The following is a 55,622-nucleotide window of genomic DNA, read 5'->3' as shown; positions in this document are numbered from 1 at the left end:
AGGATTCAGGGTCGAGATCGTCGGGGGCAACGTCCACATGACACCGCAGCGCGACACGCATTGGGCAATCATCCGCCGGATGGTACGGCCCATCGAGGACCGGTTCGGCATGGACGTCCTGGTCCTCTCGGACGTCCGCATCGACTTCCCAGGCCACAAGAACGGCTTCTGCCCCGACGTGGCCAAGCTCCGCGACGGCGCGAAGCAGGACGAAACGGGCCACTGGCGCTACCAGGACGTCGAGTTCGTGGCCGAGGTCATCTCCCAGGGCACCGCCGCCAACGACTACGGCCCCAAAAAGCTCGCCTACGCCGCAGCCGAGGTCCCCCTCTACCTCATCGCCGACCCCTACCAGGGGCGCTGCCACGTCTTCTCACAGCCTAAGGACGGGGACTACACGGCCGAGTTCCGGCTCGCCTTCGGGCCGGACCTGGACCTCACCGACACCGTCCTCGGCCTCACACTCCCCACCGCGGGCTTCCCCCGCGACTGAGCGGGCCCGCTTGCCTGGAGCGCACTCCAAGTCGTTGGCTTGGGGACCATGAAGTACACGCAGCTCGGACGCACGGGACTCAAGGTCAGCCGGCTCGTCCTCGGCACCATGAACTTCGGTCCGCAGACCGAGGAGGCCGACAGCCACGCCATCATGGACACGGCGCTGGACGCCGGCATCAACTTCTTCGACACCGCCAACGTGTACGGCTGGGGCGAGAACAAGGGCCGTACCGAGGAGATCATCGGCAACTGGTTCGCGAAGGGCGGCGACCGGCGCGACCGGACCGTCATCGCCACCAAGGTGTACGGCAACATGGGCGCCGACGGCGAGGCGTGGCCCAACCACGACAAGCTGTCCGCCGTGAACATCCGGCGTGCGGTCGACGCCAGCCTCAAGCGGCTGCGGACCGACCACATCGACCTGTACCAGTTCCACCACATCGACCGCGCCACCGGTTTCGACGAGATCTGGCAGGCCATCGACGCGCTGGTCCAGCAGGGCAAGGTGCTGTACGCCGGATCCTCGAACTTCCCCGGGTACAAGATCGCGCAGGCCAACGAGACCGCCGCCCGGCGCGGCGGGACCATCGGCCTGGTCAGCGAGCAGTGCCTGTACAACCTGGCCGAGCGCCGCGCCGAGATGGAGGTGATCCCGGCCGCGCAGGAGTACGGCCTCGGCGTCATCCCGTGGTCGCCGCTGCACGGCGGGCTGCTCGGCGGGGTCATCAAGAAGGAGGTCCAGGGCGGTCGCCGGGCCTCCGGACGGGCCGCCGACGCCCTGGCCGACCCGGCGAAGCGGGCGCAGATCCAGGCGTACGAGGACCTGCTCGACAAGCACGGCGTCGAGCCGGGCGAGGCCGCGCTGGCGTGGCTGCTGACCCGGCCCGGCGTGACCGGCCCCATCGTGGGTCCGCGCACCGCCGAGCAGCTCGCGTCGGCACTCAGGGCGGTGGAGCTGGAGCTGTCGGACGAGCTGCTGACCGGGCTCGACGAGGTCTTCCCGGGGCCGGGGCCCGCTCCGGAGGCCTTCGCCTGGTAGCGGGGTGAGGTGGTGGGCGCGGCGGCGGCCGCCCAGGGGCCTGTCAGCCCAGGGCCGCCGCCACCGCCACCACGACGAGCATCAGCACGAGCACACCGGCCATGATCCGGTTACGGGTCTTCGGTTCCACGCCCCCGAGCCTAACCGGCGGCGCCGAGCGGGCTGCGGGCGACCACCTCGTAACGGGGCTGCTCGCCCGGCACGCCGGACTCCGGCAGGTGGCTGCGCACCAGCGCCAGGTCGGTCACGGTCCAGGTGCGGCTGGAGAAGCCGCCCAGCGTCTCGACGTAAGGGCGTACGTCGAACGCGTCGCGGCTGCGGGCCACCGTCAGGTGAGGCTTGTAGCGCCGGTGCTCCCCCATCTCGACGCCCGCCTTGCGCCCCGCCGACTCCGCGCGATCGGCCAGCAGCCGCAGGGTCGCGAGGTCACCCTCCACACCGGCCCACAGCGCCCGCCCGTGCCCGAAGTGCCCGCCACCACGCAGCGCCAGCTCGAAGGGTTCGGTACGGCGTGCGGCCCGATCCAGCCGGGCCGACAGCTCCGACACGAGACCGTCGTCCACCTCACCGTAGAAGGCGACGGTGAGGTGCCACCCGTCACGCCCGGTCCAGCGCAGCCCGTCCGCCCCCGGCAGCCTCCGCAGCGCGGCCACCTCGGCGCCGAGGGCGGCGGTGACGCCCTCCGGGGGGAGTACGGCGGCGAACAGTCTCATGCAGGCCAGTCTCCCCCGGAGAACGCGTGTACGCCCGCGCGTGTCCTGGTCACCGTGCGTATCGTTGTACCGCGCGGCTGCACTCGCGTCGGGAGCAGCCGGGGAGGAGCGCCACGATGACCGTCCTTGACGACAGGATCGAGATGGCCGAGGAGAGCGTCGAGCTGACTCTGGACGTCATGTTCGAGTGGCTTGAGAAGTTGCCCGTCCCCGAGGGTTACAAGACCGAGATCGTCGGGGGGCACGTATTCATGTCGCCACAGCGCCACCATCACTTTGAGATCGTCTTCCGCATTCTGGAACAACTGCGCGTCAAGTACGCATTCAAGCACCTGGCCTCGGACGTGCGGATCGACTTCCCCGGACGGCTGAACGGATTCGCTTGCGACGTCGCGGCCCTCGCCGACGGGTCGGTCATGGACGGCAAGGGTCACTGGCGCTATCAGGACGTCGAATTCGTCGCCGAGGTCATCTCCAAGGACACCGGGGCCAACGACTACGGCCCCAAGAAGGACACCTACGCCGCCGCCGAAGTCCCGGTGTACCTGATTGTCGACCCGTACTCCGGCGAGTGGCACCTCCACACCCTCCCCAAGGACGGCAAGTACCACGCCGCCGTCAGCTTCGGCTTCGGCGAGGACGTCGACCTGACCGGGACCGTCGTCGGCCTCACCCTCAAGACCGACGACTTCCCTCGCGACTGACCGGGCACCGGACCCGGCCTACGCCGCAGGCGCCAGTGCCTCCCGGCGTTCGCGCGGGACGAAGCGGACCTGCGGGTGGCCGCGGTGCCAGCCGACCGACAGGCGCAGGTTCCCGACGCGGGCCAGGACCAGACCGATGACGAGGGCGGCGGTGGCGGCCACCGCGCCGCCCGCGGCGAAGCCGACCCGGGCGCCGTAGGTGTCGGTGACCCAGCCGACGATCGGGGCGCCGATCGGGGAGCCGCCGAGGAAGACCATCATGTACAGGGCCATCACGCGGCCCCGCATGGCCGGGTCGGTCGACATCTGGATGCTGGTGTTGGCGGTGACGTTGACCGTCATGCTGAAGACGCCGATGGGGACCATGAGCAGCGCGAAGAGCCACAGCTCGGGCGCCGTCGAGGCCACGATCTCCAGGGCGCCGAAACCGAGGGCCGCGGCGATCAGGACGCGCAGCCGGGCCGTGCCGCGGCGGGCGGCGAGCAGGGCGCCGGCCAGCGAGCCGACGGCCATGAGGGTGTTGAAGAGGCTGTACGCCCCGGCGCCCGCGTCGAAGACGTCGTCGGCGAAGGCGGACAGGAAGACCGGGAAGTTGAAGCCGAAGGTGCCGATGAACCCGACCAGGGTGATCGTCCAGATCAGCTCGGGGCGGCCGGCGACGTAGCGCAGGCCCTCGCGGAGCTGGCCCTTGCCGCGCGGGGTGGGCCGTCCGGCGTGCAGTTCGCGGGCGCGCATCAGCAGCAGGCAGCTGAGCGGCGCGACGAAGGACAGGCCGTTGGCGAGGAACGCCCAGCCGGTGCCCACACCGGTGATCATCAGACCGGCGACGGCGGGGCCGACCAGGCGGGCCGACTGGAAGTTGGCCGAGTTCATGCTGACCGCGTTCTGCAGCTGGTCGCGGCCGACCAGCTCGGAGACGAAGGTCTGGCGGGCCGGGTTGTCCATGACCGTGGCCAGGCCCATCGCGAAGGCGGCGACGTAGACGTGCCAGACCTGGACGTGTCCGCTCAGGGTGAGGACGGCGAGGGCTAGCGCGGTCAGGGCCATCGCGGACTGGGTGACCAGCAGCGTGGGCCGCTTGGGCAGGCGGTCGACGAGGACGCCGCCGTAGAGGCCGAAGAGCAGCATCGGCAGGAACTGCAGGGCGGTGGTGATGCCGACGGCGGCCGAGGAGCCGGTGAGGCTGAGCACCAGCCAGTCCTGGGCGATGCGCTGCATCCAGGTGCCGATGTTCGAGACGACCTGGCCCATGAAGAACAGGCGGTAGTTCCTGACCTTCAGGGAGGCGAACATCGACGTCTTGCGAGGGGCGTCGGGGGTGGTGGTGGTCGGGTTGTCGGGGCCGTCAGGTGCGGGGGCGGAAGCTGCTCCGGATCCCGTACTCAAAAGGGTTCGCCTCCTCGCGAGAACTGCTTACTTGTGGGCGAGCTTCTCCAGCACGGGGGCGGCGGCGCGCAGTTTCGCCCACTCGTCCTCGTCGAGGCCCTCGACCAGCGTGGCCAGGAACGCGTTCCGCTTGCGGCGGCTCTCCTCGAGCATCACCACGGCCTGCTCGGTCTGCGTCACGACCTTCTGGCGCCGGTCCTCGGGGTGCGGCTCCAGCCTGACCAGGCCCTTGGCCTCGAGCAGCGCCACGATGCGGGTCATCGAGGGCGGCTGGACGTGTTCCTTGCGGGCCAGCTCGCCCGGGGTCGCGCTGCCGCAGTTCGACAGGGTGCCCAGCACCGACATCTCGGTGGGGCTGAGCGACTCGTCGACCCGCTGGTGCTTGAGCCGACGGGACAACCGCATCACGGCGGAGCGCAGGGAGTTCACGGCGGCGGCGTCGTCGCCATGGTTGAGGTCCGGCATGTTCCTTAGCGTAACTCATTAGTCTGGCGAAATACCAACGCACTTCCACCCCGGTGCCCGTGACGCCCGCCACTGAAACCCGCAGTTCACCCGTACGAGTGAGTCGTTTCCGGAAATGGAGGCATCACCCGGCCCGTCGGGGCGACCCTCGTGCTCATGGGGACCAGCGTGCTCAGCCTGCGGATAGACGGGGAGCTGCTCGACCGGCTCCGGGATCATGCGGCCAAAAGAGGAATGAGCGTCCAGGACTATGTCGTCCGGACGCTCATCCGCGATGACTTCGACGAGCGGTTCCAGTCCGCCGTGGAGGAGACGGAACGGTTCTACGGGGTGCCGTGAGCCGGGATCAGGTCAGGCCCAGGGCCGGCATCAGGTAGTAGAAGGCGAAGACCGCCGACACCACGTGCATCGCCACCGGCACCTCGCGGCCCCGGCCGGCCGCCAGGCGCAGCACCGAGAAGGTGATGAAGCCCATGCCGATGCCGTTGGTGATCGAGTAGGTGAACGGCATCATCAGCATCGTCACGAAGGCCGGGATGGCGACCGTGAAGTCCGACCAGTCGATCTCCTTGATCGAACCGGCCAGGATCAGGAAGCCCACCGCGATCAGCGCCGGGGTCGCCGCCTGCGACGGGACCATGGTGGCGACCGGCGTGAGGAACAGCGCCAGGGCGAACAGCGTGCCCGTGACGATGTTGGCGAAGCCGGTGCGCGCGCCCTCGCCGACACCGGCCGTGGACTCCACGAAGCAGGTGGTGGCGGAGGCGGAGCTGGCACCGCCCACGGCGACCGCGACGCCGTCGACGAACAGGACCTTGTTGATGCCCGGCATCTGACCCTCGCCGTCGGTCAGCTTCGCCTCGTCGCTGACGCCCATGATCGTGCCCATCGCGTCGAAGAAGCACGACAGCAGCACGGTGAAGACGAACAGCACGCCGGTCAGGACGCCGACCTTCTCGAACCCGCCGAACAGGCTGACCTCGCCGACCAGCCCGAAGTCGGGCGTGGCGACGGGGTTGCCGGGCCACTCGGGCGTGGTCAGGCCCCAGGAGGGGATGTCGGCGACGGCGTTGATGATCATCGCGACGCCGGTCATGACCACGATCGAGATGAGGATGGCGCCCGGCGTCTTCCGGACGATCAGCGCGAGGGTCAGCAGCACGCCGAGGATGAAGACCAGGACCGGCCAGCCGGTGAGGTGCCCGCCGGTGCCGAGCTGGATCGGGACCGTGGTCTGGGCGGCGTCCGGCATCCGGGTGATGAAGCCGGAGTCGACGAGACCGATGATCATGATGAACAGGCCGATGCCGATCGCGATGGCCTTGCGCAGGCTGTAGGGCACGGCGTTCATCACGCGCTCGCGCAGCCCGGTGGCGACCAGCAGCATGACGACGAAACCGGCCAGCACCACCATGCCCATGGCGTCCGGCCAGGACATCCGCGGGGCGAGCTGGAGCGCGACGACGGAGTTCACGCCGAGACCGGCGGCGAGCGCGATCGGCACGTTGCCGATGACGCCCATCAGGAGCGTGGTGAACGCCGCCGTCAGCGCGGTAGCGGTGACCAGCTGACCGTTGTCGAGCTGGTGGCCGTACATGTCCTTCGCGCTGCCCAGGATGATCGGGTTCAGCACGATGATGTAGGCCATCGCGAAGAAGGTGGCGAAGCCGCCGCGGATCTCACGGGGCAGGGTGCTGCCGCGCTCGGAGATCTTGAAGTAGCGGTCGAGGCCGTTCTGCGGGGGCCGCCGGTCTTGCGGCGACTCGGGGGACGGGGGGACCTTGGCGGAGGCCGAGGTGGACATGCGGGGACCTCATCACCAACAGGTTCCCCCACGGCCTTGTCGGTGTTCCTATTGGTGTTTTCTACGAATGAAAGCGGTCAGAGACAAACGGGTTCAGTATGAACGTATGAGCCCCTGATCGCTATCTCCGCGCGTAGACCCGCGGAATCACCGTGTGGCGCCGCGCCGTCAACCCGTTCGCACGCTCCTCGTAAGCTGTACGCATGACGAAGTGGACACCCACGCACGAGGCGCCAGAGCCCCTGGAGGGCCCCGTGGTTGCGACCATCGTCGGCGGCACCATCCTCTGGTTCGTCCTCTTCCTGGTGCAGCTGCCCTTCTACGGCTGGTTCGACGAGAACGGGCACACCTGGTGGGTGTGGACCTGCCTGGCCGGCGCGGGTCTCGGCCTGATCGGCATCTGGTACGTCCGGGGACGCGACGCCGCGATCAAGCGGGACACCGCGGCCACGGCCGCCGCGGCCGCCGCGGACCGGAAGTAATACCAGGGCAGCACACCGAACCCGCCCGTCTCGTACCCAGGTCGGATCTTCGCCGCACTCGATGGGTGAAGCCGTAAATCCGCACGTACCGTCGAATCCATGACGCATCTCGACGCGGACAGACTCGACCCGGAGCATCCCGCGCACGCCGTTGACGCCCCTTCGCCCGCGACCGGGCTCACGGCGGCCGGGGTCGCCGAGCGGATCGCCCGCGGCCAGGTCAACGACGTGCCGGTGCGCAGCAGCCGCTCCCTGGCCGACATCGTCCGCGCCAACGTCTTCACCCGGTTCAACGCGATCATCGGCGTGCTCTGGGTGATCATGCTGTTCGTCGCGCCGATCCAGGACAGCCTGTTCGGCTTCGTGATCCTCGCCAACACCGGCATCGGCATCGTTCAGGAGTGGCGGGCGAAGAAGACCCTCGACTCCCTGGCCGTGATCGGCGAGGTCCGCCCGACGGTGCGCCGGGACGGGAAGCCCGCCGAGATCAGCACGTCCGAGATCGTGCTGGACGACGTCATCGAGATCGGCCCCGGCGACAAGGCCGTGGTCGACGGGGTGTGCGTCGAGGCCGACGGGCTGGAGATCGACGAGTCCCTGCTGACCGGCGAGGCCGACCCGGTGGTCAAACAACCGGGCGACCAGGTGATGTCGGGCAGCTTCGTGGTCGCGGGCGGCGGCGCCTTCCGGGCGACCAAGGTCGGCCGCGAGGCGTACGCGGCGCAGCTCGCCGAGGAGGCCTCCCGCTTCACGCTGGTCCAGTCCGAGCTGCGCTCCGGCATCTCCACGATCCTCAAGTACGTCACCTGGATGATGGTCCCGACCGCGATCGGCCTGATCCTCAGCCAGCTGCTCGCCAAGGACAACGAACTGGACGACTCGATCGCGCGCACCGTCGGCGGCATCGTGCCCATGGTCCCCGAGGGCCTGGTCCTGCTCACCTCCGTCGCCTTCGCGATCGGCGTCGTCCGGCTCGGCCGCAAGCAGTGCCTCGTCCAGGAGCTGCCCGCGATCGAGGGCCTGGCCCGCGTCGACACCGTCTGCCTGGACAAGACCGGCACCCTCACCGAGGGCGGTATGGACGTCACCGACCTGCGCGTCCTCGACGGCGCCGACAAGCGTCACGTCCGCGCCGTGCTCGGCGCCCTCGGCGCGTCCGACCCGCGCCCCAACGCCTCCCTCCAGGCGATCATCGACACCTACCCGCTCGACGGGTCCGCCGGGACGTGGCGGAACACGCGGTCGCTGCCCTTCTCCTCCGCCCGCAAGTACAGCGGCGCCACCTTCGAGGAAGGCGACGGCGCCTCCCGTACGTGGCTGCTGGGCGCCCCGGACGTGCTGCTGCCCGAGGCCGACCCGGCGCTCGCCGAGACCGGCCGGCTCAACGAACAGGGCCTGCGCGTACTGCTGCTCGCCCGCGCCGCCCGCGACCTGGACGACCCCGAGGTCGCCGCGGGCGTCGAGCCCACCGCCCTGGTGGTCCTGGAGCAGCGGCTGCGCCCGGACGCCGCCGACACCCTGCGCTACTTCGCCGACCAGGACGTGCGCGCCAAGGTCATCTCCGGCGACAACGCGGTGTCGGTCGGCGCGGTCGCCGCCAAGCTCGGGCTGTCCGGAGCCACCGTGGACGCGCGCCGGCTGCCCGCCGAGCGGGAGGAGATGGCGGGCGCCCTGGACGAGGGCACGGTGTTCGGGCGGGTCACCCCGCAGCAGAAGCGGGACATGGTGGGCGCCCTGCAGTCACGCGGCCACACTGTCGCGATGACCGGCGACGGCGTCAACGACGTCCTCGCGCTCAAGGACGCCGACATCGGCGTGGCGATGGGCTCCGGCTCGGAGGCGACCCGGGCGGTCGCGCAGATCGTGCTGCTCAACAACAGCTTCGCCACGCTGCCGTCGGTGGTGGCCGAGGGCCGCCGCGTCATCGGCAACATCACGCGCGTGGCGACCCTGTTCCTGGTCAAGACCGTGTACTCGGTGCTGCTCGCGATCCTGGTGGTCTGCTCGCAGGTGGAGTACCCGTTCCTGCCCCGCCACCTCACCCTGCTCTCGACGCTCACCATCGGCGTCCCGGCCTTCTTCCTGGCGCTCGCCCCGAACAAGGAACGGGCCAGGCCCCACTTCGTCCGGCGCGTCATGCGGTACGCGATCCCGGGCGGGGTGGTGGCCGGGGCGGCGACCTTCGTGACGTACCTCGTCGCCCGGCAGCACTACACCGGCCCCGGCGCGCTGGACGCGGAGACCAGCGCGGCGACGCTGACGCTGTTCCTGATCTCGATGTGGGTGCTGGCGATCATCGCCCGGCCGTACACGTGGTGGCGGGTGCTGCTGGTGGCGGCGATGGGGCTGGGCTTCGTGGTGGTGCTGGCGGTGCCGTGGCTGCAGGACTTCTTCGCGTTGAAGCTGGTGGGGGTGACGATGCCGTGGACTGCCGTCGGCGTTGCGGTGGTTGGTGCTGGCGTTCTGGAGTTCACCTGGAGGTGGGTGGATCGGCGGTTCCCGGTGTGACGGTTTGTTGTTCGCTGCGGCGCCGTTGTGGCTGGTCGCGCAGTTCCCCGCGCCCCTTAGGGCGCTGCCCCACCCCCCGCCATGAAGTGCCGCCCCTCAGTCGAACCAGCGGTCCCTTGCCAGTTCCTCCGTCCGGGACTCGTCCTCCAGCAACGCCGCCACCTCGAAGCGGCGGGGCCACTGGCCCGCTGCCCAGGCGAGGCCGGCGGCCACGCCCTCCAGGGTCGCCGCGTGGAGTGCGCCGTCGTCGGTCAGTCGCCAGTCGATCTCCACGCCGTCGACGAGCAGTTCCCCGTGCTCCACGTACGACGCCGGGGTGCGCGCCCCGAGCAGCACCCGCACCGGCTCCGGTACGTCGTGCTCGGTGCCCTCGGAGTCGACGCGGCCGGTGACGGACTCGCTCAGCCGCCGCACCTGGAACAGCTCGGCCAACTCGGCGGCGCGGGCCGGGCGGACCGGCAGCAGCGGCACGCCGGAGGTGAAGGGCAGCAGGTCGGGCGAGTCGACCACGACGGCGTCGGCGGCGTCCACCACGCGCACCTCGCCGTCGACCACGGCCCGCACCTCGTCCGGCAGGGTGACCTGCTCGGGGTCCAGCTCGGCCAGCGCGCCGTACAGGGCGTGCAGTTGGGCGGCCGTGACCGGGCGGTCCGGGTCGGCGAGGCGGTCCAGGAGTTCGGCCGCGCCGCCGGGCTCGTCGAGGAGCGCGGCGACCGAGGTGCGCACGCCGAGGGCGCGCAGTACCTGCTCGTCCTCGAAGCCGGTCGCGTCGGCCTCGTCGTACAGGCCCCGCAGCAGCGGGTCGCCGCCCGCCGCGCGCAGACCGGCCGGGCGGCGTCCGCCGAGCACCGGGTGCCCGCGCAGCCACCACGCGGTGTAGGGCCGTACGACCTCGTGCGTGCCGTCGGGCAGCAGGACGCGCACGGGCTGGACGAGTGCGTCGCGCAGCGGCGGCCGGGACAGCAGGGCGAGGGCCTCGGGCCAGTGGTCGTCGTCCACGAGGTCGAGGTCGCGCACGGCGGTGATCTCGGTGGCGACCGGCGGGACGGGGGTGTCCGGGAAGCGGTCGAGGACGTCCTCGCTCCACACGTCCACGGCGTCGAGCAGTCCCGCGTCGTCGGGCTCGGCGAAGTCGCCTTCGCGGGGCTCCAGTTCGTCGGGGTCCAGGACGACGTCGGTGGCGCGCACGAGGGCGAAGGTGACGAGGACGCCGCAGGCGGCCAGCGGGTCCGGCCCCCACTTCTCGGCGAGTTCCGCGTCCACGGCGGCGAGTTCGTCCTCCCGCATGACCTGGGCGAACGGGCCGCCGGGGAAGACGAGTTCGCCCGCCGGGGAGAGTTCGCCGTCCTCGTCGGGCAGGGCGAGGGCGCCCAGCCAGGGCTCGTCCCCGGCGTCGAGTCCGGCGCCCTGGACCAGGCCGAGCACGGTGTCGGCCAGTTCCTCGGCGTCGAGGGCGTCCTCCTCCCAGTTGGTGCCGCCCTCGTCGTCGAGGGAGGCGGCGACGGCGGCCCTCACCTGCGGGGTGGTCAGGACGGCGCGCGGGGTGGCCGGGAGGGCGCCGAGCTTCTCCAGGAGCGGGTGCGCGGCGTCGGGGTGGGCGACCTTGAGGCCGAGCCGGGTGAGGACCTCGGGGTCGAGGGAGGCGGCCTGAGGGGAGGGCAGCAGCACCTGCCGGGGGCCGATGGTCGTGCGGCCGTCCGCGAGCGGCACCGGCAGCCCGGACAGCCGGTCGGGGTCGACCCCGGCGAGGCTGTTGTAGAGGCTGCGCCACCAGGCGGGCGCCTTCTCCAGGCCCGCCAGCCGGTCGATCGCGTCGGTCAGCGGCACCCGGGCCACGCCCAGGGTGCGCAGTTCGGCGCGGCGTTCGAGTCCGGCGGGCAGCAGGGTCGGCAGCACCTCGGCCAGCACCCGCACCGTGTCCGTACCCGCGCCCTCCACCACCTCGGCGTCGCGCGGCCGCAGGGACTCCGGAAGGTCGTCCTGCGCGTCCTGGCCCCCGGAGGGGACCGCGGGCGGCAGGAAGGACGTACGCGGCAGCCGGTCGAGGATCGCCTGCCGCAGCGCGCCGTCCAGCTCGCCCCGGCCCAGGGCGCCGGGCACCAGGTCGATGAGACCGGCGGTGACCGGCCGCCAGTCGGCGAGCAGCCCGGCGTAGGCGTCGGCGGCCCGTTCCGTGAGGAAGTCGGTCAGCGGTCCCGGCGCGGTGTGCCGGCGGGTGGAGTCCAGCGGGAAGGACGCGATGAGCAGGGCGGGCACGCCGAGGGGCTCGTCGCTGGGGGTCGGGGCGTGCACGACGGGGCTGGTACGGGGGCGGGCCGGAGCGTCGTCGGCGTCGACGGGCACCGCCCAGGTCACGGACCAGTGGGGGCGCAGCCGCTCCTCGACCGGCCGGTCGGCGAGGAGGTCGGGGGTGAGGGGGCCGTGCGCGGCGGCGGTGCGCCAGCGGGTGACGCCCTGCCGGGAGTCCTCCACGACGGTCAGGGCGTCCTCGGCGCGGCGGGAGAGGGTGCGCGCCTCGTCGCCCGCCTCGATCACGACCTCCGCCAGGCCCGGCAGGGCGAGGAGCAGGGCGTCGTCCACGCCGTGCAGGAGGCGCTCGGCGAGGTCGGCGGCGGCCGTGTCGCGCAGCGGGAGGATGACCGCCGTGTCGTAGGGGCCGGGGGCGGTGCCCTCGGCGGGGAACGGCAGCCGCAGCAGCGGTACGTGCCCGTCGCGCCGCCGGATCTCGTCCCCCAGGCCGGGGCTGTGCCGGGCGGTGTCGGCGGCCAGGTCGCGGGCCTCGGCCAGGGACCAGCGCACCCCGCCGTGCCGGCCGACCACGGCGGGCTCGTCGGTCACGGCCAGGACGGCGGCGAAGCCGACCCCGAACCGGCCGACCGAGCCGTCCACCGCGTCCCGCTTGGCGGAGGCGCGCAGGGTGGACAGCGACTCGACGCCGGTCGCGTCGAGCGGGGCGCCGGTGTTGGCGGCGACGAGGACGCCGTCGCGCAGGGTGAGCCGGAGCCGGCCGGGCACGCCGGCCCGTGCGGCGGCGTCGGCGGCGTTCTGCGCGAGTTCGACGACCAGCCGGTCGCGGTAGCCGCCGAGGACGAGGTCCTCCTCCGCGTTGGCGTCCTCACGGAACCGGGCCGGGCTCGTCGCCCAGGCGTCCAGCACCCCGCGCCGCAGCCGTGCCGTACCGAACGGATCGGCACCCTCGGCGGCAGGCCGTACGAACATGCTCACGGTGACTCTCCTCATCGACGGACCACGAAGGTACCGCCCACGCAGCCCGCCCGACGCCGTGCGCCCCCGGCCGACACCATCCAGCCCGCGCGATCCCGTGTGGCGCAGGCCGGCATCATCCAGCCCGTCCGATGCCGTGTGCCCCCGGCCGTCACCATCCAGCCCGCCCGACGCCGTGCGGCCCCGGCCGACACCATCCAGCCCGCGCGATCCCGTGTGGCGCAGGCCGACATCATCCAGCCCCTCCGATGCCGTGTGGCGCAGGCCGACACCATCCAGCCCGCCCGATGCCGTGCGGCCCCGGCCGACACCATCCAGCCCGCCCAATGCCGTACGGCGCAGGCCGACACCATCCAGCCCGCCCAATGCCGTGCGGCCCCGGCCGACACCATCCAGCCCGCCCAATGCCGTACGGCGCAGGCCGACACCATCCAGCCCGCCCGATGCCGTGCGGCCCCGGCCTGGCATCATCCAGCCCGCCCAATGCCGTGCGGCCCAGGCCTGGCATCATCCAGCCCGCCCGACCCTGTGCGGCCCCGGCCGACATCATCCAGCCCGTCCGGCGTTTGAGGACGAGGCCGTCAAGGCCGACGGGGGTCTGGGGGCGCAGCCCCCAGGGACCTCAGCCACCCACGGCGGGCCTCAGGAGTGCCCCAGCTCCGCCGACGCCTGGTCCTCGGCCACCGGGACCGACCCCGAGTCCGCGGCCGGCCGCAGCGGGAACGGATCCACCCGCGTCTCGTCGATCACCGGCGGAGCCACCCGCGGCGGCTTCGGCATCACCGCCGCCTCGGAGTGCCCACCGCACCCGTAGGCCAGCGACACGACATGCCCGTCGGCCGGGGAGAACTCGTTGGCGCACACGCCGAAGGCCTGCCCGAGCGAGCCGCCGATCCGGGCGAGGAAGCCGCAGCTGACGCAGGAGGCGGGGGCCGCCTGGGCCATCGCGGTCTTCGGGCCGTAGCCGTCCTCCCAGCGGTCGGCGGCGACGTGCAGGCCGTACCGGGACAGCACCCGGGTACGGCGCAGGCCCAGCTCCTCGGCGACCGCCGAGATCGTGCCGCGGGCCGGGACGGTCGGCAGCTCGGCGGGCGGCCCGGCGGTCACCTCGGCGTCCTCGGCCTCGACCAGGTCGGCCATCTCGTGCGAGACGGCGGAGTTCGGCGGCGGCTCGTCCTCGCCACTCCAGCCGGGCTCCAGACGCAGATCCTCCGCGTCGGTGGGCAGCAGGTCGCCGGGGCCCATGTCGCCGGGCCGCAGCCGCTCGCTCCACGGCACCCACTCGGGCGCGAGCAGCGCGTCGGGGCCGGGCAGCAGCACCGCCTCGTCCACCGTGACGATCTTCGCGCGGGAGGCGCGGGCCACCGTCACGGCCCAGCGCCAGCCCCGGTAGCCCATCTCCTTGCAGGCGAAGTAGTGGGTGACGACCCGGTCGCCCTCCGACACCAGGCCCTCGTGCTCGCCGACGACGCCTGGTGCGGCGGCCTCCTCGGCCGCGGCCCGGGCGAGGTCGAGGGCCTCGGCGCACAGGCGGTCAGGGGTGCGGCTTCGCGTTGTCGCTGCGCTCACAGGTATCGCTTCTCTCCATACGCCGTCTCACGAGTGCGCCGCTGTGTGCGAGGGGCGGACGGAGCGGACCTGTGGACCGCGTCGACGTCCGCGCCCGATCGCGCTCGGGCGCACCTACGTCATCCATTCTGCGGGATGGCCGTACGGCGCGCGGCCGAGAACGTTCGCCACGGCGCGCTACGCACGCTACCTGCTCATGTGCCCTGGGCCTACACCGACGGGGATTTCGGCGGGGTACGGCCACGCGTTCCCGGGCGGGTCGCACCCGACTCGATCACCGCCATCCGTGCCGTATCGACGCTACAGCCGCCGCCGACGGGGCACTATGACGGGGTGGCAGCCGCACGGACGGAGTTCAAGCGCGGGAGCCGGTGGCGCGGCCCCGGCTCCCGGTTCCGTGCGGTCGGCCGCGTCCTGCGCCTGCCGGTGACCGGTACCGCGCGCGGCATCCGGCGGGCGACGCACGCGCACGGCGCGGGCGAGTCGGGCCTCGGCAAGCTGATCGAGCTGCACGGGGTGAACGGCGCCGGTGACGTGATGATCACCGTCGCGCTCGCCTCCACCGTGTTCTTCTCCGTCCCCACCGACGAGGCGCGCGGGCGGGTCGCGCTGTACCTCGCCATCACCATGGCGCCGTTCACGCTCCTCGCGCCGGTGATCGGCCCGCTCCTGGACCGGCTGCCGCACGGCCGCCGCGCGGCGATGGCGACCGCGATGGGCGCCCGCGCGGTGCTCGCGCTGGTGCTGTCCGGCGCGGTCGTCACCGGCGGCATCGAGCTGTACCCGGCCGCGCTCGGCGTACTGGTCGCCTCGAAGGCGTACGGCGTGGTCAGGAGCGCCGTGGTGCCGCGGCTGCTGCCGCCCCGGGTCTCGCTGGTGAAGGCGAACTCGCGGGTCACCCTGTGCGGGCTGCTGGCCACCGGGGCGGCCGCGCCGATCGGTGCGGGGCTCCAGCAGGTGGGGCCGCGCTGGCCGCTGTACGGGGCGTTCGTGATCTTCGTGGCGGGCACCGTGCTGTCGTTCACGCTGCCGCGGAAGGTGGACTCGGCGCGCGGCGAGGACCGGGCGCTGCTCGCCGCGGACGAGGACCACCTGCCGGGACCGCTGCGGGGGCGGGGCAAGCGCCCCGGCCTGCGCACGGTGGGCCCGGCGGTGACCCACGCGCTGGCCGCCAACGCCGCCATCCGCTGCCTGACCGGCTTCCTGATCTTCTTCCTGGCGTTCCTGCTGCGGGTGCACCCGATGACCGGCCAGAGCGCGGCGGTGTCGCTGGGGATCGTGGGCGTCGCGGCCGGTGCGGGCAACGCGCTGGGCACGGCCGTCGGGGCGTGGCTGCGGTCCCGGGCGCCGGAGGTGATCATCGTGACGGTGGTCGTGACCGTGCTGGGCGCGGCGGTGGTCACCGCGGTGTTCTTCAGCGCCTTCCTGGTGGCGTGCCTGGCGGCGGTCGCCGGGTTCGCGCAGGCGCTGGCCAAGCTGTCGCTGGACGCGCTGATCCAGCGGGACGTGCCGGAGCAGGTGCGCACGTCCGCGTTCGCGCGCTCGGAGACGCTGCTCCAGGTCTCCTGGGTGTTCGGCGGCGCGGTCGGCATCGTGCTGCCGCTCAACGGCACGCTGGGCCTGTCGGTGGCCGCCGCGATCATCGCCACCGGGTGGCTGACGACCGTACGCGGGCTGCTCGACTCGGCGCGGCACGGGGGACGGACTCGGCCGAGAGTGGCGTGACCACGCCACGCCGTACCCAGGTGGGGGGCGGGGCTCAGGCGCCGTATAGCCTTCCGCCATGACCACGTTGCCCCGCGGCACCGCCGCTATCGGACACCGCGTTGTGCGACGCCGCCGCGCCGTCGCCGCTGTCGGCGCCGTGTCCGCCGGACTTCTCCTGCTGTCGGCCTGTGACGAGCCGACCCCGATCGCGACGATCACGGTCGGCAGTGACTCGGTCAGCTCCGAGGCCACCTGCGGCGGAGAGGGCAAGAACCTTTCCTCCGACGAGATCAACAAGTGCCTGAAGGACAAGGACGCGAAGTCCGTCACCGTCGACCAGGACGAGACCGTGCGGTTCGGCGTCGACCCGGACCTCGCCGACAAGCACTGGACGATCCTGATGAACGGTCAGCAGCTCGTCGAGGACAGCGACAAGACCTACCGCACCGTGCCGGGCAGCGTGTTCTTCAACGCCCAGTACGGCGCCCAGGGCGACTCGACGAACGTCGCCGTCGCGGTCCGGGACGGCAAGGACGACAGCCAGAACATCACCGGTGTGTGGGTCTTCGAGCTGAAGAAGGACTGACCGCCCACGTCCTCCGTGCACCTCCTCGTGGCCACCGCGGTCCCCCTCGAACGGGACGCGGTGGCTCGGGCGTTCCCGGCGCCGGGCACCGAGGTGTCCCGCCCCGGGATCACCCTCCACCGGCTGCCGGACGGCTGGGACCTGCTGGCCGCCGGGGTGGGCCCGGCCCGCGCCGCCGCCTCCACGGCCGCCGCCCTGACCGCCGCCGCCCTCGACGCCGCGCCCTACGACCTGGTGGTCTCGGCCGGTATCGGCGGCGGCTTCGCGCCCGGGGCGCCCGTCGGCTCACTGGTCGTCGCCGACGCGATCACCGCCGCCGACCTGGGCGCCGAGACCGCCGACGGCTTCCTGCCGGTCACCGACCTCGGCTTCGGCACCGTCACCCACCTCCCGCCGGCCCCGCTGGTCCGCGCCGCCGCCGAGGCGACCGGGGCCCGGCCCGGCACCGTCCTGACCGGGTCCACCGTCACCGGCACCGCGGCCCGCGCCGCGCTGCTGCGCGAGCGCCACCCGGACGCCCTGGCCGAGGCGATGGAGGGCTTCGGCGTCGCCGAGGCGGCCGCCGCGCACGGCGTGCCGGTGCTGGAGCTGCGCGCGGTCTCCAATCCGGTCGGACCGCGCGACCGCGCCGCCTGGCGCATCGGCGAGGCGCTCGCGGCCCTGACGGACGCCGTCGGGAAGCTCGCACCCGTCCTTGAGAGTTGGAAACCGCATGAGCGCTGACACCCTGCAGATCGCGTACTCGCCCTGCCCGAACGACACCTTCGTCTTCGACGCCCTCGCCCACGGCCGCGTCCCCGGCGCCCCGTCCCTCGACGTGACCTTCGCGGACATCGACGTCACCAACGGCATGGCCGAGCGCGGCGAGCTGGACGTGCTCAAGGTGTCGTACGCCGTGCTGCCCTACGTCCTCGACGACTGGGCCCTGCTGCCCTGCGGCGGCGCGCTGGGCCGGGGCTGCGGCCCGCTGGTGCTGACCCGGGAGGCGGACGCCGACCTGCGCGGGCGCACGGTGGCGGTGCCCAGCGAGACGTCGACGGCGTATCTGCTCTTCCGCCTGTGGGCGGCGGACACGGTGCCCGGCGGGGTCGGCGAGATCGTCGTCATGCCGTTCCACGAGATCATGCCGGCCGTGCGGGACGGGAAGGTCGACGCGGGCCTGGTGATCCACGAGGCCCGCTTCACGTACCAGAACTACGGGCTGCACAAGCTCGCCGACATGGGCGAGCACTGGGAGCACACCACCGGGCTGCCGATCCCGCTCGGCGCGATCATCGCGAAGCGGTCACTGGGCGCCCGGACGCTGAACCGCCTCGTCGACGCCGTACGCCGCTCCGTCCGCGCGGCCTGGGACGACCCGGAGGCGTCCCGGCCGTACGTCATGGAGCACGCGCAGGAGATGGACCCGGCCGTCGCCGACCAGCACATCGGGCTGTACGTCAACGAGTTCACCGCCGACCTCGGCGAGGACGGCTACGCGGCGGTCCGGGGCCTGCTGACCCGCGCGGCGGCCGAGGGACTCGTACCGGCCCTCGGCCCGAACGCGCTGGCGTTCCCTTAGGACGGCCGGGGCGAGGAGATCAGACGTCGAGCTGGTCCGCGACCGCACGGAGCAGCCCGGCGATCTTCTTGCCGGCCGTCTTCTCGGGGTAGCGGCCGCGCTCCAGCATCGGCGTGATGTTCTCCAGGAGGGTCGTCAGGTCCTGCACGATGGAAGCCAGCTCGTCCGGCTTCTTGCGCTGCGCGGCCGCGACCGAGGGGGCCGGGTCGAGCAGGGCGAGCGACAGTGCCTGGTCGCCCCGCTGCCCGGCGACGACACCGAACTCGACGCGCTGTCCCGGCTTCAGGCTCTCGACTCCGGCAGGGAGGACCGAGGAATGGACGAAGACGTCACCGCCGTCGTCGCGGGAGAGAAAGCCGAAGCCCTTCTCGCTGTTGAACCACTTGACCTTGCCGGTAGGCACGTCTGTCCTCGTCCTCGTACTCGTCGGGAAAACTGCTCGGAAACATGCTCGGAAACGGCTCTTGATAGCACTTGGGCGGGTCGTCCGGACCCGCCGGTACCAAGGCTAATGGTGTTCAGACGGGTGACAAGACGTCCCCCGGCTGTTCTCCAGGCCTGGGAACTACCCTGGTCGGGTGCGTGAACAAACCCAAACGAATTCCGCCGCGCCCGGCGACCGGCTGATCCGCGCCGGTGCGATCGTCTTCTTCGTCGGCGCCCTGGCCACTCTCGTCACGGTGGCCCCGCTGCTGCTGGACACGACGCCCTTCCCCACCTACATGTTCGGGCTGAGCATGCTGATGGGAGTGGGCTTCCTGATCGCCGGTGCCGGGGTGCTCCGCTCGGTCGCCGCCGGGCGGCGTCAGGCGCGGGCCGCGTCGAGCCCCTCGGCGTCGCCCTCGCCGTCGGCGTAGGCCGCGAGCCACCGCGGGAAGGCGGTGAGATCGGCGAGGAGGACGTCGGCGCCCGCCGCACGCAGTTCCCCGGCGTCGCACGGCCCACTGGCTACGGCCACCGAGCGGGCCCCGGCGGCGCGGGCTCCGCGTACGTCGCCGACGTGGTCGCCGACGTAGACGTCCGCCTCGTGCTCGCGCAGCGCCACGGCCTTCTGCTCGGCCCACAGGCCGCCGATCACGGCGTCCGGCTCGATACCGAGGTGCGCCAGGTGCAGCTTCGCGTTCGGCTCGTACTTGGCGGTGACCACGACCGCGCGACCGCCGGCCCCGCGCACGGCGGCCACCGCCTCGCGGGCACCGGGCAGCGCGAGCGTGGGCTCGATCGCGTACGCCGGGTAGATCTCCCGGTACAGGTCGGCGACGTCCTCGATCTCCTCGGCCGGGAACCAGTTCGCCAGCTCCTCGGCCAGCGGCGGCCCGAGCCGGGTGACGGCCAGGTCGGCGTCCACGTACGTCCCGGTGCGGGCGCTCAGCTCGACGTAGCAGGCGCGGATGCCGGGCCGTGAGTCGATCAGCGTCATGTCGAGGTCGAAACCGACGGTGGGCGCGGGGCGGGTGGTGGAGACCATGGCTCCCATTGTGCCGGGCCCTCGACGCATGCCTACGGGCACCCGGCGCGGCCGGGGGCGACTCGACCACGCGCCCTGGACGACTACCCTCCGCCCCCGGCCCGACGTCCACAGACCCGGGCCGAAACCCGGGACAGACGACTCCTCCCGCCCACCGGGCCCTGCCCCACGTCGCCGCACCACCCCGTGCGACCAGGAGCGACTCGACCACGCGCCCTGGACGACTACCCACCGACCCCGGCCCGACGTCCACAGATCAGGGCCGAAACCCGGGACAGACGACTCCTCCCGCCCGCCGGGCCCTGGCCCGCGTCGGCGCGCCACCCGGTGCGACCAGGAGCGACTCGACCACGCGCCGTGGACGAGTACCTTCCGGCCCCGGCCCGACGTCCACAGATCCGGGCCGAAACCCGGGACAGACGACTCCTCCCGCCCGCCGGGTCCTGGCCCGCGTCGGCGCGCCACCCGGTGCCGCCGGGGGCAACTCGACCGCGCGCTGTGGACGAGTACCTTCCGGACCCGGTCCGGCGTCCACAGGTCGGGCCGAAACCCGGGACAGACGACTCCTCCCGCCCGCCGGGCCCTGCTCCGCCTCGCCGCGCCACCCGGTGCGGCCAGGGGCGAATCGGCCGCGCGCCGTGGACGAGTACCTTCCGGACCCGGTCCGGCGTCCGCTGGTCGGGGCGGGGGTCCCGGGCGGGCGTCTCGTTGCGCCCGCTGGGTTCTGCGGCGCGTCGGCGTGGCGCCCCCGCGGTCAGTCGCGCGGGCGGCGGGAGCGCCAGAGGAGGTAGAGGGCGGTGGTCACGGCGGCGGTGCGCAGGACCCAGGGCCAGGTGTCGGCGATCGCGTCGTTCAGGTGGCCCTCGGCGACCGGGTCGCCCCAGCGGCCCTCGGTGCGGCCCCACAGCCAGACGGCGCCCGCGGCGGCGACCGTGCCGGGCAGGCCGAGGACGGCCCACTTCGACTGGGCCGGGGTGAGCCGGCGGGAGAGGTAGGCGATCAGCCAGCCCAGGCCGAGCGGGACCAGGCTGCCGAGCACGGCGCCGACGGTCAGCAGGGCCGCGGCGAGCAGCAGGAGCGGGTTGTTCCAGCCGCCCTCGGGCCACAGGCGGGGCAGGCGGCGGGCCGCCCGCTTCCCGACGGCCCCGGCGGTCGGCTCCTCGGCCTCCTCCACGGGGGTCTCCGGTGCGGCGGGCTCCGTCTTCCCCACCTCGTCGACCGCGCCCGGCGGCTTCCTCAGCAGCTCCGGGATCTCGACGCCGCCGACGAACCCGGGCACGCTGTCGCCGAGCCCCCCGCCGGCGAAGGGGCCGTCGTCGACGCGCCACCAGTCCGGCTGCCCGTCGCCGACGTCCCCCAGTTCCCGCGCGCTCGCCAGGTGGGGCGGGGAGGCGGCGGGAGGCGCGGCCGGGGTTTCGGGCGCGGGGCTGCGCCGGCCCTTGCGCCGCCCGGCGTCGCGGGGGCCGGTGTCGCGCTGCTCGGGCACGGCGGTGGGCGACGGCGCCGCCTGCTGCCGTACGCCGCCCGCGCCGCCCGCCGCGGTGACGATGTCGTCGGGGTCGCCGAGCCGGTCCAGGATGCGGCGGACCGCGGCGGGGCTGTCCACGGTGGTCTTCGCCCGGTGCCGGTCGATCTCGTTGCGCAGCTCCGACACCAGCCGCATCCGGGTGGCCGACGGCAGCTGCCGCTGCTGGGCCACGTCGCCGACGCGGCTCAGATACTCGAAGACGACCTGGTCGCTCTCGATCCCCACGTTCCCCTCCGGGGCGGTGCGTTGCGGTACTCCGTCGTGCCCTGTCGTACCCCGTCGGACGAAGGTACCGAATCTCCCCCCGCCGGGCCGACGGCACCGCGCCCTCGCACACGCACCCCCGCCGTCCGACCCACCCGCTAACGTGGACCGGATGAGCACCGAGGAGAAGTCCGCGGCCCCCCGGTCCCTCGCGGAGGCGCTCCGCGTCCGGGACGACGTCTCGCTGGCCGCCCTCCTGCGCAGCCGCCCCGACCTCATCACCCCCGTGCCGACCGACCTCACCCAGCTCGCCACCCGCGCCGGTACCCGCGCCTCCGTCGTGCGGGCGCTGGAGCGTCTTGACCGGTTCGCGCTGCAGACGGCCGAGGCGCTGGCCGTGGCTCCGGACCCGGCGTCCTACGGCGAGCTGCTCGCCCTGATGGGCGGCGACGAGCAGGACCCGGCGGTCGCCGCCGCGCTGCCCCGGGCCGCCGCCCTGCTGCGCGAACAGGCGCTGGTGTGGGGCGCCGACGACCGGCTGCGGCTGGTGCGCACCGCCCGTGAGCTGCTCGCGCCCTCCCCGCAGCATCCGTCCCCGACCGGCCTCGGGCCGACCGTTCGGGAGGCGACGGCGGGCATGTCCCCGGGCCGGATCCAGGACATCCTCGCCGCCGTCGGCCTGCCCTCGACCCACGACGCGGTCTCCGCCGTGTCCGCGCTCGGCGGCCTGTTCGCCGACCGGCGGCGGATGGCCGCGCTCCTCGCCGAACTGCCCGGGGAGTCCCGGCAGGTGCTGGACCGGCTGGTGTGGGGGCCGCCGTACGGCCAGGTCACCCACGACCCCGCGGCACACCTGCGCGCGCTCCTCGACCGCGGTCTGCTGCTGCCGACGGCGCCCGGCACGGTCGTGCTGCCCCGCGAGGTCGCCCTGCACCTGCGCGCGGGCCGGGCGCACCGTGCGCCCGAGCCGGTGCCGCCGCCGGTGGAGGCGGCCGCCACGCACCGTCCACAGGTTGTGGACGCCACCGCGGCCGGCCAGGCGCTGGCGGCGCTGGCGACCGTCGACGAGCTGCTGAAGGAGTGGGACGAGGGCGGTCCGACGGTGCTGCGGGCCGGCGGTCTGAGCGTGCGCGACCTGAAGCGGACCGCCGTCGCCCTGGACGTGCCCGAGCCGGTCGCCGCGTTCTGGGTCGAGCTGGCCTACGGGGCCGGTCTGATCGCCTCCGACGGGGAGGCCGACGAGCGGTACGCGGCGACCCCGGCGTACGACGAGTGGCGCGAGCTGCCGCCCGCCGAGCGCTGGGCGCGGCTGGCGGGGACGTGGCTGACCGCGACCCGGACGCCGGGCGTGGTCGGCGGGCGGGACGCGAAGGACCGCACGCTCTCGGCGCTGGGCCCGAACCTGGACCGTTCGGCGGCGCCGGAGGTGCGGCACCGGGTGCTGGCCCTGCTCGCGGGGCTGCCCGAGGGCGCCTCGCCGGTCGAGGAGTCGGTGCTGGGCCGGTTGCGCTGGGAGCGTCCGCTGCGCGGCCCGCGGCAGCAGCGGGAGACCGGGACCGGTGCGGTGCGGGACGACGACCTGCGCAGCCGGATCGCCCGGTGGACGCTGTCCCAGGCCGAGCTGCTGGGTGTCACCGGGCGCGGCGCCCTCGCGGCACCGGGGCGGGCCCTGATCGGCGCGCCCGAGGCACCCCGTCGGGCGGCGGCGCAGGACACGGAGGCACCCGAGGGTCCGGGCGACAGGCTCCCCGTCCACCATCACCGCACGCCCCCGGTGACCGCTCCCCCGACCTCCGCCGAGCGGGCCGCGGCCACCGCGACCGCCGCCCGGCTGCTCGCGCCGCTCTTCCCCGAACCGCTGGACCACGTGCTGCTCCAGGCCGACCTGACGGCGGTGGCGCCGGGGCCGCTGGTGCGCGGCCTTGCCGACGTGCTCGGGGTGCTCGCGGACGTGGAGTCCAAGGGCGGGGCGACCGTCTACCGGTTCACGCCGGGCTCGGTGCGCCGCGCGCTGGACGCCGGGCAGAGCGCCGCCGACCTGCACGCGTTCCTCGCCCGGCACTCCCGTACGCCGGTGCCGCAGCCCCTGACGTACCTGATCGACGACGTGGCCCGGCGGCACGGGCGGCTGCGGGTGGGCGCGGCCTCGGCGTACGTGCGCTGCGACGACGACGCGACGCTGGACGAGATCCTCGCCGACAAGCGGGCCGCCGGTCTGGGCCTGCGCCGCCTGGCGCCCACCGTGCTGGCCGCGCAGGCCGACCCGGCGGCGCTGCTCGACGGGCTGCGCGCGATCGGGTTCGCACCGGCCGCCGAGTCCGCCGCGGGCGACGTGCTGATCGCCCGCGCGGACTCCCACCGCACCCCGCCGCGGGCCGCCCCCGAGCCGGTCCCGGACGGTCCGCCGGCGCCCGACGACACGCTCCTGACCGCGGCGATCCGCGCCGTGCGCGCCGGTGATCTCGCCTCCACGGCCCCGCGCAAGCCGGGCCCCGCCGGCGAGGACAGCGGCGGCGAGGGCGGCGGCGGCGAGGGCGGCACGCCGGGCGGCCCGCTGCCCCGCACGGGCGCCGCCGAGACGCTGGCCACGATGCAGGCGGCGGTCCTGACCGGCGAGGCGCTGTGGATCGGCTACGTGAACGCCGAGGGCGCCGCCAGCCAGCGCGTGATCGCGCCGATCCGGGTCGAGGGCGGCTTCGTCACGGCGTACGACCACACGGCGGACGAGGTGCGCACCTACCCGCTGCACCGGGTCACGGGCGTGGCGGAGCTGGCGGACGACGCGGGCTGACGGGCTGACGGGCTGACCGGCGGGGAGTCTTTGCGGACGGTGCCGCTCTTTCGGGTGTACGGCGTGATCCATGCACGCCACGCCGGGTGATTCGCACCTGAGAGGGAGCTTTTTTCATAAACCGCATCGAGCCGGTGGCGCTCGGGCAGCCACCGGTTGTCCTGCACCGAAGCGAAAGGAAGAGCCCGATGCGCACTGCAGTTCGCCGTCTCGCCACCGTTCTGGCCTCCACCGCGACCCTGGTCGCCGCGTTCGCCGCGGAGGCCGCCGCGGTCGGCATCGACCTCGGCGGAGGCCTCACCCTCTGACGTCCGCCTCAGCGATCCCTCGGCGGGCCGGGCCCCCAGTCCCCCGGCCCGGCCCGCCGTCCCCTCCTCGAAAGGTCTGCCGTGCCCGACAAGATCCCCGCCGCCCCCGTCCGCTCCGCCGCCCGTTCCGCGGTCGCCGTCTCCGTCGCCGCCCTGATCACCGCCGCGGCGCTGTTCGGCGCCCTCGCCCCGAAGGCCGCCGCGCTGGAGGGCCCGCTCATCAACAACATCAACATCGCTCTCCGGTAGGCCCGGGCCCGCGATCAGGCACACTTGACGTTTGGCCGAGCCGTCGTCCGGCCGTACGCACGCGAAAGGGTGCCGCCCGTGAATGGTCCGCTGATCGTCCATACGATCAGACGTGATGCACACACTAACGGAAGGGTCCGAGCTGTGGAGCGGTCTGGCTGATTAGTGGCGAAACCTCGCTAGTTCCCACTGCCTGTCCTGGGCACTCCACACCCGGCCCGCGTCCTGGGTACCGTCAAGGGGACAAGCCCTGATGGATGGAGCACGATGCCTCGCCGCCCGCTGGACCGCCGGCGCGTCACCCCAAGGGGGGCGCGCTGATGCTGGAAGAAGCCGAAGAGATCGGTCGTCGCGCACGTCGCGCACGGCTCCGCCTCGGCATGACGCAAGCCGACCTCGCTGCCGCCCTGGGTAAGACACAGGGCTGGGTGTCCAAGATGGAACGCGGGCACATCGAACTCGACCGCGTCGGCCTGCTCAACCTCGTCGCCTCGGAGCTGCACATACACCCGAACGACCTGCTCGGGCGTCCGTACAACAGTACCGCTCCGGCCGAGAATCAGTGGCAGGTGTCTGCCGCCGCGATCATGCGTGAGCTGCGCCGTTACGACCTCGCTCCCGTCTTCGACGGAACCCCCCGCCCAGCCGGACAGCTGTGGCAGGAGACCACCCGCCTTCACCGCCTCCGCGACGCTGCCGCGAACGTGGCAATCGTGCAGGTGCTCCCCGACCTCTTCCGCGAGGCGCGCGCCCTGGCCGAAGTCGCCACCGGCCACGAGCAGGAAGAGGCGTACGCCATCTACGCGGTGTGCTGCAAGTTCGCGCACACCGCCGCGCACGCCCTTGGACACCCGGAACTGGTCGCCATGGCATGTGAACGGGCCGCATGGTCCGCGCGGCTGTCTGGCGACCCGGTGATGCCTGCCGTCGCCGACTGGATGCGCGTGTGGGACATGTGGGCCACCGCGGATTGGGACGACTCTGTTGCCCTGTCTGACAAGGCGATTCGCAGCGTGCAGCGGGAGTACGACCGTGGTGAGCCGTTGGCCGTGCGGGCATGGGGGTCACTGCAACTGCGCGCGGCAGTCTCGGCGGCGCGGGGTGGTCGTAAGGCAGAAGCGAAGGATCGGATCAAGCACGCCCGGAGCGCGGCCAAGCGGATGGCTGAGGCCGCCGACCCTCCGATCTACGACCGCCACAGTCTCACTTTCTCGGCTGGCAACGTGCAGATCCACGCGATCAGCGTCGCACTGGAGATGCATGAGCAACGTGAGGCGCTGTCGATAGACCGGCGCACGAGCAAGGAGCTGATCGCGTCTCTTCCCAACTCCCGTCAGGGGCACCACCACATGGACCTTGCCCGCGCGTGGCTGTGGGACGGGAACCGCGACAAGGCGCTGAAGGAACTGGAGAAGGCAGAGGTCATCGCCCCCCAGCTCGTCCGGAACCATCCCATCGCCAGGTCAACCCTGCGCAGCATCGTGTACGCGGAGCGGGCGAGCACTCGTGAGAAGCTGCGTCGCATGTCAGACCGCTTCCACCTCGACGGGTGAGGGTCGTATTCCTGCGATTCATATTGGGCTCCGAGCATCCACCTAGCTTCGGGGCATGGCCGATCAAACCTCGCAGCAACTCCGCACCTCTCAGAGCCCTTTGAGCGCAGGCAGCCCCTTCCACCCCCGCCTTGGTGACCTCGCCATCGATCTGGCCAAGGCGGGAACGATCGGGGTCGTGGTAGCCCTGCCAAGCGAAAGCTCGGCGTCTTACCAGCTCCGTCCGCCTGGCGGAGGCGTGGACTGGCGCGCAAGGTCCGACGGAAGCACCCTGCGCCCGGTACCGGTTCCGGTCACGCACGTCACGCCCGTGAAGCGGGACGCCGTGTACGACCCGCGTGCGCAGCAAGCCGCCATGGCGGTGACCGTTCACTACGAGGACGGCGGCGTCTGCGAGTCGATGCTCGTCCTCACTCCTGCGCAGGTCGAGCTGTACTACAACCAGCTCGGCCGCATGATCCAGGAGAGGGAATCAGCGCAGGATCGACGGCGGTGAGGTCGAACGTGCTGATGCTCGCCCCACCGACCTCTGCACGTGCCTTCGTGCGACCTCCCGTCGCATTCCGGTGTGAGGCCACTGCCCAAGACCTCAGCGGCTCCCGCGAGGTCCTGCTCGCCACCTATCGCGGCCGTTCCCCACGACTCGCGGCACGGTGGCTGAGAGCGTCCGCGCACCGTTTCGCCCGGCTGCTGTCCCCCGACGTCGGGGCTCTGGGCCTCCGTGACGCGCCGCTCCTCCTTGCTGGTCCGGAAGCCCCGCGCCCTGATGTCGAGTTACTGGCGTGGGCGGACAGCGATCCGGTGTACGAGCAAGCTCTTCGCGCCCTCGCCGCCGGCCGCGCGTTCGTTTTCACCGTGGCGGACTACGACGCTCTGTACTGCCTCCGCGTGTACCTGCTGCCGACTCGCCGGCCTCGTCTTCCGCAGCATCCTGTCCTGGCCGGGGAGCTACCCCACGCCTCGGTGCGGGCGGGCCGTCACCGACGTCCCTGCGGGCATCGCCTAAACCGTTGACTCCCGCCCCCGCGTCTCTTCCGGTTCCCCCCGGCGCGGGGGCGGGTCTACCACGCAATCGCAGATCGGTCGGCTGCATCCCAGTCCTGACGCTCACCACTGAAAGTCAGCCACGGCGGCGGGCTCGCCTAACAGGTACCCGTCACGTGTGTTTCCAGCAACCCCGGACCGACCCCGACCACGCTACTTCTCAACGTCACGGCCTTGGGCTCCATGCTGGCTTGACCGTGATCGACGTGGATGCCGGCGCTATCGGCGTTCATGAGCCTTTGGCCTTCGTCGGCTGCGAAGCGTGGGCCGGTTGGGTGGCCTGGCCTGCTGTGGACGGGGTCGGCTGGTCCTGGTGGTCGGTCTGGTCGGGTTGCTTCGTGGTCGGGCTCTCCGCCCTGGCTGTGCTGCGCGCTGAGTGGGTGGGGGCCGGTGCAGCGGTGGCGGAGACATGGAGCGGCGGCGGCCCCTGGCCGCCAGCGCGCGCGGACCGCCGTAGGCGGGCCGCCTTGATCCAGTAAAGAAACTCTGAACAGCTCCGTCGCCCTGGGGCATGCGCAAGTACGAGCAGTCGGTCTGCCGGGGCTGGCGGACCGGTCGCACCGGCCGGACTCGTGTCCGCACCGGACAGCGCCGGAGGTGGAGGCTCTGGTGTGTGAGTTGCGGCGTCGGCATCCGGGCTGGGGACCGCGCCGGCTGCTGCACGAGTGGAACTCAGGGGCATCACACGGGTGCCGTCCAGGGCGACGGTCTACCGGGTCCTGACCGCATCGCGCGTAGGCCACTTGAGCAGCGTCCTCAAGCGCCAAGGTGTGATCGCGTAGACGCCTAGACCCAGTGCGAGGAGAGCAAGGCTTACGGCCAGACCAGTGGGGTGCGCACGGGCGGGCTGGACGGTGAAGTCCCACCAGAGGTGTGTGTCATCCACACCTCCGGCCCCCCAGTACGTGAGGGCGCAGAGGACCACGGCGGGCAGCCCCCAGGACTGCCGCCAGCCCAGGAGGCGCCCGCTGACCAGGCCAAGTCCGGTCCACCCAGGCAGCGCCACGGCCATGACCTCAAGGATCCGGCCCTCGATTTCCACCGCACTGACGGAGAGGAAGAGGACCATGCTCACTAGCCATAGCCCAGTTAGCCGCACTGCCCGGCCTCGGTGGAAACGGTTTGTCGCGCAGTCTTCCAGTTCTGCCATGGGACTGTGGAGTGACAGCAGCGGCAGCACACCGACGAACATGGCGAGCATCCGCCAGCTAGGGGTTGACGAGGACCCGTCGCCCGCCGCGGTGGGGAGCGGGCTGGGTTCGTGCCCCAGCCATGCGACCGCGATGCCGACCAAGAGCACGGCAAGCAGTACGGCTGCCGGGTGCCGAACGCCGCAGGAGGGCGTGAAATGCCGTCCTGGGCGGTACCGCTCGCCCGGGCGAGCTGGACGGCCGGTGTCGGCCGTGTCAGTCACAGTAGGTCTCCAGGACGAACCGGATGGTGTGGCGTGCCCACTGTTCTTGCTCAGCGGCTGGCTTGTCAGCCATGGCTTTGCCCTTCTCTATTGCTGCCGCCTCCGGTCCGGGTACACCGCTCTCGGTGTATGCAGGCGTCCCGCCTCCTGCGAGCCGCTTCTCAAGCCAGCGTTCCAAGGCGAGGACTGACTGGTCGCCGGAACGAGCGTATTCGTCCCAGCCGGCGAAGTTGTTGTTCTCGCAAGCGGCGAAAGTCTTCTCGCTCATCATGCGGGCCACGCCGTCGGCCATGGCCCACTCGGATCCGCTGTCCATGTCGAAGTCGCCGAGCCATTGGCCCTCTTTCCGGACCAAGCCGTAGGAGTACACCTTCTCCGGTCTGACCAGCTCCTGAGGCAGCCCTTCGGTGCGTGCCAGGATCTGCTCTGCCATGGCGCGGTACTTCTCCTCCTCCGGCCACAGGCAGATCGCGGGTGATCCCTCCACGCAGACCATGGATTCCGGGCCGGAGCGCGTCGTGATGACGGAAACCCCGGAGGCGTAGACAGTGCCAGCGAGCGCAAGCAACACCGCGCCGGCGGGCAGTGAGGCACGCCGAACCGACTGGCGCCCCAGGGGGAGCCACAGACACGCGCCCAGCAGAACGACCGCCGCGATGAGTCGCAACACGATGAGGGGCAGGTCGGGCTGCTCACGCGCTGGGCCGTTCACTACGATCAGGTCAGTCTTGACCGCGAGGTTGGCGATAATCCAAGTGAACGCCCCCGCAAGCGGGCCCCATCGGCCCGGGAGAAGCCGTCCGAGCAACCAACCCCAGCCGGTCGCAAGCACGAGCGAGGCGGCACCGAGCAGCGCGTACCCGAGATACTGGGTGAATCCAGGTGGCCACGTACGTGCCGTGATGGTGAAAGCGATGACTTGCCCAACGATGTATGGCGCGAGCACGACAACCAGCAACGTGATCAACCGCGGCAACTCGGCACGTGGGGCCGACCGGGGCATGGCGCGCAGCGGTTCGACCACCTCGGGTCGGTCATGCAAGGCAGCGCTCCAAGCGGCGGCTCCGGCCGCGAAGATGCCCAAGTACAGCGCTGGCCCCTGCGCTACAGCTCCGGTGTCTCCCCACAGTCCGTGCCAGAAGTCATCACGAGTGAGGATGAGTGCCACGTCCAGGACGAGGAGTGCGGGAAGGAGCCAACGAAGCGGGGTGCAACGCAGATGCAGCCAGTACGTGCTCACAGATGGCGCTCCTCTTCGGGAAGGAGCTCCATGTAGGCGCGCTCGATCTGAGTCGCGCCAGGGAAGCCATCTCGGCCGAGCGCCTCCATCTCGGCTGCGCCGCCGTCGAAGAGGACACGGCCACTGTGCAGCACGATCACTCGGTCGCAGGCGGCCGCCACATCGTCGATGAGATGGGTACTCAAGAGGACAGTGGTGTCCGTGAGTTCGGACAGGATGCGGCGAAACTGAAGGCGCTGGCGCGGATCGAGCCCCACCGTCGGCTCGTCCAGGAGGACCAGACCCGGATTGCCGACGATGGCCCAGGCGATACCCGCGCGTTGACGCATGCCGCCGGAGAGCCGGGACATGCGCTCATCGCGGCGTTCCAACAGATCTACCTGGAGCAGTGCCTTCTCGACCGCCTCGCGCCGACGGGCTCCCGGTACCTCTCTCAACCATGCTCCGTACTCGACGAAGTCCCGGACCCTCATCCCCGCGTCCCAGCCGAACTTCTGTGGCAGATAGCCGATGTGCCGCCGTGCCTGCCGGGCCGTTCGCTCACTGGTGATGGCGGTGCCGTCGAGTTCGATGGTGCCGCCGGCGGGTGGCAGTACGGTGGCCAGGGTCCGCATAAGAGTCGTTTTGCCCGCGCCGTTCGGCCCGAGGAGGCCGGTCACGCCGGGTGCGAGCGTCAGATTCAGATCTTCCAGGATGACTCGTGCCCGATACCCTTGGCGCAAGGCGAACAATTGTACGTACATATGGTCCTTCGGCAGTTGCTGTATATCATCGACGGGCGACCCTCCCGTCCGCAGCTGCAATGCGGACGGGAGGGTCCTTTGGGTGGTGCGCCCGAGCAGGTAATTCGGTCAGAAGTAGTAGGTCTGACCAGTCTCTACGTCAAAGGTGCAGTCCGGCCCGTCATAAGACGTGCCGTTCCCCCTGTTGCGGTACACCGTCAGCGAGTTGTCCCCCTCGAAATCGCAAGGAGCGGTGGTTTTGTAGTTCCCCGTCGCACGGGCTCCACCGCTGCCGCAGATCTGGTCGAAGTCAGTGTTGTAGTAGCGACCCCAGCAGTTGTGGACCTTGTTGCTGTCCGTGTACGCCGAAGCGTTGGGCACAGCTACCGCCGATGCGCCCATGGCAACCAGAAGCACCGCGGCAGTTGATGCCGCGCGAGCTCTCAGGCTCGTGGAGTTGTTGCGCATGCGTAATCCCCTTCGTCTTGCATGAATGGAGATCGGCATTCTCATGACCTTTCCCCTCCCTGAATGGGCAGTTTCCCCACCTGCCCGAGACACTTCCTTAGGCATGGACGTGCCAAGCGCAGGCTGGGGTGGATCTTGGGCCACTTTGTGTGAGTGCGTCAAGCATTCTCTCTCTCTGCCCGCTGGACTGGCCTATTCCGGGTCCACGTTGGCAGGTTCTCGATGCTATCGGCCCCGATCTTCAGGGCTTGCGCAAGTTCCCGGGATCGCCCAAATGGCGTGAGGATGCCGCAAGTCGGGGCGGATGACAGAGCCGTCACGAGATCCGTGATCATTGAGCCTTTTCAACCTGGCCACAGATCGAGTGACGCCGGGGTCATGCGGTGGGTGTGCGCAACGGACAGGGCTCCCGTGCCGTTGAGAGAGGCATTCGACGTCCTAACTCAGCAGCACAGCAGTCCTTTGGTTCCGTAGCCTGCCGTACTCGACCTGCCTCACCCTCTGGCCGAGTGGGTCACGATGCTCATCGTCACCCGCGAGAGTGACCGGCGGCGCAAGCTCCCGCCGCACCGGCATGCGCTCGTCACACTCGTGTACCTGCGCCGCCACGACACCCTCGCCCGCATCGCGGCCGGCTTCGGCGTATCCGTCGGCACCGCCCACGCCTACGTCACCTCCGTCACCGGCCTGCTGAAGACGCTCATTGCTACAACGCCCACCGGAGCTTTATGAGCGTATTGATGCCCATTCGTTCTCGTGGTCGGCGGATTTTATCCACAGGCAGGCCGGTCCAAGGTTGGGCCTATGGAAAAGCCGGTGCGTTCGTTACGCGTCCGTGACCTTGGCCGGCCTTGCGTGGTCGGGTTCGCGGTCGGGGCTGAGTGATGAGCTGATTCGGAAAGCCACAAGATATGTGATACACGCCACATGAAAGCCACGGCTGCGAGCGTCACATCTGGGCCCGAAATTCGACTTGGGATGAGTAGTGGGCGGTCGACTCCGGCGAAGTTGACGACCCACGGCGACCCGATGACCCACGGGGGAGGTGGAACGACAGCGGCTGGACACCTGCCGAGTTGTGACTGAGGTCACATAGGGACGGCGGCGGGCAGTGTCACACCAAGCCTCGATTTTCGACCCGTAGCAAGTGAAGGCACGTGGCGCCGGCCGCTGCGAGGAAGGCGCCTTCGCCGATCAGGGCGAGACCCACAGGAGAGGTGAGGAAGTGATGGGGGTCACACGGAGTCGGTGTCACACGCGACCTGAAAAACCAACCTCTACGGGCGTCGCTCGAAACGGGGCGGACGAACATAGCCGACGATCGCCGGTTACCCAAACCGGCGATTCTCCGGACCATTGGTGGTCCTCGGCGAACGAAGGGAGGTGCGCTTTGACGGGTACGAAAGATGGGTCGGATTGCCGGGAGATCTCCACCAAGGGGGCGGCGGGCTCGGGATGCTTGGTTCGCTTTGTCCGCGGACCTCAGGGAAGCTGCTTCTGCGTTCCGCAGCACGGGCCGGGAGGAAAGGTTCCTTCGCTTTCCTTCCCGTCCGGCGGGAGCACAAGGCTGCGCGTCGTCTACCTGTCCGGTTCGGCCGGTAGACCTGACTCAACCGCCGCAAAGGCGGCTCGCCGACCAGGACGGGCAAGCCCTCATCCGGCGTTGGATGACCGCTGGGCACGCCTTCAGGCAAGCCCTCGTCGGTTGGCTGAACGGGACAACGAACGACGGCACGGCAGCGAACGGGGAGACATGGCCGAGCAGATAGACAGGGCAGAAGGGACGCTGGTCAGCATTCACAGCCGGGAGGCGGCGGAGGCGTCCGCGCTGATTCAGGAAATGACCGCCATGGTGGCAAGGCTCAGCCGTGAGACAAGGCAGATGCGGCAGGAGGTTGCCAGGCTCAGGAACGCGGGCCTGGCTGCTGATCCTTCTTCAGCGCCTCGACTTCCCGGCGTAGTTCCTGATGCTCCGCGCTGAGCGCTCGAATTTCGTCGCGCAACGCGGTGAGCACGTCGGCAAGGGTGCGCTCGGAAGCCTCGGGGCTGCCGGGCTTCCCCTTCCCGATGGTGAGGTTGCCCGCCTCGTCACCACTGGGCTCGCCCCTGTTGGCCAAGTACCAAGCGGGCGGGGTGTAGTCGACACCCCCCTTGCCCTCGTAGTCGGCGACGAAGCTGCCCCGGCCCTGGATGGTGTAGATCAGCCCTTCATCGCGAAGGACGTTCAGGGCCGCGCGGGCGGTCATGTTGGCCACCCCGAAGCGCTCTTGCAGCTCCCGGTAGGGAGGGAGCTGGTCACCCGGCTTGTACCGGCCCGCCTTGATCTCGCGCCGAAGCTCGTCGGCTGCGTGCTGATAGGGCGGCCGGCGGTCGTGCTTCGGCGAACTGGCAGGCGTCATAGCTATCAGGGTAGCGAGATCTAGCAGCCCTAGCACACCCCTCCGACAAGCGCACACCCCTAACCTTGGCCACCTAGCCAGCTTCGTTCGCTTGACATTGCTAGGTGGGCGAGGTTCTATTGATCACGCCCCGCCACCCGGCGGGGCACCTACCGAAAGGACGTAACACCCATGGCCCGTATCCGTGTTGGTCTGCTCCCGACCGCCGCGTTCATGGTCGGCACCCCGCCGGTCCCGAAGTACGCGGACGCCGAGAAGACCCAGTTCGCGACCGATCGCGAGACCGGCGCGAAGCTCTACACGATCACCCTCTTCTTCATGGAGGAGGACCGCGCCGAGGCGCTGAAGGTCACCGTTCCGGAGACTGGTCTGCCCAACGGCCTCAAGCCGGGCCTGCCGGTGATGCCGGTGGAGCTGTTCGCCACCCCGTGGGCCCGGATCTTCAACGGCTCGCTCTCGGACGGCATCGCCTACCGCGCCGACCGCCTCACCCTGGCCACCCCCACCGCCGACACCGAAGCGGCGTGAGGGGCACCGCAACACCCTCCTTCCCGCACCGCCGCGACGACATGAGCACGTCGCGGCGGTGCGGGAGCACAGCACCCACCCGCACCACCCGAACGCAATCCGGAAGTGAAGGAAGGCAGAGACGTGACCCTGAACGACGTGAATGAGGGCCTGGGATACCTCCCGGTCCTGGCTGGGGTGGGCCTGGCCGCCCTCGTGGTGTGGGGGCTGGTGTGGCTGGTCCGCTACCTGCTGGCCGACTCGATGTTGCGGGACAGCATCCGGCAGGCCGTGCGGGTGCGCTGGGGTTGGAAGCGGTTCGCCGCCATGGCGGGCCTGTCCGTGACGGACAAGACCCCGACCTCGATGGCCTCGCTTGCCACCACGGACGGCAAGCCGCCCAAGCCCCGGACGCTGACGCCAACTCTCAGGGTGAAGCCCGACCAGTTCGGCGTGGTCGTGCGGGCCGGATGCCTGCCCAAGGTGGGCCTGGAGGAGTTCCAGAACGCCGCCCCCTACATCGCGGACGCCTGGCGGTGCACGCGGGTGTCCGTCTCCCAGGACAAGCCCGGCCACGTCCTCATCCGCGGAGTGCGGGTGGATCCGCTGATCACCGAGACCTCCCACACCCCTACCGGCAAGGTGCCGGACAAGCTGGCGACCTGGCACCTGGGGGTGGACGAGTACGCCCAGGCGGTCAGTGTCGACTTGGCGGAAGTCCCCGGCGTCACCGTGGCCGGCCTGCCCGGCTTCGGCAAGACCTCACTCATCAACCGCTTCATCTGCGACTGCGCACCCTCCCCGGCGGTGCAGATCGCGGTGGCGGACGGCAAGGTGATGGCCGCCCACGAAGGCGACTACGCCGACCTCATGGACCGCCTGTTCGCCTTCGCCGGAGCCGACCTGAGGGAAGCCAACGCCCTGTTCCGCAGGCTCGTACGGCTGCGCCGCGCCCGCTCCACCTCGATCAAAACTGTGCTCCGCCGCAAGGACATGTGGCACGGCGGCCCCTCCGCGGCCTGGCCCTGGGTGGTCCTGATCATCGATGAGGCACACACCTACTTCCGCGACCACAAGGGCTCCGACAAGGAAACCAAGCAGCTCGCCGCGCTGGCCTCGCAGAACGCCCGGCTGGTGGAGGAGCTGGTGAAGATGGGCCGTTCCGTGGGCATCCTCGTCATCCTCGCCACGCAGAAGTCCACGGGCGACGCGATCCCCACCTTCATCCGCGACGTGTGCCCCGTCGGCCTCTCCTTCGCGCAGAAGACCACGGACGCCGCCGTGGCCGCCCTCGGCGACGACATCCGCGACTGGCCCGACGCCAGCCCGACCCTGCTGCAGGAACCCGCCTACGTCGGCGTCGCGGTCATGAAGACCAACGGGCAGAAAGGATTCACCCGCCTGCGCACCCCCTACGTCACCGAAGACGACTCCGCCCACATCGCCGCCCGCACCGCCCACCTCACCGCCGACCCGGCCGACCTCCTCACCCGCCAGCTCCCCGGCCTCGACCTCACCAAGACCGACCCGGACGACGACTCCATGACGCCCCTGGCCGCATGACCAACGGCCACTGACCCGCCACACCTGAAAGGAGGTGAACCCCCATGTCAGAGGACCGGATCACTCAACGCACCGTCACCGTGGTCATGGTCGTCATCGCCCTGCTGGCCTTCGTCTTCTCCTTCGGCAACGTCTGGGCGCTCGCCCTGCGCCTGGGCGTCCCCGCACCCATCGCACCCCTGATCGCCCCCATGGTCGACCTGTCCGTGGTCGGCCTCCTGGTCGCCCTGCGCTACCTGTCCCTGCGCGGCGTCCCGCCCAAGCAGATGAAGGCGGCCACCCGCCTCATGCACATCTCCGGCCTTCTCACCCTGGCCCTCAACATCGCCGAACCCCTCGCCGCCGGCCACTACGGCCGCGCCGCCGTCGACGCCGTCGCACCCCTGCTCCTCCTCGGCTGGGGCACGGTCGGCCCACAGCTCCTGCGCTCCTTCCACGCCGTCACCGCCGACGACACCACCCCGGCCCCCTCTGCGGACACCGAACCGGCACAACAGCCCGCCCCGGTCGCCGACGAGCCCCAACCGAGCCTGGCGCCTGCACCGCCCGTCACACCCGAACCGGTCACGGCCCCGGTCGCTCCGCTCCCCGCCCCGGCCTCCGCCCCGCCTGTGGCCGCCGTGGCTGCGCCTGCGGTCAAGGTCCCTGAGCCGCTGCTCACCGAAGCGCGCTCCATCGCCGCTACCCATCACACCGAGCACGGCGAACCCATCACAGCGGCCCAGCTCAAGAGGCGCCTCGGCATCGGCCTGCCCATGGCCACCGCCCTGCACGCCGCCCTGTAGCGCCGCACCCTGCGCCGCCGACCCGGCACCTCCCACCCTCGCCCACGCCCCGGGCCGACTCGTCATGCCTGCGGGCAGCAACCGGACGCCTTCGCCAGCAACCGACTGCTGCCCGCAAGCCCCACCCTCACGCCAGACGGGAGACCCCGCCACCCATGCGCCCCCTCGACCTGCGCCACGTCATCAGCCCCGGCCTGCGGGACCTGATCCACCTGGCCAACACCCACGACTTCGACCGCGTACAACAGCAGCTCCGCGAACTGCGCGGCTGCACCACCCCGGTCAACCTCCACGGCTGGACCACCACCACCGACCAGACCACCAAAGAAGTGGTCCGCTCCTACCGCTCCGAAGACGAACCCTCCGGGCGCCTGCTCACCACCTGCGGCAACCGCCGCTCCTCCCGCTGCCCCGCCTGCTCCCGCGTATACGCCGCCGACACCTACCACCTCATCAAGGCCGGACTGTCCGGCGGCAAGAACGTCTCCGAAACCGTCCGCGACCGCCCCCGCGCCTTCGTCACCCTCACCGCCCCCTCCTTCGGCCCAGTCCACAACCGCCCCACCACCAACACGGGCAGGCCCCGGCCCTGTGCCTGCGGCGACACCCACACCGAAGACGCACCCGAACTCGGCACCCCGCTCAACCCGGCCACCTACGACTACACCGGCGCCGTGCTCTGGAACGCCCACGCCGGACAGCTCTGGGCACGCTTCACCACCTACATGCGCCGCGCCCTGGCCGAACACCTCGGCATGACACAGAAGGCACTCAACGCCGCCCTGCGCATCTCCTTCGCCAAGGTCGCCGAGTACCAAAAGCGCGGCCTGGTCCACTTCCACGCCGTGATCCGCTTCGACGGACCCGACGGCCACACCACCCCGCCCCCGCCCTGGGCCACCCTCGACGCCCTGAGCACCGCCGTGGGCCTGGCCGTCGAGCGCGCCCGGCTCACCATCGAGTCCGACGCCATCGGCGAACGCGTCATCGCCTGGGGCCGGCGATTCAAGGTCGACCCCATCACCGCCCTCGGCGATGGCGAACTCACCGATGCCCGCGTTGCCGAGTACACAGACGCCAAGGTCGCCGGATACGTCGCCAAGTACGCCACCAAGAACGCCGAAGGCGCGGGCACCGTCGACCGCACCCTGATGTGCCGCCCCTGCGCCGGACGCGGCTACGTACGCGGCCCCGACCACTTCCACGACCGGTGCACCCACTGCGACGGCACCGGACAGACCGAACCCATCAAGGCCCTGCCCATCCAGCAGCACGTACGGCAAATGATCCGTACCGCCTGGGACCTCGGCCACCTGCCGGAGTTCACCCACCTCAAGCTCTGGAAGTGGGCTCACATGCTCGGCTTCCGCGGCCACTTCTCCAGCAAATCCCGCGCCTACTCCACCACCCTCGGCGCCCTCCGCGACGTACGCCGCGCCTGGCGCCTCGCCCAGGCAGAAGCCGCCCGCGAACGCGCCGGCCACCCCACCACCGACGAAACCACCCTCGTCACCGCCTCCTCCTGGACCTACCTCAGCAGCGGCTACAGCCCCGGTGAGGAGTTCCTAGCAGCCCAGGTCCGCCACGACACAGCCCACACCCAACGCCTCAAGCTGGAGGGGGATCTCTCATGACCAACCGCAAGACGACCTTCGTCGGGCGCTTCCACTGTGGCCAAGGCTCCTGGCGTGTCTCCACTGGGACTGAGGAAGTCGCCACGGTCATCGGGCAGCTCTTCGGCATGCAATCGCCGTCCCACGACAGCCACGAAGCCGACCACTTCGAAGTGCTGCCCCGATCAGCCTCCATGCGGGTCGTCATCTCCGGCCCCGAATCCGTCAAGGCCGGCCTGCTGACAGCCGCGCCCGGCTATGAACCTCAGCCCAATACTCGCCTCTCGTTCCGCCTCGCCGACGCACACGCTCTCGGCGGCTTCCGCCTCAGTTCCCCCTCATGGGACCTGGCAGAATCCGTCCCTACGCTGAGGACGGCACTGTCCGAGACGGACGGGGACGCCCTCTGCGAACTCTTCGCAGAAACAGTCGAGTTCACCACTCGCGGCGGTGCGACGCTGTCGTATTGCCGCCCCTCAATCAAGGTCATCGGCCCTTGGCACAAACCCGACCAGCACGCCGCCTGACCTGAGACACAAACTGCGGTGCCCCCACCTCGTCCGTGCGGTGGGGGCACCGCCGTTTGTGCCCGGTGGCGTGGGCGTCAGCCCTGGCTGTCAGCCGCCTCGGTCTCCGGTTCGCTCACCTTCGCCGTTGCCGCCCGCCGCATGTGCCCCTCCTCGCCGAAGTACACCGACAGACGCGACATGTCCAGCTTCCTGCCGCCACGGCGCGCGGGTGCCACCTCCACGTAGCCGCCCGCGTTCAACAGCAAATCTCGCTTACCGGCGACGTCCGAGCGCTTCCACTGCTCGGCGTGCGTCTCGCCGGTCGGCTCCGCCTTCACGCCGCCCGGCTTCGCCGTTCGCTGCCTCTCCTTCAGGGTCGCCAGTCGCTCTTCCAGCTTGGCGTACTGCTCCGCGTACCGGATCGCTCCGTCGTCGCCTTTGAACAGGCCCCGGTCGTAGCGGTCCTGTTGCAGATCGGCCAACGCTTCCTCTGCCTGCCTGATCTGCGGACGGAAGTCCTCGCCCGCCTCCTGGACCATCCGCATCACGGAGAGGTGCCCGTACTTCGCGAGGAACTGCTCGGTGACGTGCTCCTCGGTGGTCACCCCCGCCACGGTCGGCCCGTAGCACTTCACTCCCGGCTTCTCCTCCCCCTTCGCCGCACGCTGGCGGTACTTCAGTGGGCCGATGCACCGGTACCGAAGCTGACCGTTGCGCCCGCTGAAGGTGTACATGCGCTCGCCGCAGACTCCGCAGTGCATGACGCCGCGCAGCAGCGACGTCCCCTCCCGGCGCTTTTCACCAGGGTTGGCCCGGCGCTCCAACTCGTCCTGGAGCGCCTGCCAGGTGTCCGTGTCGAGGATCGGCGGGCGGTTGACCAGGGGCAGACCGTCCGTCCTCATGATCGGCTTTCCGTCCTCGATGACCTGGCCGAGCAACTGGGGGCTGCCCAGCATGCTGCGCAGCGTCGTCGTGTACCACTGCTTGGAGTTGCTGCGCTTGCCCGTGGTCTGGCGTGAGGAGTGGCCAGGCGACGGGACTTCCTCCTTGTTGAGGTCGTTGATGATCTGCATGAGCGAGTCCTTGGACAGGACCCGTTCCACGATCCCCTTGATCGTCTTGGCCTCGTCCTCGTGGACCGCGAGAACCTTGCCCGCCCCGTTGGGGTTGGGGACGACCGTGTACCCGTACGGGACCCGACCGCCGGTGTAGCGGCCCTCGCGGCGCAGATGCTCGTGCGCGCTGGACACCCGCATCCCGATGGTGTCGGACTCCAGCTCGGCGAAGACCGCGATCACCTTCGCCATCGCCCGGCCCATGGACGACGTGAGGTCGAGCGGCTCCGTCGCCGACGCGAGCGCAACGCTCTGGTGCTCGGCGAGTCGCATGATCTCCGCGAAGTCGACGGTCGAGCGCGCAAGCCGGTCGATCTTGAAGAACACGATCACGTCCAGCTCGGCGAGCCTGGTCAGGATGCGTTGCAGTCCCGGCCGGTCGAGCCCGCGTGAGAAGCCCGAGACATCGATGTCCTCCTCGGCGGCCACGACCTCCCAGCCGCGCGCCTCGCACAGCGCTTCACAGGCCGCGCGCTGGCGTTCCGGCGAAGTCGTCTCGTCGGTTTCGCGGGATAGGCGAACATAGATAGCGGCGCGCATCCCCGGCGCGCTGGCCGGGACGCCCTTCCGGCGTCGGGCACGGGGCATAGCCCGTGCTGTGACAGGCGTTGTTTCTGTCATGAGACGACCTTATCTCCGGAGGTATGTGTGTCCTGCCTAATCGTCCAGTCCGACAAGACCCTGCTCCTCGAAGTCGACCACGAGCAGGCCGGCGACTGCCGTCGGGCCATCGCGCCGTTCGCGGAACTGGAGCGGGCGCCCGAGCACATCCACACCTACCGCGTGACGCCGCTCGGCCTGTGGAACGCCCGGGCGGCGGGCCACGACGCCGAGCAGGTCGTGGACGCGCTCGTCGAGTACAGCCGCTACCCCGTGCCGCACGCGCTGCTGGTCGACATCGCCGAGACGATGGACCGCTACGGCCGCCTCACCCTCTCCAAGCACCCGGCGCACGGCCTGGTCCTGACCACCACCGACCGGCCGGTGCTGGAGGAGGTGCTGAAGTCGAAGCGGATCGCGCCGCTGGTCGGCACCCGCATCGACGCCGACACGGTGGCCGTGCACCCCTCCGAGCGCGGGCAGATCAAGCAGACGCTGCTCAAGCTGGGCTGGCCCGCCGAGGACCTCGCCGGGTACGTCGACGGCGAGGCGCACCCCATCGAGCTGGCCGAGGACGGCTGGGCGCTGCGCCCGTACCAGAAGCAGGCGGTGGAGAACTTCTGGCACGGCGGCAGCGGCGTCGTCGTGCTCCCCTGCGGCGCGGGCAAGACGCTGGTCGGCGCGGGCGCGATGGCGCAGGCCAGGTCGACGACGCTGATCCTGGTCACCAACACCGTCTCCGCCCGGCAGTGGAAGCACGAGCTGGTGAAGCGGACGTCGCTGACCGAGGACGAGATCGGCGAGTACAGCGGCACCCGCAAGGAGATCCGGCCGGTCACCATCGCCACGTACCAGGTGCTGACGACCCGCCGGAAGGGCGTCTACCCGCACCTGGAGCTGTTCGACTCCCGGGACTGGGGGCTGATCGTCTACGACGAGGTGCACCTGCTGCCGGCGCCGGTCTTCAAGTTCACCGCCGACCTCCAGGCCCGGCGCCGCCTCGGCCTGACCGCCACCCTGGTCCGCGAGGACGGCCGCGAGTCGGACGTGTTCTCGCTGATCGGGCCGAAGCGGTTCGACGCGCCGTGGAAGGAGATCGAGGCGCAGGGCTACATCGCGCCCGCCGACTGCGTGGAGGTCCGGGTCAACCTCACCGACTCCGAGCGGCTCGCCTACGCCACCGCCGAGACGGAGGAGAAGTACCGCTTCTGCGCGACGACCGACACCAAGCGGAAGGTGACGGAGGCGATCGTGCGGCGGTTCGCCGGGCAGCAGATCCTGGTCATCGGCCAGTACATCGACCAGCTCGACGAGCTGGGCGAGCACCTGGGGGCGCCGGTCATCAAGGGCGAGACGTCCAACGCCCAGCGGGAGACTCTCTTCGAGTCCTTCCGGCAGGGCGAGATCAGCGTGCTCGTCGTGTCGAAGGTAGCGAACTTCTCGATCGACCTGCCGGAGGCGACGGTCGCCATCCAGGTGTCGGGCACGTTCGGCTCGCGGCAGGAGGAGGCCCAGCGCCTGGGCCGGGTGCTGCGGCCGAAGGCCGACGGCCACCAGGCGCACTTCTACTCGGTCGTCGCCCGCGACACCCTCGACCAGGACTTCGCCGCCCACCGCCAGCGCTTCCTGGCGGAACAGGGCTACGCCTACCGGATCATGGACGCGGACGAGGTCCTCGGCTGACGTTCAGTGACGGCGGACGCCGGCCTCCTCGCCGTACTCGCCGAGGACGACCACGTCGAAGGCGGCGCCCGCGAACACCCTGACCGCGCGCAGGGTGTCACCGAGCCGGTGCCGGTGGCTGCCGGCCACGGGCGTGGCACCGGACGCGCGGCCCGGTGCCGGGGCGGGGGAGATGGTTGCTGCGCTCATGTCTCCATGGTGCGACCGCCGGCCCCCGACCGGCATCGGTCTACGGACCCAATCCCCGCACGCCCCGGCTACGACTCTGGAGGGAGCGCATCCCCCGGCGCGGATGACGTGATCCCCTAGGGGTCGGGCCCCGGTCGGCCCCGGGACCGCGAAAAACGGTTGGCCCGCGCCACGTCCGCTCCCCTAGAATCTCCGCTCTTGCCCGCCTCCCCACGGAAGGCTGCCGTCCGGACGGAAACCGGGCGGTTCGTCGCGCGCCGACAGCGCGCCCACCACACCGCAGGTCATCCGGAGGCACCCCCTTGTCCACGCCCGGCCACGACGACCCCCTCTCCAAAGAGCGCTCCCACCTCGCCGCGTCCCGTTCCGCGCTGCGCGCCATGCGCGAGGACGTCGAGTCCCTCGACATCACCGACGTGACGGCGAACTGGGTCAACGCCGCCGTCCTGGAGAGCCAGATCGAGCAGCGCGTCAAGGCGCTCGCGGACCTCAGCGAGACCCCGCTGTTCTTCGGCCGGCTCGACTACCTGCACGCCCCGGGGGCCGAACAGGCCGAGGGCGGGGAGGGGGAACGCTTCTACGTCGGACGCCGGCACGTGCACGACGCGGACGGCGACCCGATGGTGATCGACTGGCGGGCGCCGGTCTCCCAGCCGTTCTACCGGGCCTCGAAGAAGGACCCGCAGGACGTCTCGCTGCGCCGCCGCTTCGGCTACACCGCCGGGGACCTGACCGCGTACGAGGACGAGCACCTGCTCGACCCGGCCGAGGCGGCGACCACCAGCAGGCTGCTCCAGCAGGAGATCGAGCGGCCCCGCGTCGGACCGATGCGGGACATCGTGGCGACCATCCAGCCCGAGCAGGACGAGATCGTGCGCGCCGGACTGTCCGGCTCGGTCTGCGTACAGGGCGGCCCGGGCACCGGCAAGACCGCCGTCGGCCTGCACCGGGTGGCCTACCTGCTGTACGCGCACCGCGAGCGGCTGGCCCGCACCGGCACGCTGGTCATCGGCCCGAACCGGTCCTTCCTGCACTACATCGAGCAGGTGCTGCCGGCGCTCGGCGAGCTGACGGTGCGCCAGGCCACCGTCGACGACCTGGTCGCCCACGTCGAGGTGCGCGGCACGGACGAGGCGGCGACGGCGGTGATCAAGGGCGACGCGCGGATGGCGGAGGTCCTGCGCCGGGCCCTCTACTCCCATGTCACACCGCCCACCGAGGGCGTGGTCGTGGTGCGCGGCTCGCGCCGCTGGCGGGTGCCGGTGTACGAGCTGGAGGAGATCGTCCGCGAGCTGCTCGCCCGGGACATCCGCTACGGCGCCGCCCGCGAGGCGCTGCCGCAGCGGGTCGCGCACGCCGTGCTGGTGCAGATGGAGCGGGCGGGCGAGGCGCCGGACGACCGGGTGCAGAACGCGGTGGCGCGCAACGCGGCCGTGAAGGCGCTGGTGAAGTCGGTCTGGCCGCAGGTCGACCCGGCCAAGCTGGTCCTGCGTCTCCTCGCCGACGCGGACTTCCTCGCCGAGCACGCCGAGGGGATCCTCACGGAGGACGAGCAGAAGGCGGTGCTGTGGGTGAAGCCGGCCCGCTCGGTGAAGTCCGCCAAGTGGTCACCGGCCGACGCCGTGCTGATCGACGAGACCACCGACCTCATCGAGCGCACCCACTCCCTCGGGCACGTGGTCCTCGACGAGGCGCAGGACCTCTCCCCGATGCAGTACCGCGCGGTGGGCCGGCGCTGCACCACCGGCTCGGCGACCGTCCTGGGCGACCTGGCGCAGGGCACCACGCCGTGGGCGACCCGGAGCTGGACTCAGGCGCTGGAGCACCTGGGCAAGGGCGAGGCGGTGGTCGAGGAGCTGACGGCCGGTTTCCGTGTGCCGACGGACGTCATCGCGTACGCGTCCCGGCTGCTGCCGCACATCGCGCCGGGGCTGACGCCGGTCGCGTCGATCCGCGAGAACCCGGGCTTCTTCGACATCCGTACGGCCCCGGGCGGGGCGGCCGACGTGGTGGCGGCCTGCCGTGAGCTGCTGGAGCGGGAGGGATCGGTCGGCCTGATCGCCGCCGACGCGCGCGTGCCGGAGCTGGCGGCGGCCCTGGGGGCGGCCGGGATCGGCCATGTCGGCCCCGGCGAGGAGACCACCCGCGCCACCCGTCTGACCCTGGTCCCGGCCTCGCTGGCCAAGGGCCTGGAGTACGACTACGTGGTCCTGGACGAGCCGCAGGCCGTGGTCGACGGCGAGCCGGACGAACGGACGGGGCTGCGCCGCCTGTACGTGGCCCTGACCCGAGCGGTCTCGGGCCTCGTCGTCACCCACACGACGGGTCTGCCGCCGCAACTGGGGTGAACTGCGGGCGGTCGTGCGCTGAGGTACGGGGGTGACGCTGACCGGCGCTGGCCGAGTGCCGCTGCGCCCACCCGTGCCGCCCCAGCGGCACGACTGCCCGCAGCGGCGGCGGCGTGACTACTGGCCGAGCACCCGCCGCCACTGGGAAACCGCGTCCGCCGACACCGGCCCGTCCCACCCCGCGGGCCGCGCCGCGCCACCGATGTGGAAACCGTCGATCCCCGCGTCCAGCAACCCCGGCACGTGGTCGAGCCGCAGCCCGCCGCCCACCAGCAGCTGCTGCTCGTACCCCGGCTCGCCGCGCCGCCGCGCCTCCGCCACCAGCACGTTCAGGCCGTCGTCCACACCCCCGGCCGCCCCGGCCGTCAGATACGTGTCCAGGCCCGGGAAGTCCGCGAGCTGCTTGCGCAGCGCGTCCCGGCTCGCGGCCCGGTCGATCGCGCGGTGGAACGTCCACCGGCACCCGTCCAGCACCTCGGCGATCCGCTCCACCGCACCGAGGTCCATGTCCCCCTGCGCGTCGAGGAACCCCAGCACGAACTGCGTGGCCCCGGCCTCCCGCATCTCGCAGGCGACGCGCGTCAGCCGCTCGACGTCACCGGCGGCGAACCCGTCCGCGAGCCGCAGCATCACCCGTACGTCGATGTCGACGGCGGCCCGGATCGCGGCGACGGTCGCGGCCGACGGGGTGAGTCCGTCGGCCGCCATGTCGGTGACCAGTTCGAGGCGATCCGCGCCTCCGGCCTGGGCGGCGACCGCGTCCTCGGCGTCGAGGGCGATCACCTCCAGGACTGCACGCTTGCTCATGGGACCCCATTCGTCGGCCTGCTACAGGTCTAGTCCAATCCAAGACTACGCCCCGACAGCAGGCCGAGGTGCCCGTGCCGCCGCTCAGTCGCCGAAGATGTTCAGCTCCGCCGCCTCCACCCCGGCCAGCTCGTACGCCGCCGCTCCGTCCAGGGGGCGACCCGCGTAGAGCCGCAGGAGGGTGGGACCGTCGCCGATGTACCGGCCCGGCGGCCGCTCACCGCTCGCCCCGCCCAGCTTCAGCGGCTCGTCGAGGTCGTCCAGGTCGGCGTGGAGCGGCAGGTGACCGCGCGCCCGGGTGATCGTGCCGAGCAGCGCGAGCGCCTCCGCCAGCCCGCGCCCCGCGTACGCCCCCGGCTCGCCGAAGGTCACCCGTACGTCACCGGCGTGCACCCACTCACCCAGTGCGACGGCGTCCAGCCTGCCGTCCGACCGGGCGATCACCGGGCCCGCCTCGCTCATGCCGCGCTCCAGTTCGTCGACGACCCGGGCGTTGCTCCAGTCGGCGCGTTCGGCGATGTCGCGGTCGTTGCACTCGGGCGAGAAGACGCCCTTCTCGAAGCGTTTCTCCACCACCCGGATCAGGGCGCTGGAGCAGTGCGCCAGCACGTCGCGCACCGTCCAGCCCGGACACGCGGCCACCGGCAGGGTGAAGTCCGCGTCCGCGCGGGAGCGCAGCAGGGGTACCAGTTCGTCGCGTTCGAGCATCAGCAGCCGGCCGGGCAGCTCGGGGTCGCGTACGTCGTGCAGGTCTGCGGGAGTCGTCATGGGCTCCACGTTAGGGGCGCAGCAGGTCCTTCAGTTCGGCGTCGAAGAGAAGAGCGGGGTCGAAGCCCATGCCGGTGAACTGGCCGGCGAGTTCCAGGGAGAGGACGCCGTGCAGCCGGGACCAGAAGGACAGGGCGCGGTGGAGCGCGGAGGACGGCGCCGGGCGGTCGCCCGCCCACTGCCGGTGGGTCTCGAGGTGCGCGTCGAACGCCGCGTCGGTGCCGTCCGGCGCGGGCAGCGCGGCACAGGCGTCGACGATGACCGCCATGGTCTCGGCGGCGATCTCGGTGATGTCGCCCGGCGCGTGGTAGCCGGGGACGGGGGTGCCGTGGATCAGGAAGTAGCGCTGCGGGTCGTCCAGGGCCCAGGCGCGCAGGGTGTGCGCGAGGGCGGCCAGGTCGGCGCCGGACGCGGCGGCCGCCCGGAAGGTGTCGGCCTGGCTGCGGTAGGCGTCCCGGATGAGTTCGGTGATCAGCTCGTCGCGGCCGTCGAAGTAGCGGTAGAGCGCGGGGCCGCTCATGCCCATCCGCTTGGCGATCGCGTTGAGGGAGAGCGCGGAGGCCCCGGCCGTGGCGATCTGCTCCCACGCGTGGTCCTTGATCTCCGCGCGCACCTGGGTGCGGTACCGCTCGCGCGGGGTGCTGGTGCGCGCCTGAGGCATGGTCCGCCCGCCGCCTTTCGAGTCCGCCCGGTCCGCCCGGTCCGCCCGCCGGGGACGCGGGCGCTTCAGTTAGAAGTTATCACGAACATTATCTGGGAGAATGCGCCTATGGCCGACCTCGACGCCCTGCGCTCCCGTTTCGCCCACGCCATGGCGGGTGCCACCGCCCCCGGCGCCATCACCCCCGGTGCCACCGCCGGTCCCGGTTCCGGTTCCGGCTCCGGTCCCGACCCCGCGCCGTACGCCGACAACCTGCTCGCCCGCTGGCAGGAGCCCCAGCGGCGGTACCACACCCTCGCGCACCTCACCGCGGTCCTGGACCGCATCGACGTCCTGGCGGAGCACGCCGACGACGTGGACGTCGTCCGCCTCGCCGCGTGGTTCCACGACGCCGTCTACCAGCCCGACCGGTCCGAGAACGAGGAGCGCTCGGCCCGGCTCGCCGAGCGCGCACTGCCCGAGGCCGGGGTTCCGGCGGCGAGGACCGCCGAGGTGGCCCGGCTGGTGCGGCTCACCGTGACGCACGCCCCGGCGGGCGACGACCGCGACGGCCAGGTGCTGTGCGACGCCGACCTGGCGGTCCTCGCCTCGCCGCCGTCGGCGTACGCGGCGTACACGGCGGCCGTCCGCGAGGAGTACCACTTCGTGCCGAACGAGGCCTTCCGCGAGGGCCGCGCCGCGATCCTGCGGCAACTCCTCGACCTGCCCAGCCTGTTCCACACCCCGCACGGACGGCGGGAGTGGGAGGCCACCGCCCGCCACAACCTCACCGGCGAGCTGGAAATGCTGTCGCTGCCGGACACCCCTGGCGTCTAGCCTGCCCGGCATGCGGACACTGGGCGGGGAACAGGTGGAAGAGGCCGTGGCGGGCGCCGTGGCGCTGCTGCGGACGGCGACGGACCGGGACTGGGAGTCGGTGCGGGCCGGGCGGTCGGAGTGGGACTGCCGGTACACGGCGGAGCACGTCGCGGGCGTCCTCGTCGCCTACGCGGGTCAGCTGGCCGGACGGGCCACCGAGGCGTGGGTCCCCTTCGAGATCACCCTCGACGAGGGCACCGGCAACGAGGACGTCCTCCAGGTCGTCGAGACCACCGGCGCGCTGCTCGCCGCCACCCTCCGCACCACCCCGCGCGAGGTCCGGGCCTTCCACCCGTACCCCTTCCGCAGCGCGAACCGCGAGGGCTTCGCCGCGATGGGGATCATCGAGGTGTTCCTGCACACGCACGACATCGCCGAGGGCCTCGGGCTGGCCTACGCACCGCCCGCCGAGCGGTGCGCCGACCTCCTCGCCCGGCTCTTCCCGCACGTCCGGCCCGGCACCGACCCCTGGCGCACCCTGCTGTGGGCCACCGGCCGCGGCGACCTGCCCGGACGCGCCCCGGTCACCGAGTGGCGCTGGCGCAACAACCTGGTGATCCCGGCCGAGCGGCTCACCCTCCAGGGCGTCACGCCCGCCGCCGCCGCCGACCTCGCCGCGGGCGGCGACGGCGGCTTCGCATGGGTCGACGGCGGGCCCTTCCAGGGCACCCGGGACGCCGCCGGAATGCTGGTCAAGGCCTACGAGACGGGGGTCCACCGCCCGGTGTGGGGGGTCTTCGTCCTGGTCCGGCGCGAGGACGGGCGCGCGGTCGGCGGGATGGGCTTCCACGGGGTGCCGGACGAGAAGGGCCGGGTGGAGATCGGCTACGACCTCGTCGAGGCGGCCCGGGGCAACGGCTACGCGACCGAGGGACTGCGCGCGCTGTCCGCATGGGCGCTGGGGCGGGAGACGGTGACGTCCGTGCGCGCGACGACGGATCCGGAGAACACGGCGTCGCAGGCGGTCATCGTCCGCGCCGGGTTCACCCGGGTCGCCGGGGACTCCGCCGAGGCCGGTGCGGACGGCGAGGGCGCCGGGCAGTTCGCCTACGAGCTGCGCGGCTGAGCACCCGGGGCGGTACCGGCGGCGCCGGCGGCACCGGCGGCCCCCTTGCGGCGGCGCAGGCCCGCCCCGTGCAGCAGCCGCACCACCTCGCGGCTGCTGACCTCCAGCGCACCGGCGGACACCGCGTCGGCGTACCGGTGGGCGGGCAGGTCGTAGTGGTCGCGCTCGAAGGCGCGGCGCGGCACGCCCAGGGCCTCGGCGAAGGCGTGCAGTTCGGCGTAGGAGGCGTCGCTCACCAGGTGGGACCAGAGACGGCCGTGGCCCGGCCAGGTCGGCGGGTCGATGTAGAGGGTCATCCCGGAGTCCTCACGAGGGGGCTGTGCCGGTGCCCGCGCCCAGCGAGCCGACGGCCGCGACCTTCACGCCCGCCTTGCCGCACACCCAGTGCGGGTCGGGACCCAGCTCGGGCTCGACGTCCAGCGCGTGCGGGTCGCCGGAGCCGCACACGGGGCACAGCGGCCAGCGGCCGTACCGCTCCAGCAGCGCGTCCTGCACGTCCTGCGCGACCAGCCCGGCCACGAACTCCACGCCCTCGGGCCACTGCTCGACCCACCAGCGCCGCTGTACGACGGACTCCTCAACCAGCGAGACGACGTCCGGTTCGGCGACCTCGCCCGCCACCAGGTCGGCGAGCACGAGGGCGCGCGCGGCGTGCAGCGCCTGCTCCAGGGGACTGATGGGGTTCATGCACCCATTGTGCGCACTCTTGACCCGCGGACCGAAACGAAAATATCTTTCATGAGTGACCGATGAAGTGAAGGAAACTTTCGTGAACGCTTCCGGGGGCCGCCGTGCCACCGGCGGCGGGAGCGCGCCGCCCGCACCGCCGCCCGCGCCCGCCGCCCTCGCGGCCAAGGTCCGCACCTTGGCGCCGTCGATGACCCGGTCCATGCAGCGGGTCGCCGAGGCCGTCGCGGGCGACCCGGCCGGCTGCGCGGCCCTCACGGTCACCGGCCTGGCCGAGCTGACCGGCACCAGCGAGGCGACCGTCGTACGCACCGCCCGGCTGCTCGGCTACCCCGGCTACCGCGACCTGCGCCTCGCGCTCGCGGGGCTCGCCGCCCAGCAGCAGTCCGGCCGCGCGCCCGCCATCACGACGGACATCGCGGTCGACGACCCGATCGCCGACGTGGTCGCCAAGCTGGCCTACGACGAGCAGCAGACCCTCGCGGACACCGCCGCCGGTCTGGACACCGTCCAGCTCGGCGCGGCCGTCGCCGCACTGACCGCCGCCCGGCGCACCGACGTGTACGGCATCGGCGCGTCCAACCTGGTCGCCCAGGATCTCACCCAGAAGATGCTGCGCATAGGACTCATAGCCCACGCCCCGGGCGACCCGCACCTCGCCGTCACCAACGCGGTGCAGCTGCGCGCGGGGGACGTGGCCCTGGCGATCACGCACTCCGGCTCCACGGGGGACGTCATCGAGCCGCTCCGGGTCGCCTTCGAACGGGGCGCGACGACCATCGCCATCACCGGCCGCCCCGACAGTCCCGTCACCCAGTACGCCGACCACGTGCTGACCACGTCCACCGCCCGGGAGAGCGAGCTGCGACCGGCGGCCATGTCGTCCCGGACCAGCCAGCTGCTGGTCGTGGACTGCCTCTTCGTGGGGGTGGCGCAGCGGACGTACGAGTCGGCCGCGCCGGCTCTGGCGGCGTCCTACGAGGCGTTGGCGCATCGGCACGGGGCGCTCCGCGGGGACCGCAGCAGGTAATCGCCGTTCGCGGCCGCGGGTTCGTTGTGGCTGGTCGCGCAGTTCCCCGCGCCCCTGGGAGCCTCGCACCACCCAGCATCTACAAGTCACTGGAAAGAGCCATACCCTCATGACCTCCACCCCCCATCACCCCGATCTGCGTTCCCAGTTGGAGACGTTGGCCACCGAGGCGTTTCGGCCGGAGCTGGCTGAGATCGATCAGTTGCCGACGCTCGACATCACCCGCCTGATGAACGGCGAGGACGCCGCCGTGCCCGCCGCCGTCGCCGAGCGGCTGCCGGAGATCGCCGCCGCCATCGACGCCGTGGCCGTCCGGATGGCGCGCGGCGGGCGGCTGATCTACGCGGGCGCCGGTACGGCCGGACGGCTGGGCGTGCTGGACGCCTCCGAGTGCCCGCCCACCTTCAACACCGGCCCCGGGCAGGTCGTCGGCCTGATCGCGGGCGGCCCGGACGCCATGGTCACCTCCATCGAGGGCGCCGAGGACTCCCCCGAGCTGGCCCGCGCCGACCTGGACGCCCTCGCGCTGACCGCCGACGACACGGTGGTCGGCGTCTCCGCCTCCGGCCGCACCCCGTACGCCGTCGGCGCCGTCGAGTACGCCCGCGCGCGCGGCGCCCTGACCGTCGGCCTCGCCTGCAACCGGGGCAGCGCCCTGGCCGCCGCGGCCGAGCACGGCATCGAGGTGGTGACCGGACCGGAGCTGCTCACCGGCTCGACGCGGCTGAAGGCGGGCACGGCGCAGAAGCTGGTCCTGAACATGCTGTCGACGATCACGATGATCCGGCTCGGCAAGACGTACGGGAACCTGATGGTGGACGTACGCGCCTCCAACGAGAAGCTGCGGGCCCGCTCACGCCGGATCGTCGCGCTCGCCACCGGCGCCGCCGACGACGACATCGAGCGCGCCCTGACGGAGACCGACGGCGAGGTCAAGCACGCGATCCTGGTCCTGCTGGCCGACGTGGACGGCCCGACGGCCGCCCGGCTGCTCGCGGAGTCCGGCGGTCACCTTCGGGCGGCGATGGCGGCGGCGCTCGGGTGACCGACCCGCCGCCTCCGGTGCGGCCGGGGGCCCGGGGCCGTCCGCACCGTGTGCGATTCTGAAGTACATGAACCACGCCCAGCTGACCGCCCTGGGCCGCGCCCTGCGTCTCCTCGGTGAGCACGGCGAGGCCCTGACCACCGACACCCCGGAGGCCAAGCTCCACGAGGTCCGCGCGGACCTGAAGCGCGCGCTGGACCAGCTGGAGGAGAGCGTCACGACGGCGGCTCCCAGCACCCGCTGCCCGGAGCACCCGAACGGGCCGGTCGACAGTGCCGCCCCCGACCTGTGCCTGCTGTGCGAGACCCGCCGGCGCACGGCCCGCCGCGCCGAGTACAGCGGCGGACCGCTGCCGGCCCGGCCCGCCGAGCCGGTCCAGTCCCGCTACGGCGTACGGGGCGACCGGCCGCAGCCCCAGCAGCGCTGGCTGCCCGAGCAGTGGACCGGCCAGGCGTGGCAGCTGTGCGGCACCCCGCGCCGCGACCGCCGCGAGGCCGAGCTGTACATCGCGGCCCAACTGCGCGGCCCGCACGCGGCGATGGCGTACCGGCTGGTCCACGAGTTCACGGACTACGAGGTGCTGCGGGTGTGGGGCACGCCGGTACGGGTGGACATCGAGCCGATGGGCGGCATCTGACGTGGTGCGACGGAACGACCAGCGCCGGGCGGCCCTCGTCGACGCCGCGATCGAGGTACTGGCCGCGCAGGGCGCCCGGGGGCTGACCTTCCGGGCGGTGGACACGCAGGCGGCCGTCCCGCCCGGCACCGCGTCCAACTACTTCACGAACCGCGACGACCTGCTCACCCAGGCGGGCGCCCGCGTCTACGAGCGGCTGCACCCCGGCGAGGCCGCCCTCGCGCGCCAGCGCACGGCCCCTCGCGACCGTGACACCTACGTGCGGCTGATGCGCGAACTGGTCGACCGGGTCGCCGGGTTCCGCACCGGCTACCTCGCCCTGCTCGAACTGCGCCTGGAGGCCACCCGGCGCCCCGAGCTGCGCGCGGTGCTGACCGAACGCGTCCGCGAGGACGTCGCCGCCAACGTCGCCCACCACGAGGCGTCCGGCCTCCCCGGCGACGCCACGGCCGTCAAGCTGCTCATCCTCGCCCTGAACTGGCTGATCGTCGAACAGCTCACCCTGCCGGACGTGTTCACCGAGAAGGAGCGGGACCAGTTGGTCACGGCCGCGGTCGAACGCATCGTCGCGCCGGACGGACCGGCCCGGGACTGATCCCGCCGCCGGGTCAGATCTGGTTCTCGCCGCCGTCGACGTACCAGTTGGCGCCGAGGACGAAGCTGCTCTGGTCCGAGGCGAGGAAGGCCACCACCGCGGCGACCTCCTCGGGGCGCCCCATCCGGCCGATCGCGGTGTCCCCGGCGAGCTTCGTGCGGACGGCGGGCAGGTCCGGCCCGTCGAAGAGGTTGGTGATCCCCGGGGTGTCGACCGGGCCCGGCGAGAGCGCGTTGACCCGGACGCCACGGCCCTTGAGTTCGTTGGCCCAGCCCCGCGCGAAGGTCCGCACGGCGGCCTTGGAGGCGGCGTACAGACTGAACGCCTCGGCGCCGTTGTCGGCGGCGGTGGAGGCGTTGAGGATCACCGAGGCGCCGTCGTTGAGCAGCGGCAGCGCCTTCTGCACGGTGAAGAGCGTGCCCCGCACGTTGACGCCGAAGATCTCCTCGAACCGCTCCTCGGTGATCTCCTCCAGCGGCACGAGCGAGGCGGTCGCCGCGTTGGCGAAGACCACGTCGAGACCGCGGCCGCGGGCACGGACCGCTTCGTAGAGCCGGTCCACGTCGGCCGGGTCCGAGACGTCACCGGCCACGGACGTGACCCGCTCCGCACCGATGATCTCCACGGCCGCGTCCAGGGCCTCCTTGCGCCGCCCGGTGATGAACACGTGCGCGCCCTCGTCCGCCAGCCGCACCGCACTGGCCAGGCCGATGCCCGTCCCGCCGCCGGTGACGACGGCGGTCCTGCCTTCGAGCTGTCCCATGTGAAAGACCTCCGCAATGCTCCGCGAACTTCAGTACCGATCGGTACTGAAAGCGACCGTAGCACATCCGTACCGATCGATACGGAAGGAGTAGACTGGGGCCATGGAGACGCGACAGAAGGGGTCGATCGGCCGGCCGAGGGGCTTCGACGCCGACGAGGCGCTGGAGAAGGCCATGCGGGTCTTCTGGGAGCAGGGCTACGAGGGCGCCAGTCTCACCGACCTGACCGGGGCCATGGGCATCACCCGCACCAGCATGTACGCGGCCTTCGGCAACAAGGAGGACCTGTTCCGCAGGGCGCTGGAGCGCTACGAGGAGGGTCCCGCGTCCTACGTCGCCCGCGCCCTGCGCAGGACCACCGCCCGCGAGGTGGCCACGGCGTTCCTGAACGGCGCCGTGGAGGTCAGCACCCGCCCCGACTGCCCGGCCGGCTGCCTGGGTGTCCAGGGCTCACTCGCCGCCGGCGAGACCGGACGCTCCGCCCGTGACCTGCTGGCCGAGTGGCGCGAAGGGGGCGTCGATCAACTCCGCGACCGGTTCCGGCAAGCCGTCGACGACGGCGACCTGCCGCCCGGCAGCGACCCGCTGCACCTCGCCCGCTACCTCATGACCTTCGCCAACGGCATCTCCGTACAGGCCGCCGGGGGTGCCACCCGGGAGGACCTCCAGCGGGTGGCCGACACGGCCCTGCGCACCTGGCCGCCCGCGTGATCCGGAGTCAGGGGCTGCCGGGAGCGGCTGCCGCCAGGGCCTCCGCCACCGCCTGCCGCAGCGAACGGCTGGTGATCCGGCGGTTCTCCCCGTCGGCCAGCCGCGCCGCGGCACGCCCCACCCAGGCCGGGTCGCCGAGGAGCTGGAGCTTCCCCTCATCGGTGAGCTGCCGCAGCAGGGCCTCCAGCCGGAGCGCGTCGACCGCCCGGTAGGGGCGCGTGTGCTGGTCGAAGCGCAGTTGGTGGTCCTCGTAGGGGTGGCGCAGCGTCATGTGCAACCAGCCGCCGTCACGCGTGGCGACCATGCCCCTCAGCGTGTACAGGCCCCTGTTGTTCGTGTCCCAGGGGTGCTTGCCCCAGGTGATCCTGATGCCGTTCATGATCCTGGACCACGGGACCAACTGCCCCTCGGAGCCCGGCTCGTGCTGGTGGAGCCCTTCCGGGCGGAACTCCACCCAGTGGGCGTCAGGCCGGGTGGCGTCCCCGACCCGCCAACGGCCGTCGGTCAGTTCCAGCGGTCCCAGAGACGCACGGTCCTCCACCATGCGGCCATTGAACCACGCGGGCGCCCACACCCTCAGGGGCGCGCACTCTCGCGGTTCGTCCTGCTTAGCCGCGCCTTCAGCACCTCCTCCGGCCGCGCCACGCCCACCGACGCCCGCGGGCAGTCCCACTCCCGGCCTCCTGCGACCGGCCGCAACTGCACACTGCCGCCCACGTGTCCCATCACCTCCCCCACACGCCCGTCCCTCGCGTCCACGGCATGCGTGCCGACGGACGGCCGCTCGCCCCGCACCACCGATGCCAGCCGCTCCGCGACCCGTACGTTGCACCGCCCCAGGTCGACCAGGGCGAACGGCTCGTCACTCGCGCCGGTCACCGGATCGACGCACAGGGACGGCAGTACGACACCGGCGCCCACGAGGGCCTGCCGCAGGGACTCGACGACTTCTTCGGTCGACCGCACCCTTCCTCACCTCCACGCTGAGTTTGTGATTCGCGACACAGCGTGTCCGTCCCGCCCCTAACCTGGCCATACAGGGCGCTCCAACAACCCCTGCTGTGCGACCGGGAGTTCCGTCACCATGCCTGGACCCAAAGACCTCGACCCGTCCTCGTCCCCCCGCGCCCTCCTCGGCGCCGAGCTGCGCCACGCCCGCGAGAAGTCCGGCCTGAGCCAAGAGGAACTGGGCGCGCGCCTGTTCGTCAGCGGCTCTTTCATCGGCCAACTGGAGTCCGGCACGCGCCGGATGCAGCCTGAGTACGCCCGCCTGCTGGACGACGTCCTGAGCACGGAGGACTTCTTCCGACGGAACTGCGCGGCGTCGGCCAAGTCCAAGTATCCGGAGCACTTCGCGGAGGCGGCGGAGGCGGAGGCGACCGCCACGGAGATCAGGGAGTACGCACCCCTGCTGATCCCCGGCCTGCTACAAACACCCGCATACACGCG

General features: G+C 71.7%; 53 protein-coding genes and 2 pseudogenes (2 of these 55 running past the window's edge). 32 read left to right on the top strand and 23 right to left on the bottom strand.

Features of this window, described 5'->3' with window-relative positions:
* Both ACFV9J_RS14720 and ACFV9J_RS14715 read left to right on the top strand, forming a co-directional pair.
* On the top strand, positions 1-493 hold the 3' portion of the coding sequence (locus ACFV9J_RS14720; RefSeq protein WP_385354052.1) for a Uma2 family endonuclease. Its footprint begins 95 nt before the window's first position; only the last 493 of its 588 coding nucleotides appear in the window; its start codon lies off the left edge, out of view; its stop codon occupies positions 491-493.
* Positions 494-541: 48 nt separating this feature from the next.
* Positions 542-1,534, top strand: a complete 993-nt coding sequence (locus ACFV9J_RS14715; RefSeq protein ID WP_385354050.1) for an aldo/keto reductase — start codon at positions 542-544, stop codon at positions 1,532-1,534.
* Positions 1,535-1,674: 140 nt separating this feature from the next.
* Here the strand turns inward: ACFV9J_RS14715 and thpR are convergent, their stop codons facing one another.
* A complete protein-coding gene (gene thpR, locus ACFV9J_RS14710) occupies positions 1,675-2,247 on the bottom strand; it encodes an RNA 2',3'-cyclic phosphodiesterase (protein ID WP_385354048.1) in 573 nt (190 codons plus the stop codon).
* Positions 2,248-2,363: 116 nt separating this feature from the next.
* Between thpR and ACFV9J_RS14705 the strand changes: the two genes are divergently transcribed.
* A complete protein-coding gene (locus ACFV9J_RS14705) occupies positions 2,364-2,951 on the top strand; it encodes a Uma2 family endonuclease (protein WP_385354046.1) in 588 nt (195 codons plus the stop codon).
* A gap of 18 nt (positions 2,952-2,969) precedes the next feature.
* On the opposite strand, the gene ACFV9J_RS14700 is transcribed toward ACFV9J_RS14705, so the two are convergent.
* Positions 2,970-4,337 (bottom strand): MFS transporter, encoded by a 1,368-nt coding sequence (locus ACFV9J_RS14700; RefSeq protein ID WP_385354044.1) that lies wholly within the window; start codon positions 4,335-4,337, stop codon positions 2,970-2,972.
* Positions 4,338-4,364: 27 nt separating this feature from the next.
* Positions 4,365-4,802, bottom strand: a complete 438-nt coding sequence (locus ACFV9J_RS14695; protein ID WP_153179291.1) for a MarR family winged helix-turn-helix transcriptional regulator — start codon at positions 4,800-4,802, stop codon at positions 4,365-4,367.
* Between the two features lie 150 nt (positions 4,803-4,952).
* On the opposite strand from ACFV9J_RS14695, the gene ACFV9J_RS14690 reads away from it, so the two are divergent.
* Positions 4,953-5,141 carry a hypothetical protein gene (locus tag ACFV9J_RS14690; RefSeq protein ID WP_003974640.1) on the top strand — a complete coding sequence of 63 codons (189 nt, stop codon included), beginning with the start codon at positions 4,953-4,955 and terminating at the stop codon, positions 5,139-5,141.
* Positions 5,142-5,148: 7 nt separating this feature from the next.
* Here ACFV9J_RS14690 and ACFV9J_RS14685 read toward each other — a convergent pair whose 3' ends face one another.
* The gene (locus ACFV9J_RS14685) at positions 5,149-6,606 is read right to left on the bottom strand and encodes an NCS2 family permease (RefSeq protein ID WP_385354041.1); all 1,458 of its coding nucleotides are present in this window, start codon (positions 6,604-6,606) and stop codon (positions 5,149-5,151) included.
* A 203-nt stretch (positions 6,607-6,809) separates the two neighbouring features.
* Between ACFV9J_RS14685 and ACFV9J_RS14680 the strand changes: the two genes are divergently transcribed.
* Both ACFV9J_RS14680 and ACFV9J_RS14675 read left to right on the top strand, forming a co-directional pair.
* On the top strand, positions 6,810-7,088 hold the full coding sequence (locus ACFV9J_RS14680) for a DUF2530 domain-containing protein (protein ID WP_385354039.1): 279 nt from the start codon (positions 6,810-6,812) through the stop codon (positions 7,086-7,088).
* A gap of 99 nt (positions 7,089-7,187) precedes the next feature.
* The gene (locus ACFV9J_RS14675; RefSeq protein ID WP_385354037.1) at positions 7,188-9,596 is read left to right on the top strand and encodes an HAD-IC family P-type ATPase; all 2,409 of its coding nucleotides are present in this window, start codon (positions 7,188-7,190) and stop codon (positions 9,594-9,596) included.
* Between the two features lie 96 nt (positions 9,597-9,692).
* Here the strand turns inward: ACFV9J_RS14675 and ACFV9J_RS14670 are convergent, their stop codons facing one another.
* Together ACFV9J_RS14670 and ACFV9J_RS14665 are read right to left on the bottom strand one after the other, a co-directional pair.
* The gene (locus ACFV9J_RS14670; protein WP_385354035.1) at positions 9,693-12,821 is read right to left on the bottom strand and encodes a sacsin N-terminal ATP-binding-like domain-containing protein; all 3,129 of its coding nucleotides are present in this window, start codon (positions 12,819-12,821) and stop codon (positions 9,693-9,695) included.
* A 642-nt stretch (positions 12,822-13,463) separates the two neighbouring features.
* Positions 13,464-14,390: a DUF3027 domain-containing protein gene (locus tag ACFV9J_RS14665; RefSeq protein WP_385354033.1), complete on the bottom strand. Its 927-nt coding sequence runs from the start codon at positions 14,388-14,390 to the stop codon at positions 13,464-13,466.
* 333 nt (positions 14,391-14,723) lie between these two features.
* On the opposite strand from ACFV9J_RS14665, the gene ACFV9J_RS14660 reads away from it, so the two are divergent.
* The 4 genes from ACFV9J_RS14660 to ACFV9J_RS14645 are packed head-to-tail and all read left to right on the top strand — an operon-like array spanning position 14,724 to position 18,244.
* The gene (locus ACFV9J_RS14660) at positions 14,724-16,115 is read left to right on the top strand and encodes an MFS transporter (RefSeq protein ID WP_385354031.1); all 1,392 of its coding nucleotides are present in this window, start codon (positions 14,724-14,726) and stop codon (positions 16,113-16,115) included.
* A 58-nt stretch (positions 16,116-16,173) separates the two neighbouring features.
* Entirely contained in the window at positions 16,174-16,683 is a 510-nt protein-coding gene (locus ACFV9J_RS14655; RefSeq protein ID WP_385354029.1) for a DUF2771 domain-containing protein, read from the top strand.
* 15 nt (positions 16,684-16,698) lie between these two features.
* Entirely contained in the window at positions 16,699-17,406 is a 708-nt protein-coding gene (locus ACFV9J_RS14650; protein ID WP_385354027.1) for a futalosine hydrolase, read from the top strand.
* Entirely contained in the window at positions 17,396-18,244 is an 849-nt protein-coding gene (locus ACFV9J_RS14645) for a 1,4-dihydroxy-6-naphthoate synthase (protein ID WP_385354025.1), read from the top strand. Before ACFV9J_RS14650 ends, ACFV9J_RS14645 begins: the two co-directional genes overlap by 11 nt.
* A gap of 19 nt (positions 18,245-18,263) precedes the next feature.
* Here the strand turns inward: ACFV9J_RS14645 and ACFV9J_RS14640 are convergent, their stop codons facing one another.
* Complete coding sequence (locus ACFV9J_RS14640; protein ID WP_003974650.1) at positions 18,264-18,647, bottom strand: cold-shock protein; 384 nt, start codon at positions 18,645-18,647, stop codon at positions 18,264-18,266.
* Positions 18,648-18,822: 175 nt separating this feature from the next.
* Between ACFV9J_RS14640 and ACFV9J_RS14635 the strand changes: the two genes are divergently transcribed.
* Positions 18,823-19,101, top strand: coding sequence for a hypothetical protein (locus ACFV9J_RS14635; protein ID WP_385354022.1), 279 nt, complete (start codon positions 18,823-18,825; stop codon positions 19,099-19,101).
* Here ACFV9J_RS14635 and ACFV9J_RS14630 read toward each other — a convergent pair.
* Both ACFV9J_RS14630 and ACFV9J_RS14625 read right to left on the bottom strand, forming a co-directional pair.
* Complete coding sequence (locus ACFV9J_RS14630; RefSeq protein WP_385354020.1) at positions 19,050-19,712, bottom strand: HAD family hydrolase; 663 nt, start codon at positions 19,710-19,712, stop codon at positions 19,050-19,052. The two genes, ACFV9J_RS14635 and ACFV9J_RS14630, sit on opposite strands and share 52 nt — an antisense overlap.
* Before the next feature lie 754 nt (positions 19,713-20,466).
* Positions 20,467-21,465, bottom strand: a complete 999-nt coding sequence (locus ACFV9J_RS14625; RefSeq protein WP_385354018.1) for a hypothetical protein — start codon at positions 21,463-21,465, stop codon at positions 20,467-20,469.
* 151 nt (positions 21,466-21,616) lie between these two features.
* On the opposite strand from ACFV9J_RS14625, the gene ACFV9J_RS14620 reads away from it, so the two are divergent.
* The 5 genes and pseudogenes from ACFV9J_RS14620 to ACFV9J_RS14600 form a co-directional block, all read left to right on the top strand.
* Entirely contained in the window at positions 21,617-24,235 is a 2,619-nt protein-coding gene (locus tag ACFV9J_RS14620; protein ID WP_385354016.1) for a helicase-associated domain-containing protein, read from the top strand.
* A gap of 389 nt (positions 24,236-24,624) precedes the next feature.
* On the top strand, positions 24,625-24,792 hold the full coding sequence (locus ACFV9J_RS14615; protein ID WP_385354014.1) for a hypothetical protein: 168 nt from the start codon (positions 24,625-24,627) through the stop codon (positions 24,790-24,792).
* Between the two features lie 320 nt (positions 24,793-25,112).
* A complete protein-coding gene (locus tag ACFV9J_RS14610) occupies positions 25,113-26,345 on the top strand; it encodes a helix-turn-helix domain-containing protein (RefSeq protein WP_385354012.1) in 1,233 nt (410 codons plus the stop codon).
* 55 nt (positions 26,346-26,400) lie between these two features.
* On the top strand, positions 26,401-26,841 hold the full coding sequence (locus ACFV9J_RS14605) for a hypothetical protein (RefSeq protein ID WP_385354010.1): 441 nt from the start codon (positions 26,401-26,403) through the stop codon (positions 26,839-26,841).
* 1,059 nt (positions 26,842-27,900) lie between these two features.
* Positions 27,901-28,111, top strand: a pseudogene (locus tag ACFV9J_RS14600) (helix-turn-helix domain-containing protein); the annotation flags it as partial.
* 684 nt (positions 28,112-28,795) lie between these two features.
* Here ACFV9J_RS14600 and ACFV9J_RS14595 read toward each other — a convergent pair.
* The 3 genes from ACFV9J_RS14595 to ACFV9J_RS14585 form a co-directional block, all read right to left on the bottom strand.
* Positions 28,796-30,043: a hypothetical protein gene (locus tag ACFV9J_RS14595; RefSeq protein WP_385354008.1), complete on the bottom strand. Its 1,248-nt coding sequence runs from the start codon at positions 30,041-30,043 to the stop codon at positions 28,796-28,798.
* Positions 30,040-30,786, bottom strand: coding sequence for an ATP-binding cassette domain-containing protein (locus tag ACFV9J_RS14590; RefSeq protein WP_376298382.1), 747 nt, complete (start codon positions 30,784-30,786; stop codon positions 30,040-30,042). The genes ACFV9J_RS14595 and ACFV9J_RS14590 overlap by 4 nt, the downstream gene beginning before the upstream one ends.
* Positions 30,787-30,894: 108 nt before the next feature.
* A complete protein-coding gene (locus ACFV9J_RS14585) occupies positions 30,895-31,233 on the bottom strand; it encodes a hypothetical protein (protein ID WP_385354006.1) in 339 nt (112 codons plus the stop codon).
* A 519-nt stretch (positions 31,234-31,752) separates the two neighbouring features.
* On the opposite strand from ACFV9J_RS14585, the pseudogene ACFV9J_RS14580 reads away from it, so the two are divergent.
* Positions 31,753-31,926 (top strand): annotated as a pseudogene (locus ACFV9J_RS14580) (transposase family protein); the annotation flags it as partial.
* A gap of 1,211 nt (positions 31,927-33,137) precedes the next feature.
* Here ACFV9J_RS14580 and ACFV9J_RS14575 read toward each other — a convergent pair.
* Entirely contained in the window at positions 33,138-33,632 is a 495-nt protein-coding gene (locus ACFV9J_RS14575) for a GntR family transcriptional regulator (RefSeq protein ID WP_385354004.1), read from the bottom strand.
* A 171-nt stretch (positions 33,633-33,803) separates the two neighbouring features.
* Here ACFV9J_RS14575 and ACFV9J_RS14570 point away from each other — a divergent pair, with 171 nt between their 5' ends.
* The 5 genes from ACFV9J_RS14570 (at position 33,804) to ACFV9J_RS14550 (ending at position 38,627) form a co-directional block, all read left to right on the top strand.
* Positions 33,804-34,160 carry a hypothetical protein gene (locus ACFV9J_RS14570; RefSeq protein WP_385354002.1) on the top strand — a complete coding sequence of 119 codons (357 nt, stop codon included), beginning with the start codon at positions 33,804-33,806 and terminating at the stop codon, positions 34,158-34,160.
* A 123-nt stretch (positions 34,161-34,283) separates the two neighbouring features.
* Positions 34,284-35,702: a cell division protein FtsK gene (locus ACFV9J_RS14565; RefSeq protein ID WP_385354000.1), complete on the top strand. Its 1,419-nt coding sequence runs from the start codon at positions 34,284-34,286 to the stop codon at positions 35,700-35,702.
* Positions 35,703-35,746: 44 nt separating this feature from the next.
* The gene (locus tag ACFV9J_RS14560) at positions 35,747-36,487 is read left to right on the top strand and encodes a DUF2637 domain-containing protein (RefSeq protein ID WP_385353998.1); all 741 of its coding nucleotides are present in this window, start codon (positions 35,747-35,749) and stop codon (positions 36,485-36,487) included.
* Positions 36,488-36,642: 155 nt separating this feature from the next.
* A complete protein-coding gene (locus ACFV9J_RS14555; protein ID WP_385353996.1) occupies positions 36,643-38,121 on the top strand; it encodes a replication initiator in 1,479 nt (492 codons plus the stop codon).
* The gene (locus ACFV9J_RS14550) at positions 38,118-38,627 is read left to right on the top strand and encodes a hypothetical protein (RefSeq protein ID WP_385353994.1); all 510 of its coding nucleotides are present in this window, start codon (positions 38,118-38,120) and stop codon (positions 38,625-38,627) included. Before ACFV9J_RS14555 ends, ACFV9J_RS14550 begins: the two co-directional genes overlap by 4 nt.
* 77 nt (positions 38,628-38,704) lie before the next feature.
* On the opposite strand, the gene ACFV9J_RS14545 is transcribed toward ACFV9J_RS14550, so the two are convergent.
* Positions 38,705-40,264, bottom strand: coding sequence for a recombinase family protein (locus ACFV9J_RS14545; protein WP_385353992.1), 1,560 nt, complete (start codon positions 40,262-40,264; stop codon positions 38,705-38,707).
* Between the two features lie 108 nt (positions 40,265-40,372).
* On the opposite strand from ACFV9J_RS14545, the gene ACFV9J_RS14540 reads away from it, so the two are divergent.
* Complete coding sequence (locus tag ACFV9J_RS14540; RefSeq protein ID WP_385353990.1) at positions 40,373-42,007, top strand: DNA repair helicase XPB; 1,635 nt, start codon at positions 40,373-40,375, stop codon at positions 42,005-42,007.
* 3 nt (positions 42,008-42,010) lie between these two features.
* Here ACFV9J_RS14540 and ACFV9J_RS14535 read toward each other — a convergent pair whose 3' ends face one another.
* Positions 42,011-42,196 carry a hypothetical protein gene (locus ACFV9J_RS14535; RefSeq protein ID WP_003974657.1) on the bottom strand — a complete coding sequence of 62 codons (186 nt, stop codon included), beginning with the start codon at positions 42,194-42,196 and terminating at the stop codon, positions 42,011-42,013.
* A 302-nt stretch (positions 42,197-42,498) separates the two neighbouring features.
* Between ACFV9J_RS14535 and ACFV9J_RS14530 the strand changes: the two genes are divergently transcribed.
* Positions 42,499-44,544 (top strand): HelD family protein, encoded by a 2,046-nt coding sequence (locus ACFV9J_RS14530; protein WP_385353988.1) that lies wholly within the window; start codon positions 42,499-42,501, stop codon positions 44,542-44,544.
* 117 nt (positions 44,545-44,661) lie between these two features.
* On the opposite strand, the gene ACFV9J_RS14525 is transcribed toward ACFV9J_RS14530, so the two are convergent.
* From ACFV9J_RS14525 to ACFV9J_RS14515, 3 genes are all read right to left on the bottom strand, one after another.
* A complete protein-coding gene (locus ACFV9J_RS14525) occupies positions 44,662-45,351 on the bottom strand; it encodes a copper homeostasis protein CutC (protein WP_385353986.1) in 690 nt (229 codons plus the stop codon).
* Positions 45,352-45,435: 84 nt separating this feature from the next.
* Positions 45,436-46,119 carry a maleylpyruvate isomerase family mycothiol-dependent enzyme gene (locus tag ACFV9J_RS14520; protein ID WP_385353984.1) on the bottom strand — a complete coding sequence of 228 codons (684 nt, stop codon included), beginning with the start codon at positions 46,117-46,119 and terminating at the stop codon, positions 45,436-45,438.
* A gap of 10 nt (positions 46,120-46,129) precedes the next feature.
* On the bottom strand, positions 46,130-46,780 hold the full coding sequence (locus ACFV9J_RS14515) for a TetR/AcrR family transcriptional regulator (protein WP_385353982.1): 651 nt from the start codon (positions 46,778-46,780) through the stop codon (positions 46,130-46,132).
* Between the two features lie 108 nt (positions 46,781-46,888).
* On the opposite strand from ACFV9J_RS14515, the gene ACFV9J_RS14510 reads away from it, so the two are divergent.
* Both ACFV9J_RS14510 and ACFV9J_RS14505 read left to right on the top strand, forming a co-directional pair.
* Positions 46,889-47,596 carry a hypothetical protein gene (locus tag ACFV9J_RS14510; protein WP_385353980.1) on the top strand — a complete coding sequence of 236 codons (708 nt, stop codon included), beginning with the start codon at positions 46,889-46,891 and terminating at the stop codon, positions 47,594-47,596.
* A gap of 10 nt (positions 47,597-47,606) precedes the next feature.
* Positions 47,607-48,704: a GNAT family N-acetyltransferase gene (locus ACFV9J_RS14505; protein WP_385353978.1), complete on the top strand. Its 1,098-nt coding sequence runs from the start codon at positions 47,607-47,609 to the stop codon at positions 48,702-48,704.
* Here ACFV9J_RS14505 and ACFV9J_RS14500 read toward each other — a convergent pair.
* Positions 48,686-49,000, bottom strand: a complete 315-nt coding sequence (locus ACFV9J_RS14500; protein ID WP_385353976.1) for a DUF4031 domain-containing protein — start codon at positions 48,998-49,000, stop codon at positions 48,686-48,688. The genes ACFV9J_RS14505 and ACFV9J_RS14500 overlap by 19 nt on opposite strands.
* A gap of 10 nt (positions 49,001-49,010) precedes the next feature.
* Positions 49,011-49,391 carry a hypothetical protein gene (locus ACFV9J_RS14495; protein WP_385353974.1) on the bottom strand — a complete coding sequence of 127 codons (381 nt, stop codon included), beginning with the start codon at positions 49,389-49,391 and terminating at the stop codon, positions 49,011-49,013.
* A gap of 82 nt (positions 49,392-49,473) precedes the next feature.
* Between ACFV9J_RS14495 and ACFV9J_RS14490 the strand changes: the two genes are divergently transcribed.
* The 4 genes from ACFV9J_RS14490 (at position 49,474) to ACFV9J_RS14475 (ending at position 52,698) form a co-directional block, all read left to right on the top strand.
* On the top strand, positions 49,474-50,421 hold the full coding sequence (locus ACFV9J_RS14490; RefSeq protein WP_385353972.1) for a MurR/RpiR family transcriptional regulator: 948 nt from the start codon (positions 49,474-49,476) through the stop codon (positions 50,419-50,421).
* Positions 50,422-50,530: 109 nt separating this feature from the next.
* Positions 50,531-51,466, top strand: coding sequence for an N-acetylmuramic acid 6-phosphate etherase (murQ, locus tag ACFV9J_RS14485; RefSeq protein ID WP_385353970.1), 936 nt, complete (start codon positions 50,531-50,533; stop codon positions 51,464-51,466).
* Between the two features lie 67 nt (positions 51,467-51,533).
* Positions 51,534-52,103, top strand: a complete 570-nt coding sequence (locus tag ACFV9J_RS14480) for a hypothetical protein (RefSeq protein ID WP_191849954.1) — start codon at positions 51,534-51,536, stop codon at positions 52,101-52,103.
* A gap of 1 nt (position 52,104) precedes the next feature.
* On the top strand, positions 52,105-52,698 hold the full coding sequence (locus tag ACFV9J_RS14475; protein ID WP_385353968.1) for a TetR/AcrR family transcriptional regulator: 594 nt from the start codon (positions 52,105-52,107) through the stop codon (positions 52,696-52,698).
* A 13-nt stretch (positions 52,699-52,711) separates the two neighbouring features.
* Here ACFV9J_RS14475 and ACFV9J_RS14470 read toward each other — a convergent pair whose 3' ends face one another.
* Positions 52,712-53,461 carry an SDR family NAD(P)-dependent oxidoreductase gene (locus ACFV9J_RS14470; RefSeq protein WP_385353966.1) on the bottom strand — a complete coding sequence of 250 codons (750 nt, stop codon included), beginning with the start codon at positions 53,459-53,461 and terminating at the stop codon, positions 52,712-52,714.
* A 103-nt stretch (positions 53,462-53,564) separates the two neighbouring features.
* On the opposite strand from ACFV9J_RS14470, the gene ACFV9J_RS14465 reads away from it, so the two are divergent.
* Positions 53,565-54,173, top strand: coding sequence for a TetR/AcrR family transcriptional regulator (locus ACFV9J_RS14465; protein ID WP_385353964.1), 609 nt, complete (start codon positions 53,565-53,567; stop codon positions 54,171-54,173).
* 7 nt (positions 54,174-54,180) lie between these two features.
* Here the strand turns inward: ACFV9J_RS14465 and ACFV9J_RS14460 are convergent, their stop codons facing one another.
* Positions 54,181-54,717 carry a hypothetical protein gene (locus ACFV9J_RS14460; RefSeq protein ID WP_385353962.1) on the bottom strand — a complete coding sequence of 179 codons (537 nt, stop codon included), beginning with the start codon at positions 54,715-54,717 and terminating at the stop codon, positions 54,181-54,183.
* 32 nt (positions 54,718-54,749) lie between these two features.
* Positions 54,750-55,139, bottom strand: coding sequence for a hypothetical protein (locus ACFV9J_RS14455; protein WP_385353960.1), 390 nt, complete (start codon positions 55,137-55,139; stop codon positions 54,750-54,752).
* A gap of 118 nt (positions 55,140-55,257) precedes the next feature.
* Here ACFV9J_RS14455 and ACFV9J_RS14450 point away from each other — a divergent pair, with 118 nt between their 5' ends.
* Positions 55,258-55,622 carry the start of a helix-turn-helix domain-containing protein gene (locus ACFV9J_RS14450; RefSeq protein WP_385353958.1) on the top strand. It continues 475 nt past the right edge of the window, so the window shows 365 of its 840 coding nt (coding positions 1-365); it begins with the start codon at positions 55,258-55,260; its stop codon lies beyond the right edge, outside the window.

This window comes from Streptomyces sp. NPDC059906 (assembly GCF_042730645.1).
Taxonomy (GTDB): domain Bacteria; phylum Actinomycetota; class Actinomycetes; order Streptomycetales; family Streptomycetaceae; genus Streptomyces; species Streptomyces rubrogriseus.
This window is presented reverse-complemented; position numbering and strand designations above follow the sequence as displayed.

Coding starts and splice junctions, on each gene's coding strand:
- ACFV9J_RS14645 (WP_385354025.1), top strand. CDS start 17,396: ATGAGCGCTGACACCCTGCAGATCGCGTACTCGCCCTGCCCGAACGAC.
- ACFV9J_RS14535 (WP_003974657.1), bottom strand. CDS start 42,196: ATGAGCGCAGCAACCATCTCCCCCGCCCCGGCACCGGGCCGCGCGTCC.
- ACFV9J_RS14685 (WP_385354041.1), bottom strand. CDS start 6,606: ATGTCCACCTCGGCCTCCGCCAAGGTCCCCCCGTCCCCCGAGTCGCCG.
- ACFV9J_RS14590 (WP_376298382.1), bottom strand. CDS start 30,786: ATGTACGTACAATTGTTCGCCTTGCGCCAAGGGTATCGGGCACGAGTC.
- ACFV9J_RS14695 (WP_153179291.1), bottom strand. CDS start 4,802: ATGCCGGACCTCAACCATGGCGACGACGCCGCCGCCGTGAACTCCCTG.
- murQ (WP_385353970.1), top strand. CDS start 50,531: ATGACCTCCACCCCCCATCACCCCGATCTGCGTTCCCAGTTGGAGACG.
- ACFV9J_RS14505 (WP_385353978.1), top strand. CDS start 47,607: ATGCGGACACTGGGCGGGGAACAGGTGGAAGAGGCCGTGGCGGGCGCC.
- ACFV9J_RS14550 (WP_385353994.1), top strand. CDS start 38,118: ATGACCAACCGCAAGACGACCTTCGTCGGGCGCTTCCACTGTGGCCAA.
- ACFV9J_RS14500 (WP_385353976.1), bottom strand. CDS start 49,000: ATGACCCTCTACATCGACCCGCCGACCTGGCCGGGCCACGGCCGTCTC.
- ACFV9J_RS14620 (WP_385354016.1), top strand. CDS start 21,617: ATGAGCACCGAGGAGAAGTCCGCGGCCCCCCGGTCCCTCGCGGAGGCG.
- ACFV9J_RS14585 (WP_385354006.1), bottom strand. CDS start 31,233: ATGCGCAACAACTCCACGAGCCTGAGAGCTCGCGCGGCATCAACTGCC.
- ACFV9J_RS14705 (WP_385354046.1), top strand. CDS start 2,364: ATGACCGTCCTTGACGACAGGATCGAGATGGCCGAGGAGAGCGTCGAG.
- ACFV9J_RS14510 (WP_385353980.1), top strand. CDS start 46,889: ATGGCCGACCTCGACGCCCTGCGCTCCCGTTTCGCCCACGCCATGGCG.
- ACFV9J_RS14630 (WP_385354020.1), bottom strand. CDS start 19,712: ATGGTCTCCACCACCCGCCCCGCGCCCACCGTCGGTTTCGACCTCGAC.
- ACFV9J_RS14465 (WP_385353964.1), top strand. CDS start 53,565: ATGGAGACGCGACAGAAGGGGTCGATCGGCCGGCCGAGGGGCTTCGAC.
- ACFV9J_RS14515 (WP_385353982.1), bottom strand. CDS start 46,780: ATGCCTCAGGCGCGCACCAGCACCCCGCGCGAGCGGTACCGCACCCAG.
- ACFV9J_RS14605 (WP_385354010.1), top strand. CDS start 26,401: ATGGCCGATCAAACCTCGCAGCAACTCCGCACCTCTCAGAGCCCTTTG.
- ACFV9J_RS14715 (WP_385354050.1), top strand. CDS start 542: ATGAAGTACACGCAGCTCGGACGCACGGGACTCAAGGTCAGCCGGCTC.
- ACFV9J_RS14470 (WP_385353966.1), bottom strand. CDS start 53,461: ATGGGACAGCTCGAAGGCAGGACCGCCGTCGTCACCGGCGGCGGGACG.
- ACFV9J_RS14610 (WP_385354012.1), top strand. CDS start 25,113: ATGCTGGAAGAAGCCGAAGAGATCGGTCGTCGCGCACGTCGCGCACGG.
- ACFV9J_RS14655 (WP_385354029.1), top strand. CDS start 16,174: ATGACCACGTTGCCCCGCGGCACCGCCGCTATCGGACACCGCGTTGTG.
- ACFV9J_RS14680 (WP_385354039.1), top strand. CDS start 6,810: ATGACGAAGTGGACACCCACGCACGAGGCGCCAGAGCCCCTGGAGGGC.
- ACFV9J_RS14520 (WP_385353984.1), bottom strand. CDS start 46,119: ATGACGACTCCCGCAGACCTGCACGACGTACGCGACCCCGAGCTGCCC.
- ACFV9J_RS14480 (WP_191849954.1), top strand. CDS start 51,534: ATGAACCACGCCCAGCTGACCGCCCTGGGCCGCGCCCTGCGTCTCCTC.
- ACFV9J_RS14545 (WP_385353992.1), bottom strand. CDS start 40,264: ATGCGCGCCGCTATCTATGTTCGCCTATCCCGCGAAACCGACGAGACG.
- ACFV9J_RS14525 (WP_385353986.1), bottom strand. CDS start 45,351: ATGAGCAAGCGTGCAGTCCTGGAGGTGATCGCCCTCGACGCCGAGGAC.
- ACFV9J_RS14495 (WP_385353974.1), bottom strand. CDS start 49,391: ATGAACCCCATCAGTCCCCTGGAGCAGGCGCTGCACGCCGCGCGCGCC.
- ACFV9J_RS14460 (WP_385353962.1), bottom strand. CDS start 54,717: ATGGTGGAGGACCGTGCGTCTCTGGGACCGCTGGAACTGACCGACGGC.
- ACFV9J_RS14575 (WP_385354004.1), bottom strand. CDS start 33,632: ATGACGCCTGCCAGTTCGCCGAAGCACGACCGCCGGCCGCCCTATCAG.
- ACFV9J_RS14555 (WP_385353996.1), top strand. CDS start 36,643: ATGCGCCCCCTCGACCTGCGCCACGTCATCAGCCCCGGCCTGCGGGAC.
- ACFV9J_RS14675 (WP_385354037.1), top strand. CDS start 7,188: ATGACGCATCTCGACGCGGACAGACTCGACCCGGAGCATCCCGCGCAC.
- thpR (WP_385354048.1), bottom strand. CDS start 2,247: ATGAGACTGTTCGCCGCCGTACTCCCCCCGGAGGGCGTCACCGCCGCC.
- ACFV9J_RS14560 (WP_385353998.1), top strand. CDS start 35,747: ATGTCAGAGGACCGGATCACTCAACGCACCGTCACCGTGGTCATGGTC.
- ACFV9J_RS14570 (WP_385354002.1), top strand. CDS start 33,804: ATGGCCCGTATCCGTGTTGGTCTGCTCCCGACCGCCGCGTTCATGGTC.